48 protein-coding genes and 1 other annotated feature (1 of these 49 running past the window's edge) are annotated in these 42,496 nt (G+C 27.0%); of the genes, 37 read left to right on the forward strand and 11 right to left on the reverse strand.

Annotated elements, in window-relative coordinates; all coding sequences use genetic code 11:
- A protein-coding gene (locus BMW96_RS04310; RefSeq protein WP_180320361.1) for a D-alanyl-D-alanine carboxypeptidase family protein crosses the window boundary here: on the reverse strand, positions 1-620 show its 5' portion. The gene continues 523 nt to the left of window position 1, outside the view; only the first 620 of its 1,143 coding nucleotides appear in the window; it begins with the start codon at positions 618-620; its stop codon lies off the left edge, out of view.
- A 169-nt stretch (positions 621-789) separates the two neighbouring features.
- Between BMW96_RS04310 and BMW96_RS04315 the strand changes: the two genes are divergently transcribed.
- The 7 genes from BMW96_RS04315 (at position 790) to BMW96_RS04345 (ending at position 5,606) form a co-directional block, all read left to right on the forward strand.
- Positions 790-1,113: an STAS domain-containing protein gene (locus BMW96_RS04315; protein WP_092352866.1), complete on the forward strand. Its 324-nt coding sequence runs from the start codon at positions 790-792 to the stop codon at positions 1,111-1,113.
- Complete coding sequence (spoIIAB, locus tag BMW96_RS04320; RefSeq protein ID WP_092352868.1) at positions 1,113-1,547, forward strand: anti-sigma F factor; 435 nt, start codon at positions 1,113-1,115, stop codon at positions 1,545-1,547. Before BMW96_RS04315 ends, spoIIAB begins: the two co-directional genes overlap by 1 nt.
- Positions 1,540-2,259: a SigB/SigF/SigG family RNA polymerase sigma factor gene (locus BMW96_RS04325; protein WP_092352870.1), complete on the forward strand. Its 720-nt coding sequence runs from the start codon at positions 1,540-1,542 to the stop codon at positions 2,257-2,259. The genes spoIIAB and BMW96_RS04325 overlap by 8 nt, the downstream gene beginning before the upstream one ends.
- Positions 2,260-2,291: 32 nt before the next feature.
- Entirely contained in the window at positions 2,292-2,825 is a 534-nt protein-coding gene (gene lepB, locus BMW96_RS04330) for a signal peptidase I (RefSeq protein ID WP_244881255.1), read from the forward strand.
- 133 nt (positions 2,826-2,958) lie between these two features.
- Positions 2,959-3,483, forward strand: a complete 525-nt coding sequence (gene lepB / locus BMW96_RS04335; protein WP_418361232.1) for a signal peptidase I — start codon at positions 2,959-2,961, stop codon at positions 3,481-3,483.
- Positions 3,484-3,740: 257 nt separating this feature from the next.
- Positions 3,741-5,033 carry a hypothetical protein gene (locus BMW96_RS04340; protein ID WP_092352874.1) on the forward strand — a complete coding sequence of 431 codons (1,293 nt, stop codon included), beginning with the start codon at positions 3,741-3,743 and terminating at the stop codon, positions 5,031-5,033.
- Between the two features lie 9 nt (positions 5,034-5,042).
- Positions 5,043-5,606 carry a TIM44-like domain-containing protein gene (locus BMW96_RS04345; protein WP_092352876.1) on the forward strand — a complete coding sequence of 188 codons (564 nt, stop codon included), beginning with the start codon at positions 5,043-5,045 and terminating at the stop codon, positions 5,604-5,606.
- 147 nt (positions 5,607-5,753) lie between these two features.
- On the opposite strand, the gene BMW96_RS04350 is transcribed toward BMW96_RS04345, so the two are convergent.
- Positions 5,754-6,740 (reverse strand): PD-(D/E)XK nuclease family transposase, encoded by a 987-nt coding sequence (locus BMW96_RS04350; protein WP_092352878.1) that lies wholly within the window; start codon positions 6,738-6,740, stop codon positions 5,754-5,756.
- 646 nt (positions 6,741-7,386) lie between these two features.
- Here BMW96_RS04350 and BMW96_RS04355 point away from each other — a divergent pair.
- The 17 genes from BMW96_RS04355 to BMW96_RS04435 all read left to right on the forward strand — a co-directional run bounded on the left by BMW96_RS04355 (position 7,387) and on the right by BMW96_RS04435 (position 24,129).
- On the forward strand, positions 7,387-9,138 hold the full coding sequence (locus tag BMW96_RS04355; RefSeq protein WP_092352880.1) for a phosphoenolpyruvate carboxykinase: 1,752 nt from the start codon (positions 7,387-7,389) through the stop codon (positions 9,136-9,138).
- A gap of 162 nt (positions 9,139-9,300) precedes the next feature.
- A complete protein-coding gene (locus BMW96_RS04360; protein WP_092352882.1) occupies positions 9,301-9,966 on the forward strand; it encodes a hypothetical protein in 666 nt (221 codons plus the stop codon).
- A gap of 123 nt (positions 9,967-10,089) precedes the next feature.
- Positions 10,090-10,590, forward strand: a complete 501-nt coding sequence (locus BMW96_RS04365) for an ATP-binding cassette domain-containing protein (protein ID WP_272481903.1) — start codon at positions 10,090-10,092, stop codon at positions 10,588-10,590.
- A 76-nt stretch (positions 10,591-10,666) separates the two neighbouring features.
- The gene (locus BMW96_RS04370; protein WP_092352886.1) at positions 10,667-12,061 is read left to right on the forward strand and encodes a polysaccharide deacetylase family protein; all 1,395 of its coding nucleotides are present in this window, start codon (positions 10,667-10,669) and stop codon (positions 12,059-12,061) included.
- A 54-nt stretch (positions 12,062-12,115) separates the two neighbouring features.
- On the forward strand, positions 12,116-13,114 hold the full coding sequence (locus BMW96_RS04375) for an AI-2E family transporter (protein WP_092352888.1): 999 nt from the start codon (positions 12,116-12,118) through the stop codon (positions 13,112-13,114).
- Between the two features lie 4 nt (positions 13,115-13,118).
- Entirely contained in the window at positions 13,119-14,066 is a 948-nt protein-coding gene (locus tag BMW96_RS04380; RefSeq protein ID WP_092352890.1) for a hypothetical protein, read from the forward strand.
- The gene (locus tag BMW96_RS04385; protein ID WP_157796089.1) at positions 14,038-14,547 is read left to right on the forward strand and encodes a GNAT family N-acetyltransferase; all 510 of its coding nucleotides are present in this window, start codon (positions 14,038-14,040) and stop codon (positions 14,545-14,547) included. The genes BMW96_RS04380 and BMW96_RS04385 overlap by 29 nt, the downstream gene beginning before the upstream one ends.
- A 712-nt stretch (positions 14,548-15,259) precedes the next feature.
- A complete protein-coding gene (locus BMW96_RS04390; protein WP_244881256.1) occupies positions 15,260-15,628 on the forward strand; it encodes a DUF3990 domain-containing protein in 369 nt (122 codons plus the stop codon).
- An 81-nt stretch (positions 15,629-15,709) separates the two neighbouring features.
- Positions 15,710-16,180 (forward strand): hypothetical protein, encoded by a 471-nt coding sequence (locus BMW96_RS04395; protein ID WP_092352894.1) that lies wholly within the window; start codon positions 15,710-15,712, stop codon positions 16,178-16,180.
- A gap of 122 nt (positions 16,181-16,302) precedes the next feature.
- On the forward strand, positions 16,303-17,142 hold the full coding sequence (rfbD, locus tag BMW96_RS04400; protein WP_092352896.1) for a dTDP-4-dehydrorhamnose reductase: 840 nt from the start codon (positions 16,303-16,305) through the stop codon (positions 17,140-17,142).
- A gap of 1 nt (position 17,143) precedes the next feature.
- The gene (locus tag BMW96_RS04405) at positions 17,144-18,418 is read left to right on the forward strand and encodes a dicarboxylate/amino acid:cation symporter (RefSeq protein WP_092352898.1); all 1,275 of its coding nucleotides are present in this window, start codon (positions 17,144-17,146) and stop codon (positions 18,416-18,418) included.
- A gap of 125 nt (positions 18,419-18,543) precedes the next feature.
- Positions 18,544-19,428 (forward strand): DMT family transporter, encoded by an 885-nt coding sequence (locus tag BMW96_RS04410; protein WP_092352900.1) that lies wholly within the window; start codon positions 18,544-18,546, stop codon positions 19,426-19,428.
- 754 nt (positions 19,429-20,182) lie between these two features.
- Positions 20,183-20,417: a binding site (T-box leader), on the forward strand.
- A 122-nt stretch (positions 20,418-20,539) separates the two neighbouring features.
- On the forward strand, positions 20,540-21,340 hold the full coding sequence (trpC, locus tag BMW96_RS04415; RefSeq protein WP_092352902.1) for an indole-3-glycerol phosphate synthase TrpC: 801 nt from the start codon (positions 20,540-20,542) through the stop codon (positions 21,338-21,340).
- Positions 21,341-21,439: 99 nt separating this feature from the next.
- Positions 21,440-22,624 (forward strand): tryptophan synthase subunit beta, encoded by a 1,185-nt coding sequence (gene trpB, locus BMW96_RS04420; protein WP_092352904.1) that lies wholly within the window; start codon positions 21,440-21,442, stop codon positions 22,622-22,624.
- Positions 22,617-23,363 (forward strand): tryptophan synthase subunit alpha, encoded by a 747-nt coding sequence (gene trpA, locus BMW96_RS04425; RefSeq protein WP_092352906.1) that lies wholly within the window; start codon positions 22,617-22,619, stop codon positions 23,361-23,363. The genes trpB and trpA overlap by 8 nt, the downstream gene beginning before the upstream one ends.
- Positions 23,364-23,385: 22 nt before the next feature.
- Positions 23,386-23,871 carry a DNA-deoxyinosine glycosylase gene (locus BMW96_RS04430; RefSeq protein ID WP_092352908.1) on the forward strand — a complete coding sequence of 162 codons (486 nt, stop codon included), beginning with the start codon at positions 23,386-23,388 and terminating at the stop codon, positions 23,869-23,871.
- A 27-nt stretch (positions 23,872-23,898) separates the two neighbouring features.
- Complete coding sequence (locus BMW96_RS04435; RefSeq protein ID WP_092352910.1) at positions 23,899-24,129, forward strand: hypothetical protein; 231 nt, start codon at positions 23,899-23,901, stop codon at positions 24,127-24,129.
- A 485-nt stretch (positions 24,130-24,614) separates the two neighbouring features.
- Here the strand turns inward: BMW96_RS04435 and BMW96_RS04440 are convergent, their stop codons facing one another.
- The 4 genes from BMW96_RS04440 to BMW96_RS04455 form a co-directional block, all read right to left on the reverse strand.
- Complete coding sequence (locus tag BMW96_RS04440) at positions 24,615-26,060, reverse strand: radical SAM protein (RefSeq protein WP_157796090.1); 1,446 nt, start codon at positions 26,058-26,060, stop codon at positions 24,615-24,617.
- 1,842 nt (positions 26,061-27,902) lie between these two features.
- Positions 27,903-28,364: a hypothetical protein gene (locus BMW96_RS04445; RefSeq protein WP_092352914.1), complete on the reverse strand. Its 462-nt coding sequence runs from the start codon at positions 28,362-28,364 to the stop codon at positions 27,903-27,905.
- A 36-nt stretch (positions 28,365-28,400) separates the two neighbouring features.
- Complete coding sequence (locus BMW96_RS04450; RefSeq protein ID WP_092352916.1) at positions 28,401-28,781, reverse strand: DUF6120 family protein; 381 nt, start codon at positions 28,779-28,781, stop codon at positions 28,401-28,403.
- Positions 28,774-29,115, reverse strand: a complete 342-nt coding sequence (locus BMW96_RS04455; RefSeq protein WP_092352918.1) for a PadR family transcriptional regulator — start codon at positions 29,113-29,115, stop codon at positions 28,774-28,776. Before BMW96_RS04455 ends, BMW96_RS04450 begins: the two co-directional genes overlap by 8 nt.
- A gap of 270 nt (positions 29,116-29,385) precedes the next feature.
- Between BMW96_RS04455 and BMW96_RS04460 the strand changes: the two genes are divergently transcribed.
- The 12 genes from BMW96_RS04460 (at position 29,386) to BMW96_RS04510 (ending at position 39,630) form a co-directional block, all read left to right on the forward strand.
- Positions 29,386-30,708, forward strand: a complete 1,323-nt coding sequence (locus BMW96_RS04460) for an MATE family efflux transporter (RefSeq protein ID WP_092352920.1) — start codon at positions 29,386-29,388, stop codon at positions 30,706-30,708.
- Between the two features lie 425 nt (positions 30,709-31,133).
- Positions 31,134-31,307: a hypothetical protein gene (locus BMW96_RS14055; protein ID WP_157796091.1), complete on the forward strand. Its 174-nt coding sequence runs from the start codon at positions 31,134-31,136 to the stop codon at positions 31,305-31,307.
- 54 nt (positions 31,308-31,361) lie between these two features.
- Complete coding sequence (locus BMW96_RS04465) at positions 31,362-31,547, forward strand: hypothetical protein (protein ID WP_092352922.1); 186 nt, start codon at positions 31,362-31,364, stop codon at positions 31,545-31,547.
- Between the two features lie 114 nt (positions 31,548-31,661).
- Positions 31,662-32,624 (forward strand): biotin--[acetyl-CoA-carboxylase] ligase, encoded by a 963-nt coding sequence (locus BMW96_RS04470; protein ID WP_092352924.1) that lies wholly within the window; start codon positions 31,662-31,664, stop codon positions 32,622-32,624.
- Positions 32,611-33,171, forward strand: coding sequence for a biotin transporter BioY (locus BMW96_RS04475; RefSeq protein WP_092352926.1), 561 nt, complete (start codon positions 32,611-32,613; stop codon positions 33,169-33,171). The genes BMW96_RS04470 and BMW96_RS04475 overlap by 14 nt, the downstream gene beginning before the upstream one ends.
- The gene (bioB, locus tag BMW96_RS04480; RefSeq protein ID WP_092352928.1) at positions 33,165-34,124 is read left to right on the forward strand and encodes a biotin synthase BioB; all 960 of its coding nucleotides are present in this window, start codon (positions 33,165-33,167) and stop codon (positions 34,122-34,124) included. Before BMW96_RS04475 ends, bioB begins: the two co-directional genes overlap by 7 nt.
- Complete coding sequence (gene bioD, locus BMW96_RS04485) at positions 34,121-34,774, forward strand: dethiobiotin synthase (RefSeq protein ID WP_092352930.1); 654 nt, start codon at positions 34,121-34,123, stop codon at positions 34,772-34,774. The genes bioB and bioD overlap by 4 nt, the downstream gene beginning before the upstream one ends.
- Before the next feature lie 55 nt (positions 34,775-34,829).
- A complete protein-coding gene (mnmM, locus tag BMW96_RS04490; RefSeq protein ID WP_092352931.1) occupies positions 34,830-35,354 on the forward strand; it encodes a tRNA 5-(aminomethyl)-2-thiouridylate-methyltransferase MnmM in 525 nt (174 codons plus the stop codon).
- A 74-nt stretch (positions 35,355-35,428) separates the two neighbouring features.
- Positions 35,429-35,698 (forward strand): HPr family phosphocarrier protein, encoded by a 270-nt coding sequence (locus BMW96_RS04495; protein WP_092352932.1) that lies wholly within the window; start codon positions 35,429-35,431, stop codon positions 35,696-35,698.
- 95 nt (positions 35,699-35,793) lie between these two features.
- A complete protein-coding gene (mraY, locus tag BMW96_RS04500; protein ID WP_092352934.1) occupies positions 35,794-36,783 on the forward strand; it encodes a phospho-N-acetylmuramoyl-pentapeptide-transferase in 990 nt (329 codons plus the stop codon).
- Between the two features lies 1 nt (position 36,784).
- Positions 36,785-38,125: a UDP-N-acetylmuramoyl-L-alanine--D-glutamate ligase gene (murD, locus tag BMW96_RS04505; RefSeq protein ID WP_092352936.1), complete on the forward strand. Its 1,341-nt coding sequence runs from the start codon at positions 36,785-36,787 to the stop codon at positions 38,123-38,125.
- A gap of 533 nt (positions 38,126-38,658) precedes the next feature.
- Positions 38,659-39,630, forward strand: a complete 972-nt coding sequence (locus tag BMW96_RS04510) for an Ig-like domain-containing protein (RefSeq protein WP_092352938.1) — start codon at positions 38,659-38,661, stop codon at positions 39,628-39,630.
- A gap of 122 nt (positions 39,631-39,752) precedes the next feature.
- Here the strand turns inward: BMW96_RS04510 and BMW96_RS04515 are convergent, their stop codons facing one another.
- From BMW96_RS04515 to BMW96_RS04535, 5 genes are all read right to left on the reverse strand, one after another.
- Positions 39,753-40,277 (reverse strand): hypothetical protein, encoded by a 525-nt coding sequence (locus tag BMW96_RS04515; protein WP_092352940.1) that lies wholly within the window; start codon positions 40,275-40,277, stop codon positions 39,753-39,755.
- Between the two features lie 75 nt (positions 40,278-40,352).
- Positions 40,353-40,613, reverse strand: a complete 261-nt coding sequence (locus tag BMW96_RS04520) for a hypothetical protein (protein ID WP_092352942.1) — start codon at positions 40,611-40,613, stop codon at positions 40,353-40,355.
- Between the two features lie 2 nt (positions 40,614-40,615).
- Positions 40,616-41,059, reverse strand: coding sequence for a thioredoxin family protein (locus BMW96_RS04525; protein WP_092352944.1), 444 nt, complete (start codon positions 41,057-41,059; stop codon positions 40,616-40,618).
- 110 nt (positions 41,060-41,169) lie between these two features.
- Positions 41,170-41,427 carry a hypothetical protein gene (locus tag BMW96_RS04530; protein ID WP_092352946.1) on the reverse strand — a complete coding sequence of 86 codons (258 nt, stop codon included), beginning with the start codon at positions 41,425-41,427 and terminating at the stop codon, positions 41,170-41,172.
- A complete protein-coding gene (locus tag BMW96_RS04535) occupies positions 41,424-42,104 on the reverse strand; it encodes a transposase (RefSeq protein WP_092352948.1) in 681 nt (226 codons plus the stop codon). Before BMW96_RS04535 ends, BMW96_RS04530 begins: the two co-directional genes overlap by 4 nt.
- Positions 42,105-42,254: 150 nt before the next feature.
- Between BMW96_RS04535 and BMW96_RS13860 the strand changes: the two genes are divergently transcribed.
- Positions 42,255-42,496, forward strand: a 242-nt coding sequence (locus BMW96_RS13860) for a hypothetical protein (RefSeq protein WP_218139413.1), incomplete at its 3' end; no start/stop codon positions are given.

The following is a 42,496-nucleotide window of genomic DNA, read 5'->3' on the forward strand; positions in this document are numbered from 1 at the left end:
AAACTTTGTTTAGTATCCTCACGAATATAGCTGTCATAAAGTGATGTAACATTTAATAGATCTTCTCCACCAATTTGAATTAAATAAGCTGCCATTAGGGCTAAGTCATGAGCACATGTATAATGATCATCATCATGTAATCCAGTAGCATTTTTAAAATGAGTATTTTTTAGATTCAGTTCTTTAGCTTTATCATTCATCATTGTAACAAATTTATCGATACTACCTGCGATATGTTCAGCTACTGCAACACTGGCATCATTAGCACTAGCAATAGCAATTGATTTAAACATATCTTTTAATGACATACTTTCGCCTTGTTCTAAATAAACTTGGGACCCTCCCATGCTGGCAGCATATTTAGAAGTAGTTATTTTATCTTCAAATGAAAGTTTTTTATCCCGAATGGCTTCAAACATTAAAATCATTGTCATTATTTTTGTGGTTGAAGCAGGATATAGCTTTTCACTAGAGTTTTTATCATATAGAACTTGTTTTGAATTAGCTTCTATTAGAATTGCTGCTCTAGCGTTAGGGGTTACATCATTATCTAATGCTTTAACATTGGTTATTGGTAATAAACATACAACTATTAAGGTTATAAATATTTTCTTTATCAATTTGATCGCCTCTATAAATAATATGTCCAAGATTGATAAAAATACATTAAACAATCAGTAATATGATAATTATAGATTATTTCTATTTTTGTTATCATTGTTCTAGTTTTGTCGAAAGCATTTAATCATAATTTTAAAAGTTGTATGATAGCTTGGAGGAGATGAGATAATGGAAAATAAGATAGAATATAAAATTTTAGATGATAAAATTATTGTCTATTTTTATGGTGAACTTAGCTGCAGTAATGTAGTTAAATATCGCAGTTTATTAAATAGTATTTTAGATAAAGGTAATGGTTCTGTATATTTTGACTTTTCACATACAAGTTTTATAGATAGTTCAGGAATTGGTTTAGTTTTAGGTCGTTATAATCAATTAGTTAATGATCATCGTAAATTGTTTTTGGCGAATTTAACAAAAACATCATATAAAGTATTTGAATTATCAGGGATGTTTGAATTAATGGATTATGTAGAGGGGGTTAAGGAATAATGAATCAAATGGAACTTAGTTTTAATGCTAAAATAGAAAATGAGCCCTTTGCTAGAACAAGTGTAGCAGCATTTGTCACAGCATTAAATCCAACGATTGATGAGCTGGTAGAAATAAAGACAATTATTTCTGAAGGCGTGAGTAATGCAATTATTCATGGTTATCAAAATAATGCTGAATGTAAAGTGGTTATTAAAGTATCAATAGAAGATGAAAGAATAATTAAAATTATCATTCAAGATTATGGAAAAGGAATTGAAGATATAGAAGAAGCAAAAGTACCAATGTATACTTCATTAAAAGAACTAGAGCATGCGGGGATGGGGTTAACAATCATTGAAGCTCTTTGTGATAATTTAGAAATTCATTCAACACCAAATTTAGGGACAAAACTAACTATTAGAAAACAATTGAAAGATTCTGACATTGGCTAAAACAGACACTATTGAACTAATTAAAAAAGCAAGACATGGGGATGATCATGCTAAAGAATTAGTTGTAAGTCAAAATCTTGGTTTAGTCTGGTCGATAGTACATCGATTTAAAAATAACTACTATGATAAAGAGGATCTATTTCAAATTGGATGTATTGGTTTGATGAAAGCTGTTAATAACTTTGATACTAATTATGGAGTTCAATTTTCAACTTATGCTGTACCAATTATTATGGGTGAAATTAAACGATATTTCAGGGATGATGGAACAATTAAAGTAAGTCGTTCTTTGAAGGAATTGAATTTAAAAATAAATAAAGCTAGAGAATTATTAATTAATCAAAATGGTCATGAACCTACTGTTGAAACGATTGCAAAATACTTAGAGGTTGATGTTCAAGATGTTGTAGAAGCAATTGATTCATCTTATTATCCAACTTCATTAAGTGAACCGATTTATGAAAAAGATGGTTCTTCTATTTCAATGGAAGAAAGAGTCGAAGATAAACACAACAAAATGTGGTTTGAAAAAATAGCTTTAAAAATGGAAATAGATAAATTAGATGAAAAAGAAAAATTAATCTTATATATGCGTTATCAGCTGGATTTTAATCAAGAGAAAGTTGCAAAACGATTAAATATATCACAAGTACAAGTATCACGTTTAGAAAAGAAAATTATTGCAAAATTACGTAATCACTTGAATGAATAACAAAAAGTGTTATAATGTCATCAGGTGATAAAATGGCTGAAGAGATACAGACAAGGAAAGTAATTAGAAGAAGAAAAAGACTTTGGGTGGAATATTTTCAAGTAATTGTAGTGACTTTAATTATTACATATGGAATATTACACTTTGTTCAAATATCAAGGGTTTATGGAACTTCGATGATACCAACGTATCATGAAGGAAATATTGTGCTGGTAGATAAAGTTTTTTATAAGCACAGTGAACCTAAAAGAAATGATATTATTGTAGTTGATTATAAAGATACTAATTTAAATGAGACATTCATAATTAAAAGGGTTATTGGTATCAGTGGTGATCATATTGAAATCAAAGATAATGAATTATATTTGAATGGTGAGTTATTAGAAGAAGACTATATCAATAGCGCAATGACAAATACAGAAGATATGGTAGTTGATGTTCCTAAGGGCAAGGTATTTGTTATGGGAGATAACCGTAACAATAGTCTTGATTCGCGTAAATTAGGTTATTTTGATTTTGAAGAAGATGTTATTGGGAAGGTATTTTTTACGGTTCCTTTCTTTTAGAAAAGCAGGTAGAATTTGGTTTTATCTGTTTTTTTGTTTATATAAATATTTTAAAAAAAGTGGGATAGGGAAGGGGATTATTGTGAAATTATGTAATTAGTTAAATAGGAATCATAAAGGTGATATAATATTTATGGGTGATAAAATGGTTGAGAAAATAGAAAAAAGAAAAGTTTGGTTAGAGTATTTAAAAGTAATAATAGTTACTTTAATAATTACATATGGGATATTATATTTTGTGCAAATATCAAAGGTTCATGGGGTTTCTATGTTACCAACATTTCATGAAGGAAATATAGTACTGGTAGATAAAGTTTTTTATAAACATAGTGAGCCAAAAAGAAATGATATTATTGTAGTTGATTATCAAGATGTTAACTTAAAAGAAAAATTTTTGATTAAAAGAGTAATAGGTATTAGTGGTGATCATATTGAAATCAAAGATAATGGATTATATTTGAATGGTGAGTTATTAGAAGAAGACTATATTAAAGATGTTATGGTAAATGTAGAAGATATGGTAGTTGATGTTCCTAAGGGCAAGGTATTTGTTATGGGAGATAATCGAAATAATAGTCTTGATTCACGCAAATTAGGTTATTTTGATTTTGAAGAAGATGTTATTGGAAAGGTATTTTTTACGGTTCCTTTCTTTTAGAAAAGCAGGTAGAATTTAGATTTTATCTGTTTTTTTGTTGAGTTAGTGTATTATGATACTTGAAGATATAAAATCTTTTTTTGTTTTTTAATTAATGAAATATGTTAAAATTGAATTAAGGATGTGAAATAGAATGATAGGATCAACAAAATATACGACATTATCTGAATCTGAACAAAAAAACAAGTTATTCAGGTTGGATTATAATAACTATTATTGCCTGCATAATTGTTATAATTGTTTTTATACCTAAATTGATGGAAAATCTGAAAGAGAAAAAATATAGAGAAGCAGGAACTGTTGAAAAAGTAAATGAGAGTAGGGATAATGAATTGTTTAAACTTTTAAAAGAAAATGAAATGGAAAATAATATTTTTGCTAAATTAAAAGTACTTGAAGATATGGATGATAAAGAAGGATTATTAGGGCAAGAGGGTCAATATATAGCTAAAGCTGTAGTTGGTGCAAGAATAGGTGATTATATTAGAAATACAGAAGCTCTAACAGTTGAGGTATTTAATAATAAAGAAGATTTGAAATTATGTGTGGCGTATTTGCAAGCTCAGAATAATTATCTAGATGGAGTATATAATGATAAATATGGATGTTTGCCTCAAATATCAGATTTGCCTTCTAAACGAGCTGTTTTTGCAAAAGAGAATGCTTTATTAATAATGAATTCAAGTATATCTGATGATGAAAAGTTAAATTTTTGTAGTTTGTTTTATGAGTCTGTTAAGAAAATTGATTATAAAGAAAAGTATGTTCTAGATAAGGATAAAATAAAAACTGTTAAAGGGGAAAATAATAAACGATTAACAAATTGGAAAAACAAGTATCCTAAAGATGAATTATTATCTACTCTTGAAGCATTGCAAGAACAAATGAATAAACGAGTAGAAACTGCTTATGCCTTAAGTAATAAAAATTTAATTACAAATATTTTAGATGAATTGAAATTCTATGATGTTGCAAGATTTAAAGATCAATATTCTTTATGGACAGAAAAGCTTACAAATGCTAAACAAAGCCTTGAAAGTGGAACTATTTTACTAGAAGCATTAGAAAAACAAAACCAATATAAACAAGCTGTTTATACTGATGGTAGATATGTCATTGGTGAAGATATTTTACCAGTAGTTAAAAATGAAGGAGCTCAAAAAGCTGAGGTTAGTGTAAATTATTATAATGCTAAAGTGTTTGGAAATACAACTATAGATGTTAATGTTGATGGTTTAGGAAAAATAAACGATAGAACGATAAAACTTGAAGGGGTTACAATGTATCATATTGATAATTCATCATGGCTTGAGTTAAGAGCGCCTGGTACTTTTAAAGTTGGTAACCATATTGAAGCAGGTGAATATGAAATTAGTAGTAGTTCTTATTCTGGTTTTTATCTTGTAGATAAATCTATTGATGGTGTGATTGATGAAATTGAATTAAAGGATGCTTATTGTAGTATTGGTTCAGGAATTAAGACAATTGCTGTTAGAGATGGTCAGTATTTAATATTAAAAGATAGTGATATTCAAATAAAAAAGAAATAAGGGAAGAATATGGTAGAAAAAGAGATTGTTGAAGAAATAAAAAAATATGATGCCAATTTTAGTAAGATAGAGTTTAAACGATGGTGTGGAGAGGTATTAAAAATACTTCAAGAAGCCTGGTCAAAAAAGGATTTAGAAACTTTAAAATATTATGAAGTTGAAAGGTTATATCTGTTACATGAAGAACAGCTTAAAGCTATGCAAAAGAATAAAATAATTAATGTTACTAAAGATATGGAAATAAATGAAATTAAAATAATTGATTATAATCGAATGCCAGATTGTGAAATATTTAAGGTTATAATATCTGTAAGCTTGATTGATTATTATCAAAAAGAAAATAGTATGATGATATTATCTGGTAGTTTAAACCAAAGGGTTAATGCTGATTATAAATTAGAAATAGTTAGAGATAAGGACTTTTTAACAGACTGGTTAGTTGATAAAAGTACTATGGTATGTCCTAATTGTGGTGCAGTAATTAATTTGTTGCAACAAAAAAAGTGTGCATATTGTGATAGTGTATTTATTACTATGGATACTAGTTATAAGATAATGTCATTAGAAATATAGATTTTTAATAATAATTTAAAAATTATTGTATATTGGTAATTTTGTTATTTATTATCAATAAATTAAATTATAATATAGTATTATAGATAGTTATTTTATTAGTTTGGGTATTATGAAAAAAGACAATCTCATCTTGATTGTCTTTTGTTAATTACTATTATCTATCCTTTGTTTAAATGCTTCAAATTCATCTTCTTCAAATATATATTTGTTTATTAACCTTAACTGTTTTTCACTTAATCCTTCTATCCATTCACTACATTCCTGATGATATCTTCCTTCAATCAGTTCTTTAGTCATTTCAAACATCACTTTTTTTCCTTTTTCAATTCCTTGTTTTTCCCCTTGTTCTATTCCTTTTTCAAGCCCTTGTTTTATCCCTATTTCAATTCCCTCTTCTAATCCCTTACTATGATACTCATCTTTAAATGATTCTGTTCTTATTCTCGCTAACGCTAACTGATTCGCTATCGACCACATTGGCTCATTATTTCTAAACTTGTCATACATCTTTATCACCATCCCGATTATGTCTTCTTCTTTCTCTTTTATTATACCAGTATATTCATTCTTTATAAACAAATAACATAACCTTTCCAAATCACTTAGTTCTTTAACTTCTTTTTCTTTTAGAATCTTTTCAATATGTTTCATCTTAATAAAATAGCGATAGTTTAGATTACCATTTTCTATCCTTCCTTTACTGTCTCTATATGCATAATCCCTAATCAAACAATCATCATCATCATTGATAAAGATGATTTGATATACTGGTCTTAACATATTATACTTCTCACCAGCATCTAACTGTTCTACTAGAAGTCTGGCTCCATAAAACTGAAATCTTGCTGTTTCACTGTTAGAACTGCCTGCCATCTGCATTTCTATATCAATAACTCTGCCAGTTTCATCAACAGCACAAATATCTAAAATAATATTTTTAGCAAGAACAGTATTTTGATTGATCTCAGGATTTTTAACAATCATTTTTTTACAGTCAATATTGGTAACGAGTTTAACGATATACTTTCTTAACATTTTAGATTCAGCAGTATCTCTGGAAAGAAGATATTTAAAGAAAAGATCGTTATTAAATTTAACTAAATCATTTTGATAATTAATTACTTCACTCATACAATAATCCTCCTATTATGTTTTACAAAATAATCAGGAGGCTTACTTTTAAAAGTTGAATTTTTATGTACAAATAATTGATAGACTAAAAAACAGCAGGAATAATGGTGGATAGAAACAATATAATTAAAATTATATGAAACATTTTAAATAATAGTTTTTTAGTGTCAAGTAGTTTCTAGTTTAAATTTTTATTAGGTATTTATGGGGGAAGACACATATGGAATTGACATTTGAAAATATTATGAATAATTGTAGTACAAATGAGATAGATTTAATGAAATTAAAGTAAACTTAGATAATATTGTTCCTTTTGTTGGAGCGGGATTATCTGTTGATGTGTATCTATTATGAAAAAGCACTAGATAGTTTAAAATTTGTTCAGAAAAATGCTGAAGAAATAGGAAATACGATAAAGAGACTGGAAGAATTAATAGAAGAATAATGAATTGTTAGCAAAATTATTAGTTCTGTTTCAAAAATAAATAAATTATTCATCTATTTTTAAGTTGTTTAATATACTTTTTATTTATGAATAAATTTAACTTTTTTTATAATAACTATTGTATACAATGTGACTTTTATGTTAAAATGACAAAAATCAATAAGTGGGGAAGTACTTGTTGAATAAAGAAAGGGTGGTTACATGGGTTACAAATTTAAAATCACACGCGGGAATGCAATTTTAAATTTTTCTGAAGAATATTGTCAATCTCGTTGTCAATTAATTGAAAGTGAATCTTTTGCGAGGGTGGTAAAAGGATTCATACATGATTCTAAAAGAAAAGAAAATACTATTTACACATATTTAAGAGAAGTTAAGGCAGAAAGTACAGAGCTTGTTAATGATTTAAGGACAATTTTTAAATTATTATTAGTAATGTCTGTAGATGAAGTATTGACATCTTATCCACAATTTAAAGGGTATTTTAGAGATCGTGATGAGTTTGTTAAAGTTATTGAAGAAGTATATCTTTTCTGGAGAAAGTTACAGCGTTACAGTGTAGTATATAATGAAAGTACAAGTCGTGGATATCAAAATGTTCAGTTTGCTGATGCTCAAGCTAAGTTTGAGGAATTAGTACTTCAAGTATATCGTACAATTGAAGAAACAGCATTAGGATATCGTCATCAAGTTTATCGTCAAATTACAGCTGGAGTTAATGCTGGTTTAAGAGTAACTAACATGCGTTCATTCTTACCATATGAATATCGTAATTTAGATGATATTCCATTTATTGAAACTGTTATCATTCACCCTCCATTTATTACTTATTCAAAACGTAATAAACGTGATGGGGTTTTCCCTGAGATTAAACATAATCCAATTGAAGATTTAAAATTTGATCCTGAACAATGGTTCTGTTATCCAGCAAAAGTTGGAGATTTATTAGCATTTGTTTATTTTAATGTTGCATTTATGGCACAAGGGGTTGCGTTATGTAACTTATTTGAACTTGCAAATGAAGAAGAATATCGTAATCGTAGACCTGATATCATATATGTTTATGGATATGAAGATGGTAAGATGAATCAAAGCTTCTATCAAGATGATGAAAATGATATGATGGTAGCTTTATTATCAGCTAGTGATGATTTTGATTATTTTGGATATATGAAGAAAATGATGTTAACTTTACACAATGTTCGTAAAATTAATCAACGTCAATTACCAATTCATGGTGCTATGGTTAAAATGACACTTCATAGTGGTGAGGTTAAAAATATTGTTGTTATGGGTGATAGTGGTGCTGGTAAATCTGAAACAATTGAACAGATTAAAGTTTTTGGTGCTGCTTATATACGTGATTTAGTCACTGTTTATGATGATATGGGAGTTTTATTATTGGATGAAGATGATAAAGTTAAATCATCAGGTACAGAAATTGGGGCTTTTGTAAGATTAGATGATTTAGATGCTGGATATAGTTTCAAAGAATTAGACCGTTCTGTATTTATGAATCCTGATAAAGTTAATGCACGAATCGTAATTCCAATAACTGATTATAAAGATGTGGTTGCTAAACATGATGTAGATTTCTTCTTATATGCTAATAACTATGAAGAAGATGGAGAATCATTAAGCTTCTTTGATAATGTTGATGATGCTTTAACAGTATTTAGAGCTGGTAATCGTATGGCTAAGGGGACGACTACAGAAAATGGTTTAGTTGGAAGCTATTTTGCAAATCCTTTTGGACCTGTACAACGCCAAGAACAAACAGAACCAATTTTAGTAGATTATTTTAATAAAATGTTTGGGCAAGGAATTAAAGTAGGTCAATTGAGAACTCGTTTAGGTATTAAAGGTAATGAACATAAAGGACCTCAAGAAGCTGCAATTGCAATTCTTAAATATATTACAGGTGAAACTGAATTAAAACAATTAGATGAATAATAAAATTATAGTTTCTAGAAACGCTCATAAGAGCGTTTTTATATTTAATATTCATACAAGTATGAATATATAGACTTTAGTCAGTTGAGCATACGAAGTATGCGAAATAAAAAACCACCTGCTATGCGGGTGGAGCGATAAAATGTAATTGGATTATATTTTATGTTTATCTATTTTTTTGTAATTAATCCTTATTTTGTTAATAGTAGTAGTATAGATGTTATTTCAGCAATCCTTTTTTTAAATTTCAATACTTTTGAAAGATTAGGGATTGATAAATTTGATATGCAGTATCTAATTATGTTTATTTTGTTTTATCATATAATAATCTATCCTAAGTTATCTGAATTATCAAATAATTCTTCTTTTTTAAGTATGTCATTACATAAATTAGGTAAAAGAAAGCAGCTATTCCATATTTTTTCTGATAATTTTAAGTATGTAATCATGATATATTTTTATATTTTATTGTGTGCAGTTATATTTGAGACAATTGTTTCTATTTTAAATAATAGTGTTTTTGAATATAAGATACTTATTCGAATAGCTATTTATTTGATCAAATATTTAAGTTTTATATTTACAGTTATATCAGTAAATCAGATTATTGGTATTATAAAGGAATATCCTTATTTTATCTTACAATCATATTTTCTGTTTGTTATTTTATTAATGAATGATATGATTTTAGATTTAAGTATAATTATGTTATCCTCATCAGTTATAAATGAATTTTTTCGATTGATTATTACTGTAAGTATTGAGGGTATTGTGATAATAATAACTGTTTATAAATTTTTGAAAATTGGGGAGATTTATAATGATTAAATTAGAAAATGTTAATAAAAGTTTTGGTGAATTGATTTTGTTTGAAAATTTAAATTTAGTAATAGATAAAAAAAGACAAAAATAAAAGGTGAAAATGGAACTGGTAAAAGTGTTTTGTTGAAAATGATTGTTGGTTACAGTACACCAGATTCAGGAAAAATATTTTATGATACTAGTAATGAATTAGGTAAAGATTCAGATTTTTTACAAGATGCTGGGATAAGTATTAATGCTCCACAGTTTATGAAAACGTGGACGGGTTTAGAGAATTTGCAATATTTAGCTAATATAAAAAAAGTATGTAGTGATAAAGAGTTGATGAATTTAATTAAGGTTTTTGATTTGGAAAATGTTATTGAAAAAAAGTATAAGACTTATTCATTAGGAATGCAGCAAAAGTTAAGAATTATTCAAGCTTTAATGGATAATCCTATGTATTTAATATTGGATGAACCATTTGAAGCACTAGATAAAAAAACCAAACTAATTACAAGAAATTATTTAGATATGTATTTATCTAAAGATCCTAATCGAAAATTGATTTATACAAGTCATGATGAAACAGATGATGATTTTGCTGACTGTATTTTAGAAATTAATGATAGAACGATAGATATGATTTAATAAATATTAGAACTTAAAGCTGATAATTAAGTTCTTTTTTTTAAGAGGGTGAATATGGTTTGATGAGGGGATAAAAGTGTCTAAATATAAATTGATTTCTATTATCATTATCTTGATTATTACCTTAATAACTTTATCCATTCATCCTACTAACCAAATTGTTTTATACAATTATCATCCAACATTTGAAATTTCAAATAAATTTGACCCTAAAGCTAATATTAAAAAAGTAATTGGTGGTTCAATAGATGATGTAAATGTTGATACAAATAAAATAAATTTTAGTAAGCCAGGAAAATACCCAATTACTTATTCTTATAATAATATAAAAACTACGATTACTATAGAATTAAAGGATACTCTTAAACCAGATTTAGAAGTCCAGGAATTAACAATTGATCTAGGTATGAAAGTAGAAGCACGTGATTTAATTAAAACTAGCTATGATTCAAATCGTAGTAAAATTAAATTTAAACAAAATTATCAATTTAATGAAGTTGGTGACCAAAAAGTAGAAATAGTTATTTGTAGGGGAAGTAATTGTGTAACAAAACAATCAGTAGTTCATATTTTACCAAAAGATACAACACCACCTGAAATTATTGGGATTAGAAATTTGTCAGTTTTGAAAGATAGTGATATAGATCTGCTTTCAAGTGTTAGTGTTAAAGATAATCAAGATGATAGTCCAATTTTAACAATTGATAGTTCAAATTTAGATATTTCTAAAGTAGGAGATTATCAAATAACATATCATGCTAAAGATCGTTCTTTAAATACAGTAAAAGAAACTTGTATTGTTAGTGTTGTTGAAAATAAAAAGATTGGATCATATGATCAAACTAATGAAAAAGTAGTTTATTTAACTTTTGATGATGGACCATCTGAAAATACTCAAAAAGTATTAGAAATTTTAGATGTATATGATGTTAAAGCAACTTTTTTTGTTACTGGTACAAATGAAGAATATTATTATTTAATAAAAAAAGCTCATGAAGCTGGTCATACTATTGGTTTGCATACTTATGTTCATGAATATGATCAAATATATAACTCTTCTTCAGCATATTTTTCTGATTTAAAGAGAATTGAAGATTTAGTTTATAGTCAAATTGGTCTAATTCCTAAATATATTCGCTTTCCAGGAGGAAGCAGTAATAAAGTTTCTAAGAAATATTGTCATAAAATAATGAGTAAATTAACTAAAGAAGTTATTAATCGTGGATATCAATATTATGATTGGAATGAAGATAGTGAAGATGGTTCAGGAGAATTATCAGTCAAACAGTTGATTAAAAATGCTACTGCATCAACTGATAATAATATTATCTTATTATTTCATGATGCAAATGGAAAAGAAAATTCATTAAAAGCACTTGGACCTGTAATTCAGTATTATCAAAAAAAAGGATATGTTTTTAAAGGAATAGATGATAATTCATATGTTGTACACCATAGTGTAGATAATTAAGAATTCTAGTAAGAATTCTTTTTATTTTCAAACATATACTGTATTGGTGATTAGATGAAAGATAAACTAATTAAGTATGGATATTATTTAATGATATTAATTATTGCAGTAATTGGTACATATATCCTAATTAACTGGTTAATTCCTTTGTTTTTTAGTTGTTTGATTGTTTTGATCTTACAGCCGTTATTAGCTAAAGAAATTGAAATGTTAAAGGTTAAAAATAGTTTTATAGCAAAGGGAATAATCATTTTTAATTATTTGTTATTTGTAGCTATGATTATTGGAATAATTATTTTTAGTGTTGTACAAATATATAAAGTACTTGAAATATTACCAGATTATCTATACCGTCTTTATAATTTATTTAGTCAAAATCACTATATTATTGATGCTACTAAGTATCTTGATATTATTTATAGTAGTTCAATGAGTGTTGTTGAAAGTGTATCTAGTGAGTTTATTACAGGCTTGATTACAGTTGTTATGAAAATCCCAAGTATTTTATTTGATTTAGTTTTTATAGTTATTACATCTTTGTTTATGTTGTTAGATTATCAAAGAATTGATAAATTAGTAATTCAAAAGTATTCGATGGTTTCGTTAGTTGTTGATACAGTTAAAGATGTATTGAGTAATATGTTTAAAGCATATTTTATGATTATGATTATTACTTTTATTGAATTATGGGTAGGATTTATGATTATGAAATTAGATAATCCAGTAATGTTAGCTTGTATTATTGCAATTTTTGATTTTATGCCAGTTTTAGGAATTGATATGATCATGATTCCCTGGATTATTATTAGTGCTTTAACTAATAAAGTTTCAATGGCGTTTGGATTATTGATTATATATATGGTAATAGTAGTTACTAAGAATATTTTAGAGCCAAAGCTGATTGCTAAAAATTTGGGTGTAAGCCCACTAGTTTCACTAATAGGAATGTATTTAGGGATGAAGATTTTAGGAGTTATGGGACTTATTATTGTGCCGACGCTATTAATGATTATTATTCAGATTATTAAAGTAAAACAAGAGATAACGAGGTGAAAGTGTGAAAAATATTAAATCTGAAATTCAAGTACACTTAAAGGGAAAAGGAATGTTTGAGGGCTGGTATTTTAGGATTAGTGATCGTAAGGTATCATTAGCAGTTATTGTAGGAATAAGTGAATCAATGGCATTTATTCAAACTATTGATACGTATACTAATCAGAGTCAAATGATTGAATATGGTTTAGAAGAGTTTGAATATGGTGATAATCCATTTTATGTAAAAATTAGAGATAATTATTTTACTAAAGAAAAGATGGTTTTAAACCTTGATCAGGGTATGGTTAAGATTAAGGGGGAAATTGAAAATGAATCTTTTACACCATTAAAATCAACATTATATGCACCAACGATTATGGGACCTTTTTATTACATTCCAGGGATGGAATGTAATCATGGTGTAATTAGTTTATTACATCGAGTTAAGGGACGTTTAATGATCAATCATCAAAAGATAAAGATTAATGGTATTGGTTATATAGAAAAAGATTGGGGATGTTCTTTTCCAAAGGATTATCTTTGGTTACAGTCAAATGATTGTAATCAATGTGAAGCATCATTGTTTTTAGCTATAGCTAAGATTCCAATTAAAATTATTAGTTTTACAGGGGTTATAATGGTTTTGATGATTGAAGGAAAACAACAGGTTGTTGCAAGTTATTATGGTGCATATTTAAAACGCTGGTTAGTTAAAGATGGTAATTATTATTTAAATATTAAACAATATCCATATAATTTTTATATAAAGATAATTCCAGAAAATAGTTGTTCTTTAAAAGCGCCACAACTAGGAATGATGAAGGATGAAGTTAAAGAGAGTTTAACTTCTAAAGTTACTGTGTTAATATATAAACATCATAAAAGAATTGAGAAATTAAATTTTATTGCTTGTGGTGTTGAATTATTTGGAGGATTTAATGATGTTAAAGAGCAAGAGGCTGATACTTAGAAGACCAGAAATAGAAGATGTTGAGGAAATTTTAAAAATTCATAATAGTGAGTATGTACAGCATTTTAATGCAATGAAAATATATGAAAAAGAGGATATGTTAAAAGATATTATCAATGATAGAGATAAGACTTTTTATATTCAGTTAATTGATTCAAAGAAAATAATTGGTGCTGTTTTTATAAATAATGATCATTTAAGATATCAAGTAAATTCGGTTTGTTTGTCATATTATCTAGCAAAAGAGTATTGTGGTCAAGGATATATGAGTGAAGCTTTAAATGTTGTGATTGATTATTTGTTTGATCAGGGTAAAGAGGTTATTAGTGCTAGGGCTTTTGTAGGTAATGAACCATCAAAAAGGTTATTATTGAAATTAGGTTTTGTTTTAGAGGGTTGTTTAAGAAAAGCTGTTAAAGGATATCAAGGAATAATTTATGATGATTTAGTATTTTCTTTAATTAAAGATAATGATTGTTAAATGTAATAATGAAATAACCTTATATAAGATATTTTGATTTATTTCAATTTGTAAATATCGTATAATATCTATGTGTGATTAAAATGCCAATTACAAATTATATTATAAATTAAAAAAGTATATCAAGTTATCATATTTGGAATTTTCTAAACAAATAAGACTAACTTTTCAAAATATAGTGATATAAAAAATGATCATTTCCAAGTTGTTTTACAGACAGTTTTAGGCAAATTGGTTAAGTATGAAAAGCGAGAAAAGAAAGATGTATTTTAGATATTTTGTTTAAAGAAGATGAAACAAAATCATTAGAGAATCATTCTAAGGATACTTTGCTTTATTTTTGTCGGTTATATGTTGATAACTATGGATTTAATCTGAATCCCAATTATGAAAATTTTTAAGGCATAGAATGATTGTATTTTGAATGTTTGGCTTATAAAAAAGAATTAAGAATAGTTATATATTAATTAATCCATGGGCAAGTTAAAAAATAACACTAGAAACTATTTAGAAAGAATAACGAATATACTAAAGATGGTTTTGCTGATTATTATGTGGGTGAAAATATGTAAGAAAGACATTAACTATTAAAGAATTGTCTTTAAAAGAATATTCGTCTTGTTTGATGACTGATTATGTCTATTGTAAAAAGTTTTGAAATTGATAAGGTAAATATAAAAATAATATATGTATATGCAAAGGGGGATTGTAAATGAAACTTTATCACGAAAGTAGTGTTATGGTTGAAAGACCAGAAATCATTACAGATGGGAATTATAAAGATTTTGGTTATGGATTTTATTGTACAAATCTAGAGAAACAAGCTAAACGTTGGGCACTAGCAAAGCGTAAGAAACATGTAGTTAATATTTATGATTATAATGAAGAACATTCTCTTAATATGCTTGAATTTAATGAAATGACTGATAAGTGGTTAGATTTTGTTGTTGACTGTAGAAGGGGTATTAAACATGATTATGATATAGTAGAAGGGCCAATGGCTGATGATACGATTTGGAATTATGTGGATGATTTTGCTAGAGACAATATTTCTAGAGGTGCTTTTTGGGAACTTAGTTAAATTTAAATATCCAACCCATCAAATTGTTTTTTGTACTGAAAATGCTTTGAATCAAATCAAATTTGAAGGGAGTTACTCATTATGAAAAACAAATACTTTGAAGATGAAGAAATAGTAGATAATGATCTTTTCTTTGTTTGTTATATGATAGAATGTGTAGCACGTAGAATACATCAAAAAAATGAATATGTAGTAAACACAATAGGTTTTGATAACTTATATCACTTATTAAGTGTCGCAAATGTATTACACAGTGAAAACCCTAAGCAGGTAGAAGAAGATTGGATAGAAGAATATAAATTAGTTAGTGGCGATTTTAATATCATAGATGTTGATTCAGAATTATGTTCAATTATTCCAACACCATTAGATATGGGCAAAGTTTATTCAAAATTAATTGTAGATACTGCATTGTTGAATGAGGATTATGTAAAAGGCATTGTGCGTGTTTATAACGATGAGATATGTGAAGTCATTGATGATTATAATAATGGAGCATTTTATGAACCATCTTATGTTATTGCTAGAGCATATAAAAATGGAGAGTTTTAATTAAAAAAATTTAACGATTATAATATTATTGTGAGTTGATTTGACAGTATTTTGGTTAATTGTTATAATGACTTTTGTTGGCGTTGATAATTCAACGCTTTTATTGTGAGGAGGAAAATGAGATGCTAAAAATATGGATTACTGGTTCAAATGGCCAGATTGGTACAGCATTAAATGAATTGATTGAACCATTAGATATAGAAATACTTAATACAGATAAAGATGAAATAGATATAGCTGATACAAATGAGGTTATTCGTTTTGGAGAAATTAATCGTCCTGATGTAATCATTAATTGTGCAGCTATTACTGATATTAAAGAATGTGCTAATGATAAAGATCAGGCTTTTAGAGTAAATGCATTAGGACCACGTAATTTATGTATCGTGGCCCGTAAAATTGGAGCTAAAGTTGTCCAAATATCTACAGATGATATATTTGATGGTACAAATGATCAACCATATAATGAATTTGATCATCCAAATCCTAAAACAGTTTATGGTTGTTCAAAAAAAGCTGGTGAGGATTATGTAAAAGAATTTACACATAAACATTTTATTATTCGTAGTAATTGGGTTTATGGTAAAAATGGTAATAATTTTGTTAATGAGTTATTGAATTGCAAAGAGAAAATTTTTGATGTATCTAGTAATCAATTAGGATCACCAACTAGTGCTAAAGATTTAGCTCGAGCAATTTTATATTTAATTTCGACTAGTGAATATGGTACATATCATATAACTTGTAAAGGAGTTTGTAGCCGTTATGAATTTGCTCAGGCAATTAAGGAAAAAACGGGTAGTTTAATAGAATTAAATGATATTTGTAGCAGTACAGATGAAATGATTAGACCAGCATATGCTGTTTTAGATAATTTTATTTTACGTTTAGTAAATGAATATGAAATGCCTGATTGGAAAGAGTCATTAGATGAATATTTAAAGGAAATAAAGGAGGGCTAGAATGTCATTAAAAAAAGAAAAGAAGATAGGTTTAACAACAAAAATATTTATTGCTTTATTATTAGGAGCAATTTTAGGAATTGTTTTATATAGTCTTCCAGCTAGTTCAATTAAAGATGATATAATTATTGAAGGTATTCTTTATGTTATTGGACAAGGTTTTATAAAATTAATGAAAATGCTCGTTGTTCCATTAGTTTTTTGTTCCTTGGTTTGTGGAAGTATGGCAATTGGAGATACAAAGAAATTAGGCTCTGTAGGGGTTAGAACGATTTTATTTTATCTTTTTACTACAGCTTTAGCTATAACAGTTGCTTTATTGGTGGGAAATTTAATTAATCCTGGAACTGGATTGGATATGTCCGCAATTCAATCTAATGTGACAAATGTTGGTAGTACTGAAGCAACAACATTAACAGAAACAATTTTAAATATTATTCCTGATAATCCAATTAATTCATTAGCTAGTGGAAATATGCTTCAAATCATTGTTTTTGCTTTATTAGTAGGGGTAATTTTAGCTAAACTAGGTGAAAAAACAGAAACAGTAGGAAATTTCTTTAGTCAGTTTAATGATATTATGATGGAAATGACTATGATGATTATGGCGATTGCTCCAATTGGGGTATTTTGTCTAATTGCTAGAACCTTTGCGGGAATTGGATTTAGTGCCTTTTTACCACTTGGAAAATATATGATGGGGGTTTTATTAGCTCTAGCAATTCAATGTTTATTTGTATATTTAGGTTTATTAAAGTTATTTACAGGTTTAAATCCAATCAAATTTATTAAAAACTTTTTTCCTGTTATGGCTTTTGCCTTTTCAACTGCAACATCAAATGCTACGATTCCCTTATCAATTGATACATTAGCTAAAAAGATGGGAGTATCAAAACGTATTTCATCTTTTACAATTCCTTTAGGGGCAACTATTAATATGGATGGTACTGCAATTATGCAAGGGGTAGCAGTTGTTTTTGCAGCCCAGGCTTTTGGGATTAATTTAGATATTACAGATTATATTACAGTTATTGGTACTGCTACATTAGCTTCAATTGGTACAGCAGGAATTCCTAGTGTTGGACTGGTAACTTTAACAATGGTATTTAATTCAGTAGGACTTCCAGTTGAGGCAATTGGAATGATCATGGGAATTGATCGAATTTTGGATATGACAAGAACTGCAGTAAATATAACTGGTGATGCAGTTTGTACAACTATTGTGGCTCATCAAAATAAAGCAATCAATAGGGATGTATTTATTAATAGTAAGTGATTTTAGAGAATATAAATCTAAAATCATTTTTTATAATTTTAAACTTAAACTAATTTTACTTTTGATGTTATTGTAAATCAGGTAAAATTATCTTGTTGAAAATAATAATTATAAAGGGGAAGTTTATGAGTAAATATTTATTTGGACATATAGCAGCACTTTTAACGATTTTTATTTGGGGAACAACTTTTATTTCAACAAAGATACTGCTTGTTGATTTTAAACCTATTGATATACTTTTCTTTCGGTTTTTAATTGGCTTAATAGCTTTAGTGATTATTTATCCTAAAAGATTGAAAAAGACAACAAAAGATCAAGAAATAACTTTTGCATTAGCAGGATTATGTGGAGTAACTTTATATTTTTTGTTGGAAAATATTGCTTTAACATATTCAATGGCTTCAAATATTGGAGTTATTATTTCGATTGCTCCTTTTTTTACTGCGATTCTATCTGATTTTGTATTAAAAGAAAAATCTTTAAAATCAAATTTTATAATTGGTTTTATTGCTGCAATGATAGGAATTGCATTAATAAGTTTTAATGGTACTAGTAATTTCAAATTAAATCCGATAGGTGATGTTTTGGCGTTATTAGCAGCTTTAGTTTGGGCAATTTATTCTGTCTTAACAAAAAAGATTAGTGAGTATGGTTACAATACAATTCAAGTAACAAGAAGAATCTTTATATATGGAATAGCTTTTATGTTGATAGCTTTAGTTCCCTTTGATTTTGAATTAAACTTAAATCGTTTTACTAATCCTGTTTATTTAGGAAATATTATTTTTTTAGGACTTGGAGCTTCAGCGCTATGTTTTGTAACATGGAATGTAGCAGTAAAAATATTAGGAGCAGTGAAGACAAGTATTTATATTTATATCGTTCCTGTTGTTACTGTAGTAACATCACTTATTATTTTAAATGAACAAATTACACTGATGTCTTTTATTGGAACTATATTAACTTTAATTGGGTTATTTCTATCACAAGATTTTAGAGATAAAGGATAAGTACTTATTACATATATCTAATCATTAATAACAAAATGAGATAAACTTTTATTAAAAGTTTTTGCTAGATGAATAATTAATATATAGATTTAATCTATATAATGCACGTTTAAATAACCTTGTATATTTGTAATATTTTGCGGTCAATCTAAACCCTATACGTATCAATAGGTTTAAGCAATTTTATAATGGTAAATTTGTTAAAAGATAAGATAAAATAGCATAAAATGCAGTCAATCTTTTTAACGTATTTACTAAAATATAAACAAATGCTTAAACACTATGATACATAACAGTTATAGGCAAATCGTTAATTTTGAGATTGACCGCAAAAATACACATAAAATGTTTAAAAATAGGTGAATTTGTAGTAGAATATAAGAAACAGTTAGTAAATACAGTTGTTGTACCTTATCTAATGAGGAATTGTTACTAAAAAATTATTTATTTTTTTAATTGTTTTTTGATTTGAGGTTGTACCTTATCTAATGAGAGATTATTATTAATTAGGGCATTTTTTATTTTGACTGTGAATAGTAATATATGCACTATTTTTGTGTTAAGTTAGAATCTAAAAATTATTTTAGATTCTTTTAAACAACTGTTTTTTTATTGTATTATTAATATTGATTTGAGAATTTTATTGATTTAATCATGATAATTTGAAAATTATCGTAATGTATTAAAATAAAAACATTAAAAAATAACTAGAAATTTATTGACAGTGATAAAAAATAGTTATATGATTTTTACAAGAAAACTGATGAAGTGGAGATAAAAATAGATCGTGCACTTACAGAGAGCTTGGATGGTGGAAACAAGCAGAACGCAGCCTATTAAATGGACCACGGAGGGCAAAGTGAAAAGCATATGCTGAGTATTCTTTGACGTTAGGCTTACGTAAGTAGTCATAGATGTGATAGCATCTACTAAGGGCACGAGTATATCGTGAAACAAGGTGGCACCGCGGAAATATATCCGTCCTTGACAGAATTCTTTTCTGTCGGGACGGTTTTTTATTAGCAAAGTGTTTTATATCAACAAATATTGGATTATGTAACTGATATATTGTTAAATATTGAGAAAATCAAAGGATAAAGGAGTTATTAAAATGATTATTGATGATATTGTAGAGAGAACAAAGGAAAGGGTAGCAGAAAATAAAAAGAGACATTCAATTGATAAGCTAGCTAAATTAGCTTTTGATAAACCAATAAATAATGATTATCCATTCGAGAAAGCTTTACGTAGATCAGGATTGTCATATATTATGGAAGTAAAAAAAGCTACACCTTCAAAGGGAGTAATTACACAAAATTTTGATTATAAAACAATTGCTAAAGAATATGAAGAAATTGGAGCAGCTGCTATTTCAGTTGTAACAGAGCCGGATTTTTTTAAAGGAGACGATGATTTTCTTGCGGAAATAGCAAAAGTTGTTAAAATTCCAATATTAAGAAATGATTTTGTAGTTGATGAATATATGATTTATGAGGCTAAATTGTTAGGTGCTGATGCTGTATTATTAATCTGTAGTGTATTAGATGAGATAACTTTAATGCGTTGTTTAAATTTAGCAGAGCGTTTAGGAATGAGTGCTTTGGTTGAAGCTCATAGTTCAATGCAGGTAAAAAAAGCTTTACGAGTAGGAGCAAAAATTATTGGAGTTAATAACTGTGATTTGAGAAATTTTGAAGTAGATTTAAATAATAGTATTGAGTTACGTTCAATGGTACCAGATGATGTGATTTTTGTATCTGAAGGTGGAATTAAAACATATCAAGATATTAAGCTTTTAGAAGAAAATAGAGTTGATGGTGTTTTAATTGGAGAGACTTTGATGCGTTCGCATAATAAACGTAAAACTTTTGAAATTTTAAAAGGATTAAGAGAGTTAGAGAGTGAAAATTAAGATATGTGATTTCTTTTAAAATGATTAAAAAGTAATTAAATAAATATTAGTAGTGGGGTAGAGACTAATAAAATTATAAAAATATAAGGAGAGTTAAAAATGGCGACAGGTAGATATGGAATACATGGGGGGCAATATATTCCCGAAGTATTAATGAATGAAATTCATAATATTGAAAAAGCATATGAATTCTATAAAAATGATCCTGAATTTAATCAGGAACTTGATAAATTATTGAAAGAATACGCTGGTAGACCTTCAATTTTATATTATGCTAAAAAAATGACTGAAGATTTAGGAGGTGCTAAAGTCTATTTAAAGCGTGAGGATTTAAATCATACAGGCTCACATAAAATTAATAATGTACTAGGGCAGGTATTGATGGCTAAAAAGATGGGGAAAACTAGAGTTATTGCTGAAACTGGCGCAGGTCAACATGGGGTAGCAACAGCAACAGCAGCAGCTCTTCTAGGTCTTGAATGTGAAATCTTTATGGGGAAAGAAGATACTGAAAGGCAAGCTTTAAATGTTTATCGAATGGAGCTTTTAGGAGCTAAGGTTCATAGTGTAACTAGTGGTACAATGACGCTCAAAGATGCAGTTAATGAGGCGATGAGAGAATGGACAAAACGGATTGGTGATACTTTATATGTATTAGGTTCAGTTATGGGACCACATCCTTTTCCAATGATTGTTCGTGATTTCCAAAGTGTTATCTCCAAAGAAGCTAAAGAACAGATTTTAGAATATGAAGGAAGATTACCAACAGCAGTTATGGCTTGTGTTGGTGGTGGAAGTAATGCAATGGGAATGTTCTACAATTTTATCAATGATCCTGAAGTTCAATTAATTGGCTGTGAAGCAGCTGGAAAAGGTGTTGATACAGCTTTAACAGCAGCAACGATTAATATAGGAACATTAGGAGTATTTCATGGGATGAAATCATATTTCTGCCAAGATGAAAATGGACAGATTGCACCTGTTTATTCTATTTCTGCTGGTTTAGATTATCCTGGAGTTGGTCCTGAACATGCTCACTTACATGATCTTGGTAGGGCTAAATATGTTGCCATAACTGATGATGAAGCAGTAGCTGCATTTGAATATTTAGCACGAACAGAAGGAATTATTTGTGCCATTGAAAGTGCTCATGCAATAGCTTATGCTCAAAAGATCGTACCAACGATGGCAAAAGATGATATTGTAATTATTTGTTTATCAGGACGTGGAGATAAAGATGTGGCAGCAATTGCAAGATATCGGGGGGTAGATATTCATGAGTAGAATTGAAAATGCTTTTAAAAATAAAAAGGCTTTTATTGGTTTTTTGGTAGCAGGAGATCCTTACCTTGAAAAAACAGTAGAATATATTTTAGAATTAGAAAAAGCAGGTGCTTCTTTAATTCAAATAGGAATACCATTTAGTGATCCAATAGCTGAAGGAGTAGTTGTTCAAGAAGCAAATATTAGAGCTTTATCAAAAAATATGACTACTGATAAGGTTTTTCAAATTGTAAAAGAAGTTAGAAAAACTTCAGATATTCCAATATGTTTAATGACGTATTTAAATCCAGTTTTTCATTATGGCTATGATAAATTCTTTAAAAAATGTCAAGAAGCAGGTGTTGATGGAATTATTATTCCTGACTGTCCATTTGAAGAAAGTAAGGAAGTTAGTGATATTTGTTATAAATATGATGTTGATTTAATTTCAATAATTGCTCCAACATCTAAAGAAAGAATTTTAGAGATTACTAAAAGGGCAAAAGGATTTATTTATCTGGTTTCTTCAATGGATACAATTGAGACAGTTGCAAGTACTGTTAAAGAAATTAAAACAATAACTGATCTACCAGTTGTTACTGATTTTGAAATTAATGATCAAGAACAAATTAAATATTTTTCAAATTTTGCTGATGGAATGATTGTTGGAAGTGCAATTGTTAATATAATAAAAGAATATGGTGAAAAAGCAAATAAACCATTATATGATCATGTAAAATCATTAACAGAGGTTATGTAACTAATGGTGTTTAGGAGGAAATATGAGAGAATATCATTTAATTGAACCAGTTTATAATCAAGATTCAAGAATATTAATTTTAGGATCATTTCCTTCTGTAAAATCAAGAGCAGGTAATTTCTTCTATCATCATCCCCAGAACCGTTTTTGGAAAATATTATCAAATCTTTATAATTATCAACCATTAGAAACTATTATAGAAAAGAAACAGTTTTTATTAGAACATAAAATTGCTGTGTGGGATGTAATAGCCAGTTGTGAAATAACTGGTTCAAGTGACAGCAGTATAAAAAATATAACAATTAATGATTTAGAAAAAATAATTAATGAAAGTAAAATAACTCATATTTATACGAATGGAAATTTAGCAGATAAATTATATCATCAATATTTTGATAATAAAATTAGTTTACCTGTAACTAAGTTGCCCTCATCTTCACCTGCAAATGCTACATATTCATTAGATAAATTGATTAATTATTGGAATGTTATTAAAATTGATGACTAAGGTAATAATACTATGGGGTGATGTTACATGAATTCAGGACAAAAACAGTTTTATGATTATATATTAAAAAGAGTTCGAGCTGGCAATGAAGAAAAAGCTAAAGTTTTATTAAATGAAAGTTTTACAAGACAAGAGGCTGGAACTTTTAATCAAGAATATTTGCAATTATTTGAGATTGAAATGCTTGACTTGATTCAAGATGAAGATAAGGTAGAGGTTGAAATGATCATGAATCAGTTTGGTAAAAAAATTAAATAAAATAAAAAGAGACTTCAAGAAAATAACTTTTTAAAGTGATAATCTGATTAGTCTCTTTTTTTAGACACTCAATAAAAATAAAAGATGATTACAAATAATAGAGAAAATGTAATCATCATCTTTAATATAGAAAATTTTGTGTTATTAAGTTGAATTTTTTAACTTAATAATATTGGATAAAAGTTACTTAGTTTTAATTAATAATTAAAATTCGAGGAACATAGACTACTTTAAATTACAAATAAAGCTAGAAGCAGATAAATATCATTTTATTCTGCTTCTGGTAATTCTTATGTCATTTTAACTTAATGACATTTTTAGAGTAATCTTTTTTTCTCAACTAAAATGTAAAAAACATTACAGTTTGAGAAGTAAAAGGACATGAGCAAGATCCTTCAGCAATAGTTTGTTGTTTTTTACTTTCAACAATAACTTTAACTTCTTTCATGATTCTAATCTCCTTTCTTTTTTATTAACAAATCAAATCAAACATCAGTTGAGTTGATAATGTCCACAAGTAATTCAGGATTTTTTTCTAATAATTCATGATAAATTATTAAACAATCTTTTACAAAATTCTTTGCCCTAGTACAATCATTTCTCTTGGTTGTTAAATTGAATCCATTTTCATCATAACAATTTGAAAAACATAGTGGACATAATTTTGAAGCCCAACAATGAGTACAATCATTTTTAGATTGTTCTATATAGTCATAATAATAATGTTTTATTAGTTCGTCTTTATTAAAACCTGTTTCAATATTACCAATTGATGGTGAATAACCAATTTTTTCACAAACTTTAAATTCACCATCGGTTGTGATATAAATTCTTTTTTGTCCTGGTATACAACAACCATTCATAGAAATTATACAATCAGGTATTTGGCTAACTCTACGATTATTGACTTTTATGATTATTCTTCTTATAGCTTGAACTGCATAATCAAATGGATCATCAGTTTCTAAAGCTTTTCTTAAAAAGAAATCTTTTATTGGTTCTGATAATAATTTATTAGAGTTTTTAGTATTATCTTCAATCTCGTATGTTCCAGGTTTTACTTTTGTATTTTCACAATTCACTTCTTTTGGCAGCCACTCTAATCCTGTAAAGAAATCATAAATTGCTTGTAATCTTTCATCTGTATATGGTGGACAAATCACAGTATAAATTGATAAACATCTTTTAGCTCTTTCTCCAAAGGCATCTACTAAATTATGTAATCCCTCTATTGTCTTGTCAAATGTACCTTCATTGTTGGTAGAAACTCTAAAATTATCATGGATAATTTTAGGGCCATCAATACTACAAGTAATAGCACAATCTTCTAGATTAGCAAAAAATTTAGCTCTTTCTCTAGTCATCAAAGATAAGTTAGTTGTTAATGCATAACTAATTTTCAAATCTTTGGGTTTATGTATATTTATATAATTTACAGTTTCTTCTATTAGATCAAATCGAACTAAAGGTTCACCACCATAAAATCCTATAACTAATTTACCTTTAGCTAAAGGTAATATATAGTCTAAAGCTTTTTTTATAGTTTCTACATCCATATTTTTGGCAGAAAAGTTTCTAAAAAAATCACTTTGTTCATTGTAAATACAATATTTACATCTAAAATTACAGTTTTCTGTTAATTCAAATACTACCTGATTAATCATTTCAGTCGAATGTTTAATAAGTTCTTTATATCCATCATAAAACTGAAGTTCATCTTCATTAGATAATATTTTTGAGTTTTCAATTATTGTTTTAATTTTTTCTATTTCTTCATCTGAATATTTATCATAAACTTCTATACCATTTAATATATCGTTTAAAATATTATATTGTGCTGGTTCACATTTAAATACTTTTTCAGTTTTAGTATCATAAAAATATTTAGAATTAGATGTTGAAAATGTAATACCTAAATTAGATAAATTCATTTTATCACTCACTTTCATTTAAATGAGATATTTTTTACACTTAATATAAAATCTTTTTTTGATAATATAATAATAAAAATCATATTTTAAATAAATGCAGATATATAAATAGTTAGTTTTTAGAATTAGGTGAAAATTTTTAGTATCAGAAACGGCTTGTTAGGGTGTAATAAGTTGATAAAGTAAGACATATGAATTTATAAAGAATTTTTGGTTTACAAGTAAAATAATTAATTTTTACTATAATATTTACGGAAATAATTGTTTATTATGTTTATGATTATCTTAAAAAAATTCTACGCCATTCCATAATATATTTTCTAATTATTTTTAAAAGTTTTTCTAATGAAACAATATAGATTATTGTTTTGCAATCATGATATAAAATCTATCCTCCTAACTTATCAAATTGATTATTGAATAGCTTTTAATTACTATATAATTCATATTTCTGATTTAATAAATTTTATTATTATTTATCTAGTATTTTTATATTTTTAATCTCTTATATACTTAAATTATAGTTATATAATAATAATTTGTCAATAAATATACTATTTTTATAATAGTAATATGTTTATATTTGTAATAAATTATATTTTTTACATTATACTTTTTTATTCATTATTATAGCGGGGTGTAGTTAATGAAAAAATATTTTTAGAAAAAGGTGAAATAAATTATTGAAGCATATCTGTTTGTATTTGATAAAATACTAGAAATTAGTTGGGTGGTTCAATACTCCATTTGAAATATAATGATTTTTCTATATATATGCACTTTCTGTTTAGATAATATATTGAAATAATATGGAGATAGAAGAAGGTTTTTAATCTTATTAGAGAAATATAGAAAAAGGCTTAAATTATTTAGATTAGAGCTGAAATATAGATGAGAAATTAGAAGATTGAATAAAAATTATACCGACGAATACATAGAAGTAACTGAAACTTTTGCTGCTTATAATATTTTAAATTATAAGTATGATACTTTTTTCAATTAGCTAATTATTTGTAATAGTTTTTATTACATGTTAGACAATTTTAAACATGAATTTTTTTGGATGATGATATATAGAGGATATAGTAGTTGAGAAATATGTAATAAGAGGCTATTAACTAATACTATAAAGCTAAGCTGCCATTAGAATTTTTATGTTTTCTCTCTAAATCATAATTTTTTTAATGACATCGTTTTGTTGATTGTATATGTACTAAAGATTATGAGGTTAATATAGAATGATTATTAAACCGATTTATAGAGGGATAATAGGACGATAAAAGAAACTATAGAGAACTGAATAATTTTGATGTTGTAAGAATTAGAATAATCGAATAGAAAAACAAAATTATATTAGTTACTCTAAAATCAAAACAAGAGATGTATAGACATAAGAAATAAAATATAGCTATAATAAAAGATGTATTACTTAGTACAAAAAAAGAACTTTATAAACAGTTCCTGATTTTTTCACTAATCAAAGGTAGTACCTAAATCATTTGATTAGTCATATAAAATATCTCAAACCAAGATAAATTTTGAATCTATTGTGTGATCAAAATATTTTAGATTACTAAAAAATAGTAGTTATATTTTTTAATATTAAAAAGGATAATTTATTAAGATTTAATTAATTATCCTTATACAACAATATTATGATAATATTTTTTATGCAAACCAATTTTTTAAAAATATTTTTTGAAAACATTATAATTACTTGAAAGAACCAATATATTTATTAATATAACATAAAATGAGTATTATTCTTTTTATATGATAATTGGTTTTATAATGCTTTTGAGATTTGTAGTTATAATAAAACCTTTATCATATATTTTTCTTTTATGATAAATTCCCATTTTTATCACAAGTAAGAGTAACAGTTTTGTTGGCAGTTGTAACTAAACTACCGTCATAATAATATTTTGCAGTAGCTTTTGCAATAGCTTTATTTTCTGATTTAGAAGCACTTTGACTTGTAATTTTCCAATTCGTAGAATAACTTTTAGCAGCTACACTAGAAGCTGTACATGTAGATGATGTACCATTATAAGTAAAAGTCCCAGTAACACTTACTTCCCATACTGTTACATTTGAACTATTAACATATTTAGCTCTTTTAGTTGCAGTTTTTGTACTGCTTGCTCTTGTCATAGTGTTTTCCGAAATTGTAATTTCGTAATATGAACCATCTTCTAAATATTTATAATATATGCTCTCACTGGTATTAGAATCTAACCCACAAATTTCAATAGGACTAAAGATTACTAACATTAATAATAAACTAGTTAAAATTTTTTTCATTTTTATTTTCCCCACATATTTTATTTTTGATAATTTTTATTCTTCAATAATTTCTAATTCTTCACGCAAATCCAACTCATTTTTTGCTATTTCATAAAGCTGATTTAGTCGATATATTTTAAAAATACTGATCAAGATAATAGCAATGATCAAAATAGATATTAACCACTTTATATATTGTTTTCTTTTTAATATTTTTAAAATTGTATCAGTATCAATTTCTTCAATATATGAAGCTGCTACTTCATTTGGTTTGCCAAATTCTTTTACAATATTATCATAATCACACTTATTTTCTAAATTTGAAGATTCCAAAATTCTTTGTTCCATCATTTTCAAAAAATCTTTTTTGTCTTTTGAATTAATTGGAATGATTTTCTTGATCTCGTTTATGTATTTTTTTATATCACTATTCATCTACTCTCTCCCCTTCGCCATACTCCAAAATATCAAAAACACCTTGGATGTTCTTTTTGAATTCTTCTCTAACAGATATTAAATAGTCTTTACCTGATGCTTCTAATTTATAATAAACCCTAATTCTTTTTCTTACTATAATATCATAGCTGCTTATGTATCCTTTTTTTAATAATGTATGAACAACAGGATATAATGTTCCTTCTTTTATATCCAAAGCACCATGTGAAATTTCTTTAATCATTTTAACAATTTCATATCCATAACAATCTTTAGAATTAAGAATACTTAAAACAAGCATATCAAAATTAAAAAAAGTATTTGCTTTTGCCATTTTCATCACCTATCTATAATAATATATATTATTATACACTTTAATCAATTACAATACTTATAATAGTATTTTTACTATAAAATGATATTTATACTATATTTTATAATTGTATAAGATTATTTTTTGATAGTGGAAATCATAGTTAATATCATCATGGTGGAGAAATTGTTTTAATTAGTATCAGTTTAATGATAATAAATAAAGATTAAGGGATATAAGATTGACTTTAAATATTACTATGGATATGATATATCAAAGGGAGGTAGAAAAGTGGAAACAAAACTTACAGAGGGGAAAATTACTAAATCTTTATTATTATTTTCACTACCAATGATTTTAGGAAATCTTTTACAACAGTTATATAATGTTGCAGATACATTTATAGTTGGAAAATATCTAGGCTCTGAGGCTTTAGCAGCAGTTGGTTCGTCATTTACACTGATGACTTTTTTAACATCAATAATTTTAGGATTATGCATGGGGAGTGGAATTTTATTTTCGATGTTATATGGTGCAAAAGAAATAGATAAGATGAAAGTATCATTTTTTGTTTCTTTTATAGGAGTAGGTATTATTTCGATCTTGTTAGAAGGAATATGTATTGTAGCAATTAATCCAATATTAGTATTTATGAATATTCCTACAGATGTTTATCAAATTACTTATGATTATTTAATTATTATATTTATTGGGATATTTTTTACATTTATTTATAATTATTTTGCGTCATTATTAAGATCTCTAGGGAATTCTAAGATTCCTTTAATTTTTTTAGCAATTGCTTCAATAATTAATATTGTTTTAGATATATTTTTTATTGTTAGTTTAAATATGGGGGTGTCAGGAGCTGCATTAGCTACATTAATTGCTCAAATTTTTAGTGCTTTAGGAATCATGATCTATGTACTTGTTTTTAAAAAGGAACTTTTACCACAAAGACAACATTATTATTTTGATAAAGAGATCTTTAAGAAGATTAAAGATTATTCACTTTTAACATGTATCCAGCAATCAGTGATGAATTTTGGTATCTTACTAATTCAAGGATTGGTTAATAGTTTTGGAATAATTACAATGTCAGCGTTTGCAGCAGCTGTAAAAATTGATTCTTTTGCTTATATGCCTGTTCAAGATTTTGGTAATGCTTTTGCAACCTTTATTGCTCAAAATAAAGGGGCTGCTTTGGAATCAAGGATTAAAGAAGGATTAAAGGCAGCTATTAAAGCAGCAACAATCTTTTGTTTAATTATTTCTTGTTTAGTTTTTATTTTTGCAGATAAATTAATGATGATATTTATTGATCCCTCTAAACATGAAATTATTAGACAAGGAGTTGAATATCTTCAAATTGAAGGGGTTTGTTATTTAGGGATTGGATGTTTATTTTTACTATATGGATATTATCGTGGTATTGGTAAACCAGGAATTTCAGTAGTTTTAACAGTAGTTTCATTAGGAACTAGAGTTTTACTAGCTTATTTATTAGCACCAGTATTTGCAACAACTGCAATCTGGTGGTCGATACCAATTGGATGGTTTCTAGCGGATTTTATTGGTATTGTTTATGGAATTAAAAAGGAAGATTGGCTATAAGCCTAATATAATCTTTCTTTTTATTTTATGTAAATTTAGATATAATTAGTTTTTTATAATATTTGCTACTCTTTTAAATAATTTCCATAATTATAATAAAATTTAAAATATGTATTTTTGGTTATTCTAATCATTTTCTTTATACATGTTGTTAATATATTATGTAACAAATAATACCTTTATGATTATAGTATATAATTGTTGATATCCTTGTTTTTATGATATACAATATTAGTGTAAAAAGATTTATTGACAAAAAACTATAACGTAGATTTAAAAGTTATTTAATGATTAATTTGATAGGTTAGGAGGGAAGAAAGGTATATCGTGGTTATTAAATACTTATAAATATAGATGTTTTAATTTAGATAATTAAGGATAATTTTAGAAAAAATAGTTTAATATGGAGGAAGAGGGGAAAATTTATGTTTAAATATATAGTAGCAGTATTTGTAACAATAATAGGTTTTTTATCAGTATTTGCTATATTAATGATTCCATTTATGAAGAGTGGTGGATTTGAATTGTTAGCTTGTGCTTTGGCATTGTCTATTCAGATATCAATAATTGCAATATATTTTGATAATAAAATAAAATGAATAGGTTGTGTTTAAAAATAATTTTTAAAACTATAAGGTTAGGGAGAAAAAAAGGTGTTAAAATATATATTTGCAATAATTGGTACTATCATATATTTTATATGTGTATTTGGAATTTTAATGTTTCCTTTTATAGAGACTCATTCTTTGGATGGCTGGATGAGTATGATTATGTGTTTTTTAACTTTATCAATTCAGGTTTCGTTAATTATGGTATATTTTAATCATAAAAAAGGATAATTATTTTGGATATAACCCATAATGGGTTATATTTTATACACATATTGTAAACTTATATTAAAAATAAGTTTACAATATGTGAGGTTTTTGTTATGCTTAAAAAGAGGTGAGAGAATGAGTGTTAAAAATGAAATTATAAGTTTATTAGAAAAAAATAGAGATACTCCTATTTCAGGACAAGTAATAGCTGATAGTTTAAATGTTACTAGAGCAGCAGTTTGGAAAGCAATCAAAGTTTTAAAAGAGGAAGGTTATAATATTGATGGGACACCAAATAAAGGGTATATACTATTAGGAAATAATGATATTTTATCGAGTCAAGGAATTGCTTGTTATTTAGATGAAGATATAGATATTTATACATATAAGTGTTTAGATTCTACAAATACCCAGATGAAAAAATTAGCAGTTGATGGTGGTAAAGATCATTCAGTAATTATAGCAGAACAGCAAAGTGCTGGAAGAGGACGTTTTGGTCGTAGTTTTTATTCACCAGCTAAAAAAGGGATTTATATGAGTGTATTATTGAAAAGCTGTAAAAATATTCATGATGCTACAATTATTACAATTCAAAGTGCAGTTGCAATAAATCGAGCAATTAAAAGATTATATAATTTGAAAACAGATATAAAGTGGGTTAATGATTTGTATTATCAAGGAAAAAAGATTTGTGGGATTTTAACTGAAGTGATTAGTGATTTTGAAAGTGAAATGATTGAGGCAATTATTATTGGAATTGGTATTAATGTTTCTACAAGTGAGTTTCCAAGTGAACTTCAAAATAGAGCAACATCATTAGGATTAAATAATGCTAATCGTAATCAGTTTATTGCAGAAATTTTAAGACAGTTATTTTCTATTATTGATGAGGATTTTGAATTGGTTTTAGCTGAATATAAGAGATTATCGTGTGTTTTAGATAAAGAAATTGAATTTAATGTAAAAGGACAAAAATATAAGGGAATTGTTAAAGATATCAATGATTTTGGTAATTTAGTTGTTGAAAGTGATGGAAAAGAAATGATTTTAAATTCAGGAGAAATTAGTATTATTGGAGAATTTTATGAAACAAAATAAATTGTTTACAACAACTAATATTATTTATTGTTCACTTTTTACAGCTTTAATAACGATTGGTGCTTTTATTCAGATTCCAGTTCCATATATGGATTATTTTACATTACAATTTTTCTTTGTTTTATTAGCGGGAATTTTATTAGGATCTAAATTAGGGGGATTAGCTGTTTTATTATATGTGGTTATTGGATTGGCTGGTTTACCAGTATTTGCTTCTGGTGGAGGATTGGCATATGTTTTAAGACCAAGTTTTGGATATTTACTTGGATTTATTGTAGGTGCATATTTAACTGGTTTAGTAAGTGAAAGAGTAACTTGGACACCTATAAAAAGATATACATTTGCGGTGTTTTGTGGTTTATTAGCAACATATTTTATTGGGTTGAGTTACAAATATTTTATTTTGAATTATTATGTTGGAACACCTATTTCATGGAAATTAGTTTTATTATCATGTTTTCCACTTGATTTACCAGGTGATATTTTTCTAAGTGTGATTGCAATAGGCGTAGGGGTACGATTTAAGAAAAGAGGCTTAGGATGTTAGAAAAGATAGTAAGGCAAATTATTGCTGGTCAGGATATTAGTCGTAAAGAGGCAGAGTTTTTAATTGATGTTGATTTACAGCAGTTGAAACAGGCAGCTAATCAAATTAGAGAATATTTTTGTGGTAATGATTTTGATTTATGTTCAATTATAAATGGTAAAAGTGGTAGATGTAGTGAGGATTGTAAGTATTGTGGACAATCAATTCATTATCAAACAAAGATTAAAGTTTATGATTTACTTGAAAAGGAGATTATTGAGGATATAGCTGTTTATAATGCTAATCAAGGTGTGGGACGTTTTTCAATTGTTACTTCAGGTCGATATTTAAGTGATGAAGAATTTTCAAAGATTATTGAAATATATCAATATCTTAATAATAGAGTTAAGATTTCTTTATGCGCTTCACTAGGTTTATTAAACTTAGAACAATTTAATGAACTAAAAGCAGTAGGGGTTAAAAGATACCACAATAATTTAGAAACCTCAAGAAACTATTTTACAAAGATTTGTACAACTCATAGTTATGATCAAAAGATCAAAACTATTAAAGCTGCTAAACAGGCAGGATTAGAAATATGTAGTGGTGGAATTATGGGAATGGGTGAATCTTGGAATGATCGTCTGGATTTGGCTTTTGAGCTTAAGAGTCTAAAAGTGAATTCTATTCCGATTAATATATTAAATCCTATTTTAGGAACACCATTACAAGACCATAAGCCTTTGGCAAAAGAAGAAATTGAACGGATCATAGCTGTCTTTAGGTTTATTCATCCTAGTGCAGTAATAAGAATGGCTGGAGGTAGAGGTTTATTGAATGATAAAGGAATGGGTGTTTATAAAAGTGGAGGTAATGGTGCAATTACAGGTGATATGTTAACAACCCAAGGAATTACAATTGCTGAAGATAAAAAGATGATTAAGATGTTAGGGTTTAAGGTAAATAAAATATGATTAAAGGACTATTTATAACAGGAACTGATACAGATATTGGTAAGACATATGTAACTTCTAGAATTATAAAGGAATTAAAGCAACATGGATATAAAGTTGGATATTATAAAGCTGCTTTAAGTGGTGTAGAAAAAGGAACTGAAAAGATGATTTTAAGTGATCAGGATTTTGTTTGTCAATTTGCTGATTTAGATGAAATAAACAGTAAAGTTTCTTTTGTATATGAAGATGCTTATGCACCACATTTAGCTGCTAAGAAATCAAATTGTTTAGTTGATTTGAATGTAATCAAAAAAGACTTAGATGATATGGTTATGCACCATGATATTGTTATAATAGAAGGAAGTGGAGGAATTATTTGTCCTTTACGAGATGATGAAAATATGATTATGCTTAGTGATGTTATGAATTTAGCAAAATTTCCACTAATAATTGTTACGTCATCTGGTTTAGGAAGTATTAATAGTGCTGTATTAACTGCTTTATATGCAAAAAGTTTAGGATTAGAAGTTCTAGGTTTTATTATGAATTATTTTGAGGAGGATAGTATACTTCATTGGGATAATCAAAGGATGATAGAAAAATTAAGTGGATATCGGGTATTAGGATATCTTGGTAAAAATAGTGATAAAATAAAAAAGATAAGTTAATAAATTAAATATGAAATTATTATCGAAATATTTAAGATTAAAATAGGGTGAAAATATGAAAACAATGATTGAATATGTAAAAAATGAACTTTTACAAAGAGAATATAATATTGCTATTGATTTTACAATGGGTAATGGGAACGATACTTTGACGTTGAGTAGATTAGCTAAAAAGGTATATAGTTTTGATATTCAAGATAAAGCACTAGAAAATACGAAGAAGTTACTTAATGATATTAATAATGTAGAATTGATATTAGATAGTCATGAAAATTTTGATAAATATGTTCAAAATTTTGATGTAGGAATTTTTAATCTTGGTTATTTACCTCAAGGAGATCATACTATCACTACTAAAGTATCAACAACTTTAGTGGCAATAAAAAAAGCAGTACAGTATTTAAATGAAAAAGGACATCTTTTTATTGTTGTTTATATCGGTCATTTTGAAGGAAAAGAAGAAAGTTTAAAAATTGATGAATATGTTAGTAGTTTGGATCATATGGTTTATAATGTAGCGTTGTTCAAGATGATGAATAAATTGAATGCACCATATGTAGTAGAGATTGAAAAAAGGTAATTAAAGTTTATCATTAATAATGCATTAAATAAGTAACAATGTTATAATATAGATAACAGAAGGAGGAAAGCACTATGGTAAAAAGAGTCAATGTTACCGTAATTGATCCCGTTGGTCTTTATGCTACTCCAGCAACTGAGTTGGTTGATCGAATGAAGGCTTTTAACAGTGATATTAAATTAGTTTATGCTTCTAAGACAGTAAACATGAAATCATTAATGGGGGTTCTTTCTTTAGGAATTCCAACTAAAGCAAATATTGAGATTATTGCTGAAGGTGAAGATGAAGATGCAGTTATCGAAAAGGTAACTGAATTAATGAAAGAATTAAACATTACTAAATAGACTGTCGAATAATTGGGACTTTGTCCCTTTTATTTTGCCTATTATTTGATAATATGATATAGTAAAGACGAATTTAAAAAAAGGGGACATATAAAATGGAAAACTTCTTAAAATTAATCTTTGCTTTTGGTGTAGGATTTATCCTAGTTTTAATAGCTATGCCTAAAGTAATCCCGTTTCTACATAAGATGAAATTCGGTCAGGTTGAACGTGAAGAAGGTCCTGAATCACATAAGGCTAAAAATGGTACACCAACTATGGGTGGAATCGTGTTTGTTTTGGCTGCGATTTTAGGAACATTTATTAGTACATTAATTTTTGATATTGATAATATCTTTAATCCAGAATTAATTTTAACAACAATTGTATTGGTAGGTTATAGTTTAATTGGACTGATTGATGATGCTTTAATTATTGTAAAGCATAGTAATAAAGGATTACCACCATTGGCAAAACTATTAGCACAAATTGCTTTAGCTGTTATTTGTTATTTTTATGCAATGAATTTTATTCCTGAATTTACTTCAGTTATAACAATTCCTTTGGTTGATATTAATATAGATCTTGGATATTTATATCCAGCTTTGATTTTAATCATGTTTGCAGGTGAAAGTAATGGTGTTAATTTATCTGATGGTTTAGATGGATTAGCTACAGGGCTTTCAATGGTAGCAATTGCACCATTTATTATTTTTGCAATTATGACAAAAAATTATACGCTTGCAAGTTATGCTACTGCAATGGTAGGGGCACTTCTAGGATTTATGTTATTTAACTATCATCCAGCTAGAATTTTTATGGGTGATGTTGGTTCACTTGGTTTAGGTGGTTTTTTAGCAGTACTAGCAATCTTAACTAAACAAGAATTATTATTGCTTTTAGTTGGAGGAGTCTTTTTAATGGAAACTCTGTCAGTAATTATTCAAGTAGGGTCATTTAAGTTACGTGGTAAACGTGTTTTTAAAATGGCGCCAATTCATCACCATTTTGAAATGTTAGGATGGTCTGAACAGCAAGTAACTATTTCATTTTGGTTTATTGGTTTTATTTGTGGAATTTTATCAATAGTAATTGGGGTATTATAGGATGTTGATAGGAAAAAAAGTTTTAGTAATTGGTCTTGCTAAAAGCGGTAGGGCTGCAATTAATTTATTATATAAGCTTAATGCAACAATAACAGTAAATGAATATAAAGATGCTAAAGATATTCCAGATTATCAAGAGTTTATTGATAAAGGAATTGAAATGATAACGGGGTCACACCCAGAAGAATTATTTGAACGTGATTTTGATTTTGTTATCAAAAATCCTGGGATTAATTATCATAAGCCATTTATTTTAAGATTAAAGGAAAGAAATATTCCTATATATACAGAAATTGAATTAGCATATCAGGTTGCTAAAAAACAAAATTATATTGGAGTAACAGGTACTAATGGTAAAACTACTACTGTTACTTTGATTGATAAGATTTTAAAAGGACAATATTCTAATGTACATTTAGCAGGAAATGTTGGAACTCCGTTATGTGAAATAGTTTTAAAATATAATTTGTTAGAAGAAGAAAATCATTATATTGTACTAGAAATGAGTAATTTTCAATTACTAGATATTGATACTTTTAAACCATTTGTTTCAACAATTATTAATTTAACACCTGATCATTTAGATTATATGGCTTCACTTGATGAATATTATGCATCAAAAACTAATATTTATAAAAATACTAATGTAAATGATTATTTTATTGTCAATAAAGATGATGCTGTATTAGCAGAATATTTAAAGAAATATCCTATTCCATGTAAACAAATTACAATGTCATTAACTGAACAAGCTGATTGTATTATTAAGAATCAAGCTATTTATTATCGAGATGAATTTATTATTGATCTTAATGATATTAAAGTTGTCGGAAATCATAACTTACAAAATATTATGATTGCAATTTGTATTGCTAAACAATGTGGTATTAAAAATGATATTCTTAATCAAGAGATAGCTTCCTTTATTGGTGTAGAACATCGAATTGAATTTGTAAAAGAAATTAATGGAATTAAAATATATAATGACTCTAAAGCAACAAATACAGATGCTAGTATCATTGCTTTAAAAGCTTTTGATCAGCCAGTTATTTTATTAATGGGTGGTTTTGATAAAGGGTTAGATCTTCAAGAAATGGCAACTTATAAAGATAAAATCAAACGTCTAGTAACTTTTGGAGCTGCTGGTAAACGTTTTAAAGAAGATATGAAAGTTGAAAATAGCATTTGTGTTAACAATCTTAAAGAAGCAACACTAGAAGCAATTAAAAATGCTCAATCTGGTGATATAGTTTTATTATCACCATCAACTAGTAGTTTTGATGAATTTACAGGTTATGAAGAACGTGGATTAGTGTTTAAGGATATTGTTAAAGGTATATAGAATTTTCTATTTAAGGATTTAAAAGAAACTGGTTATTGTAATCAGTTTTTTATTTTCTCAGTCAAAAATTGTTTTGAAATGCTTGAAACTATTGGGAGAGTAAGGGATTCAGGGAATTTGAATAAAAAATATAAAAAAATAAAATTGCCTGGTAAAAAAATAGAAAAGTGTTGATATATATAGGCTTTGGGGTATAATAGAATATGAAAAGTGGCTTATTTACTAGGGGTTTAATAACAACATAGGATGTATTGAAACTTATGTCGTTACAAAAACGCAAACACAACATAAAGTTTAATAACAACATAGGATGTATCAAAATTAAGGCTTTCAGTAAATATACTGGAGTTTTTTATTATTTTTTAGTTACTAAGGAGAAATGTACTACTGTTTTTTTAATAATAGTTTTATGCCAATAAAAAGGATTTAAATTTAATGTTGTGATGTTAATAATGATATTTTTATTTCATCAATATATAATATTAGACAAATTAATTATATAATTTTATAATAAGTCTGGAGGGATAAAATAAATGAACAAAATAATAAAAGATATTTTAAAGAATAAATTTAAAGCAGGTATTCTAATAATTATATTATTAGGAATTACTGGTTGTGGGTTAAGTGATAAACCAGAGTTTGAATTAAAAACTGATAGTGTTGATTTGGAATATGGTGAAGAGTTAGATGATTTTAAAACATATATAAAAACATCTGATATAGATGAAGATATTTTAGAGTATAGCTGTGATACAATTAGTGAAAGTAGTGTGTTTCCTGAAGTAGGTAAGCATGTTATTACATATGATTATAAAGGAATAACTAGGAAACTGGAAATAAATGTTAAAGATACCATGCCACCAAATATAACTAAATTAAGTGATGTTAATATTATAGAAAATAGTCAGTTTAAATATGAAGATTATATTAAGATTGATGAATTATCTAAATATGATATTGATGTGGATGATAATGAAGTCAAATATTCAGTACCAGGAACATATAATGCAAATATAAAAATAACAGATGAATATGGGAATTCATCAAATATAACTATTCCAGTAGTAATTAATGAATTACAGTTACAAGCTGTAGTTGATTCATTAAATTTGGAGATTAATCAAAGTAATCAAATAAATATTAAAACAAATAGTAATACTCCAATACAATACACATCAAGTGATAATTCTATAGTTTCAGTAGATAGTAGTGGTAATATAAAAGCATTAAAAGCAGGTAATGCTACTATAACAGCATGTGTAAACGAAAAAGCTGTTACTTGTAATGTAACAGTTAAGGACAAATACACACCAAGGTCTTCTCACCATAACCATCCTCATCATAATGATTCTAACTATGATATTACTTATACTGTATATATTACAAAAACAGGTGATTGTTATCATAGTAGTAATTGTGGATGTTTATCTAGAAATAAAATTGCAATTTCTAAATCTTCTGCTCTATCTCAAGGGTATCGAGCTTGTAGCAGATGTAATCCATAAGTATTTAGTACATTCTAAAAAGAGACTATATTTTTTATTACAGTCTCTTTTTATTTAGATAAACTTTAAGATTTTATAAAGTTTAAAATATTGTTAATATTTAGAGTGTTATGTTAATTAAGTTATCCTATTTTTGTATAGGTTGTTCTAAAACAACCTTCAGAGTGTCTTGGTTCACAACCAGGGATGTATCCCCGTTCAACTTTCCATTCTCCACTATATTTTTTACCATTATACATATACCAGCCATCGACTAATTTTAATCCTATATAATGGGCGACATCAGTACAGCCATATCCACTTAAAACTGCTAAAACTACACATGCTCCTTGTACAAATTTAATAATTCCTGCACCTGTTACTGATAAAGGTACTACACCATTTTTATTCATTTCTGTAGTCATTAAATTAATATTTCTTGATTCAACTTCTTTATATAGCTGTTCTAATAATTCAGGACTAGCATTTTTTAAGATAACAGTAAATTGTATTAATTCACCATTTTCGTTATATACAGGATTAATTATTTCTGTATTTAGAAATTCTTTTGCATATATTTTTGTGCTAAAGCCAAACATTCCAATTATTATAGCGATTGCAACAGAAAAAATTACAAAGTTTTTACCAAATTTTGTTTTGATTGTCATGTTTACACCTCTCTTTTTTGTGGTAATAGTGGGAGTAACAGATGATTAAGTATATTTATACACTCTAAACATTAACTATATTAATCTAGCAAATGTAATCAATACATATATTAATCCTACAATATATGCTAGTGCTATTAATGAATGAAATATTAGTTTTTTCTTTGAATCATTATCTTTTAAATACCATAGTAGTATTAATTTTTCAATAATATAGAATACAATAAAACAGTAAAATATATATTTATTACTTTTATTATTGTAAACTAATACTATATAGATAAATGATATTGGATCAAAATATTTATTAAACTTTAATATTTTATCTTTGTTCATAACTAATCCTCCTTCAAGAATTTTTTTAATTCTTTGGATAATTCACTCAACTTTTTATCATAATCTGATGGGAATCTATCAACCTCGGTTCCATTTTTTAGTTTTAAAATTGTTGGAACTAAGGCAATATAATAATCATTACATATCTTTTGCAGCTCTTTGCTTGTATATATTTCTTTATACATCATATTAAAAATATCAAAATAATATATATTATAATTATTTCCATTTATTTCATCTTTAACTAATGGAGTTATTTCTGAACATAAAGGACAGTCTTTTGATGAGAAAAATATATATCCATCTACAATTTTTTCTAAATCTCCTTTTTTATTTATTTCTATTAATTCAGTATTCTTATTTAAACTAATATGTTTGTCAGGAGTTTTTGATTTACAACCAGTAATTATTAATATTAATGATATTGAAATAAGTATTTTTTTCATATATTTCATTCACTTCTATATTATTATTTCATAAACATAAAAAAATACTAGTCTTATAAATTAAGTTGTAATATGTTATAATAAAATAAGAGAGTCCTAATTTGATTGGTTTAAAGTTTTTTTGTTACATATACTACCTTAACTTTTTCGCATTTGTATGACTCGTGTTGTTCAGTTATTAAAATCAAAGCTGGAGACTTCAACCTTGATCGCTTATGAACTATCGTTGTTGTCTTCAGCTTTTTACTATATTCCTGACAAATTCGATTCATTTCTTTTTCTTCGATCCCAAACTGCTCCAAAATCTCTTTTTGCTTTTTCGTCAATCCATATCGTTTGATATATTCATTCCCCGCACTCTTTGTCATGATAATGTGTCCATAAGTACGTATGAAGCATAGATACCATGATCAATCGCTCTTTTGACCGTTTCTACAGCTGTATCTGTTTTCTTCTGCTTGGCTTCTGCTCTTCTTTTATAGCTGATCGACCTCTTATCTATTGTATCTTTGATATCGTTGATAAGATGGCTGACAGTAGCGACCAGAGAAAAATCAACAGGTATAAAAGTAGTTCCATCACTCCATCCAAGTGTTAAAAGATGATAGCCGTTAAAATATTTATGAGTGACATGATCAAATATTTTAGAAAGCATATCTGTTTTCTTTGATCTGGCACGGTCATAAGGTGAATCATCAACAATAAAGACATTGGTTCTTCTAAAGTCTGTTAAAGGTTCAACAAGATCAACAGCATTTGAAGAAACTTCAAGGAGAAACTTTCTCCAATTGAACATGTTGGGATTAAGGAAACGATAGATACAGTCCTTTTCAGGCAGTTCCTCCTTATATTTGGAACCTACAAGCTGATTCCACGACATATGATGAAAAACAAGAGAAAAGATAACAGTGAAAACTTTTTTAGCTTCATAACCGTTACTTTTATAGATATTGGCATGTCTAAGGGCTTTGAAAATACCAATCTCAGAAAAAGATGAAGAAAATGAATTTGTCAAGTTGCATAATTTTGATATAGATGATAACATATGGCAGACGTTGTCTGCATCCTAATTTGTAAAATAAAAGTCAAAACATCACTCCTTTTTTATTGTATAATTTATATATACTGATCATATCGGAGACTACTGGGTCGTTTGACCGTTCTCCCCTGTTTTTAGTTAGGAGGTTGTTTTGACATGAATATCATAGAACATTATAGCGATAAAATCAATGGCGCTTTATCTTCTTTTGACCGCATTATTATCAACGGATATATTTTATCCCTTCAAAATCCTCGTCAGTTTTTATTCTATCTTATTTCTAATTCTGTAAAGCTTCTTGATTTCCATTCTTTTGCAAAGCAGCAGACTGATTCTTTATGTTTACATATTGACTCTTATGCCAATGACTGTGGTGTTGATATTACTTATTTATCTTC

Source organism: Thomasclavelia cocleata, assembly GCF_900102365.1.
Taxonomy (GTDB): domain Bacteria; phylum Bacillota_I; class Bacilli_A; order Erysipelotrichales; family Coprobacillaceae; genus Thomasclavelia; species Thomasclavelia cocleata.

Coding starts and splice junctions, on each gene's coding strand:
- BMW96_RS04450 (WP_092352916.1), bottom strand. CDS start 28,781: ATGAATAGTGATATAAAAAAATACATAAACGAGATCAAGAAAATCATT.
- BMW96_RS04515 (WP_092352940.1), bottom strand. CDS start 40,277: ATGACAATCAAAACAAAATTTGGTAAAAACTTTGTAATTTTTTCTGTT.
- BMW96_RS04455 (WP_092352918.1), bottom strand. CDS start 29,115: ATGGCAAAAGCAAATACTTTTTTTAATTTTGATATGCTTGTTTTAAGT.
- BMW96_RS04435 (WP_092352910.1), top strand. CDS start 23,899: ATGAATTCAGGACAAAAACAGTTTTATGATTATATATTAAAAAGAGTT.
- BMW96_RS04535 (WP_092352948.1), bottom strand. CDS start 42,104: ATGTTATCATCTATATCAAAATTATGCAACTTGACAAATTCATTTTCT.
- BMW96_RS04495 (WP_092352932.1), top strand. CDS start 35,429: ATGGTAAAAAGAGTCAATGTTACCGTAATTGATCCCGTTGGTCTTTAT.
- BMW96_RS04355 (WP_092352880.1), top strand. CDS start 7,387: ATGGGTTACAAATTTAAAATCACACGCGGGAATGCAATTTTAAATTTT.
- BMW96_RS04510 (WP_092352938.1), top strand. CDS start 38,659: ATGAACAAAATAATAAAAGATATTTTAAAGAATAAATTTAAAGCAGGT.
- lepB (WP_244881255.1), top strand. CDS start 2,292: ATGGCTGAAGAGATACAGACAAGGAAAGTAATTAGAAGAAGAAAAAGA.
- lepB (WP_418361232.1), top strand. CDS start 2,959: ATGGGTGATAAAATGGTTGAGAAAATAGAAAAAAGAAAAGTTTGGTTA.
- BMW96_RS04475 (WP_092352926.1), top strand. CDS start 32,611: ATGAAACAAAATAAATTGTTTACAACAACTAATATTATTTATTGTTCA.
- trpC (WP_092352902.1), top strand. CDS start 20,540: ATGATTATTGATGATATTGTAGAGAGAACAAAGGAAAGGGTAGCAGAA.
- BMW96_RS04430 (WP_092352908.1), top strand. CDS start 23,386: ATGAGAGAATATCATTTAATTGAACCAGTTTATAATCAAGATTCAAGA.
- mraY (WP_092352934.1), top strand. CDS start 35,794: ATGGAAAACTTCTTAAAATTAATCTTTGCTTTTGGTGTAGGATTTATC.
- BMW96_RS04340 (WP_092352874.1), top strand. CDS start 3,741: ATGGAAAATCTGAAAGAGAAAAAATATAGAGAAGCAGGAACTGTTGAA.
- BMW96_RS04410 (WP_092352900.1), top strand. CDS start 18,544: ATGAGTAAATATTTATTTGGACATATAGCAGCACTTTTAACGATTTTT.
- BMW96_RS04315 (WP_092352866.1), top strand. CDS start 790: ATGGAAAATAAGATAGAATATAAAATTTTAGATGATAAAATTATTGTC.
- BMW96_RS04345 (WP_092352876.1), top strand. CDS start 5,043: ATGGTAGAAAAAGAGATTGTTGAAGAAATAAAAAAATATGATGCCAAT.
- BMW96_RS04350 (WP_092352878.1), bottom strand. CDS start 6,740: ATGAGTGAAGTAATTAATTATCAAAATGATTTAGTTAAATTTAATAAC.
- trpB (WP_092352904.1), top strand. CDS start 21,440: ATGGCGACAGGTAGATATGGAATACATGGGGGGCAATATATTCCCGAA.
- bioD (WP_092352930.1), top strand. CDS start 34,121: ATGATTAAAGGACTATTTATAACAGGAACTGATACAGATATTGGTAAG.
- BMW96_RS04520 (WP_092352942.1), bottom strand. CDS start 40,613: ATGAACAAAGATAAAATATTAAAGTTTAATAAATATTTTGATCCAATA.
- BMW96_RS04530 (WP_092352946.1), bottom strand. CDS start 41,427: ATGACAAAGAGTGCGGGGAATGAATATATCAAACGATATGGATTGACG.
- mnmM (WP_092352931.1), top strand. CDS start 34,830: ATGAAAACAATGATTGAATATGTAAAAAATGAACTTTTACAAAGAGAA.
- BMW96_RS04395 (WP_092352894.1), top strand. CDS start 15,710: ATGAAAAACAAATACTTTGAAGATGAAGAAATAGTAGATAATGATCTT.
- BMW96_RS04375 (WP_092352888.1), top strand. CDS start 12,116: ATGAAAGATAAACTAATTAAGTATGGATATTATTTAATGATATTAATT.
- BMW96_RS04390 (WP_244881256.1), top strand. CDS start 15,260: ATGAAACTTTATCACGAAAGTAGTGTTATGGTTGAAAGACCAGAAATC.
- BMW96_RS04385 (WP_157796089.1), top strand. CDS start 14,038: ATGTTAAAGAGCAAGAGGCTGATACTTAGAAGACCAGAAATAGAAGAT.
- BMW96_RS04445 (WP_092352914.1), bottom strand. CDS start 28,364: ATGAAAAAAATTTTAACTAGTTTATTATTAATGTTAGTAATCTTTAGT.
- BMW96_RS04470 (WP_092352924.1), top strand. CDS start 31,662: ATGAGTGTTAAAAATGAAATTATAAGTTTATTAGAAAAAAATAGAGAT.
- BMW96_RS04365 (WP_272481903.1), top strand. CDS start 10,090: ATGATTGTTGGTTACAGTACACCAGATTCAGGAAAAATATTTTATGAT.
- BMW96_RS04525 (WP_092352944.1), bottom strand. CDS start 41,059: ATGAAAAAAATACTTATTTCAATATCATTAATATTAATAATTACTGGT.
- BMW96_RS14055 (WP_157796091.1), top strand. CDS start 31,134: ATGTTTAAATATATAGTAGCAGTATTTGTAACAATAATAGGTTTTTTA.
- BMW96_RS04440 (WP_157796090.1), bottom strand. CDS start 26,060: ATGAATTTATCTAATTTAGGTATTACATTTTCAACATCTAATTCTAAA.
- bioB (WP_092352928.1), top strand. CDS start 33,165: ATGTTAGAAAAGATAGTAAGGCAAATTATTGCTGGTCAGGATATTAGT.
- BMW96_RS04405 (WP_092352898.1), top strand. CDS start 17,144: ATGTCATTAAAAAAAGAAAAGAAGATAGGTTTAACAACAAAAATATTT.
- murD (WP_092352936.1), top strand. CDS start 36,785: ATGTTGATAGGAAAAAAAGTTTTAGTAATTGGTCTTGCTAAAAGCGGT.
- rfbD (WP_092352896.1), top strand. CDS start 16,303: ATGCTAAAAATATGGATTACTGGTTCAAATGGCCAGATTGGTACAGCA.
- trpA (WP_092352906.1), top strand. CDS start 22,617: ATGAGTAGAATTGAAAATGCTTTTAAAAATAAAAAGGCTTTTATTGGT.
- BMW96_RS04360 (WP_092352882.1), top strand. CDS start 9,301: ATGTTTATCTATTTTTTTGTAATTAATCCTTATTTTGTTAATAGTAGT.
- spoIIAB (WP_092352868.1), top strand. CDS start 1,113: ATGAATCAAATGGAACTTAGTTTTAATGCTAAAATAGAAAATGAGCCC.